The following is a 57,671-nucleotide window of genomic DNA, read 5'->3' as shown; positions in this document are numbered from 1 at the left end:
AAACATTAAGATCCACCTCCTCAACAACTAGCTTTCTATTTCGTAGGTACGTAATCATCTTTTCAGCAATTACTTCATCCTCTGGAAGTTGTAAAATCATTTCTCCCATTGCTTTACCACCGATATTACGAGTATCTGCTCCCATAATATTAATTGGTGTATTGAATGAAAGAATCATATTACCAATCACTGGTTCGAAAGAAGATTGTTCACCAAACACAATTCTTATAAATCGCTGTCCATTCATTAACGCTGTCATTGAAGTACCTTGGTATACAAGTCTCTTTGCTTCGTCCGTTTTAGGTTCTGTAAAGATATCTTTCACATAGCCAGTCTCTGCAAGTTTACCATTATTTAAGATAGCTACTTTATTACAGATTTCTTGAATAACCTTCATCTCATGCGTAATCACTACTATAGTAATTCCAAATCGTTTGTTAATATCTTTTAATAGATTAAGTATAGAATTCGTTGTCTCTGGATCAAGAGCGCTTGTTGCCTCATCACATAATAAGATCTTAGGGTTATTGGCGATTGCTCTTGCTATAGCAACTCTTTGTTTTTGCCCACCAGATAGCTGAACTGGATATGCATTTTCCTTATTCTCTAATCCGACAATCTTTAATAATTCTCTTGCTCTATCTTTCGCTTCTTTCTTCTTAACTCCTGCAATCTCTAACGGAAAACATACATTATCAATAACGGTTCTTTGCATAAGTAGATTAAAGTGTTGGAAGATCATTGCGATCTCCATTCTAGTCTTACGTAATTCCTTGTTCGATATATTCCCTAAGTCTTTGCCATCTATAATAACGGTACCATCTGTAGGTCTCTCAAGGAAATTGATACAACGAACTAAGGTACTCTTTCCAGCACCCGACATACCAATCATTCCAAAGATATCTCCTTTTTCAATATCTATCGAAATGTTCTGTAACGCTTTCACTTGCCCGGATTTGCTCTCAAATGTTTTTGAAACATTCTTAATCTGAATAATTGGTTCCATACGTTCTCCTTCCCCTGTAATTGTCCTCTTTTAGCAATATCTATTCTTACATATACTGTAATATTCTACAATATTACGTGCGCATCTTACATATCTTACTTTTCCTAGTATATATATAGGATTATAAGGTATATAATAAGTATAATATTCCAATTTGTCAATCCTAAATTTCAATTATAACGGATTTTTTTAGCAGATATGCTAATGAATATAACTTGATTGTTATTCTTTCACATAGTAACAGTGTAGATTATAGGGTTACCTATCTATGAGTATCCCTAGCCTACACTGTCATAATAATACTATTACTAGCTATTTCATACTATTTACTACTTAATCATACTCTCATCTAATATGATTGTAAATGGTCCATCATTTTCCAAGCTTACTTTCATATCTGCACCAAATTCACCTGTTTGCACAACTGGAATTATCTTCTTAAATTTATCTATGCAGTATTCATATAATGCATTTGCTAAATCAGGTTTCCCCGCATTCACAAAACTTGGACGATTTCCTTTTTTGCAATCTGCATACAAAGTAAATTGAGAGATTACGAGTAATTCACCCTTCACATCGTTGATGGATAGATTCGTTTTCCCATCCTCATCTTCAAAGATACGCATCTTACTAATCTTATCAATGAATTTATCACAGATATCCTTGGTATCTTCATTACCTACACCAAGAAAGACCAATAAACCTTTACCAATCTTACCAATTGTTTCCCCATCTACTGCAACTGCAGCATGGTTTACTCTTTGAATTACAACTTTCATACTATATTTTATTCCTTTCCAAAGTCTGAAGACTTCGTGCTGTTCAGACATAACAAGTGGAATGAAAGGCACTTAATAATTACAATTGTCGATCTACTTCCAATCCTTTCAAATCTTCTTCAATAAGTTGTTGCGCCCTAATAAGATTTTGAATTTCATTTTGGATTTTATCGTATGTTGTATCTGCTGTCTGTATTACTTGTGTATCATCTTTAATTCCACTATCTTCTCTTTCTACCTGTTTCTTTTCTTCTTCCTCTTTTTCTTCCTTGGCCTTCTTCGCATCTTCGATTTCTTCTTCTAACTTCTCGTCTATATCATCTTTTGCTTGGTTAACCAATTCATCTACAATCTCATTATTCGCTTCTTCCATGATTTTATCCGCTGCTTTTGCTGCATTAACCATTGGATCTGCTTTTAATAATGCCTGATGAATAGCGCTAATTGTGGCACTTTCACCAGCCTTTTGAGATTTTGCAGATTGTACTCTAGCGGTCCATTCCTCTTCTGCCTTATCTAAATTAATTAATTCTGAAATATATGCATCACTGTGAAGGTTATCCTTGTAAGCTTCCGCTAATTCAGCTTTGCTTTGCGTAACCTTATCTAACTCTTTTTGCGCATTCACTGCTTCGTCCTCTAACTTTGCCATGCGCTCTGTTCGCGATGCAAGATCGTTATCCGTCTTAAGCTGGCTGGAAAAAACATCTCCTAATTTCTTCATTGCTTCTTTTCTAGCATCAAGTTTCTTCTGCATCGTCACATCTTTACCTAACGATAAATCTGCAGCGTTCAGGGTTTTTCCTTGTAAGCCTTTGTTCTCTTCTTGTCTAAGCTTTTTAAGACTCTGCTTTTCACCGGTTGCAACTTCAAAATGCAACGAGTTATTATCCGTATTACCTAGCCCCTTAAAATTAACATTCATAGATCTTCCTCCCATCCTAGGTCGACAATGCCAATACACTCCGTTGACCACTATACAATATAATATCGACAGAAAGTACGAAAGTGTTAACTCTTAAGATAGAAGTAACTCAGAAACTACTTGATTTATTTAAAGAATGAATATAATCCATTCACTATAACTATAACGATTATAACTGGTAATACGTATTTACAATATCCTCGTATCCAGCTAGGCATCTTAATTCCCTTGCCTTCATTCACTTCCTTCAAGTAATTATCAAATCCCCAACCATATCTACTTACACAGAATAACGTAAAGATTAAGGAACCAATTGGTAACAACAGATTACTTACAATAAAGTCCTCCAAATCTAAGATGGTCGTTCCTGCACCCAGTGGCTCAAAACCGGCTAATACATTGAAACCAAGTACACATGGCATAGAAACGATAATCATGAATATAATATTTATCCATGCCGACTTCTTACGACTCCATCCCCAAAGATCCATACAAGAAGACATAAGGTTTTCAAACACAGCTATAACAGTAGAAAGCGATGCGAACGCCATGAATAAGAAGAAACAACTTCCCCAGATTCTACCACCTGGCATAGCATTGAATATATTCGGTAATGTTATGAAAACTAAACTCGGGCCACTATCAGGATTTACACCGAATGCAAAACAAGCTGGGAAGATAATCAAACCAGCTACAATTGCTACAAATGTATCAAGGAACGCAATATTAATAGATTCTCCTAGTAATGATCTTTCTTTTCCTAAGTAGCTCCCGAAGATTGCCATAGAACCAATACCTAAACTAAGTGTAAAGAATGCTTGATTCATAGCAGATACAATCACATTACTAATTCCAATCTCATGCATCTTGGTAAAATCGGGTACTAGATAGAAAGATAATCCTTCTTTTCCACCTTCCATGGTAATACTAACCACTGCTAAAATCACCATGATTACTAATAATGCAATCATCATAACTTTGGTAATCTTTTCAACACCCTTTTGTAACCCCAGTGAACAGATACCAAAACCAATTAAAACAACGACTACCATCCAAAAAGTAAGTACTCCTGGGCTTTCTAGCATAGTCGAAAATTGAGTTTGAATTCCTGTCGCATCGGCACCTTCGAATTTACCAGATGCCATTCCAACAAAATAATTCAACATCCAACCAGATACCGTTGTATAGAACATCATTAATAAATAGTTACCAAACATGGCAGCATACCCTTGAAGGTGCCACTTTTGCCCCGGCTTCTCAAGCGTCTTAAATGCCTTAACCGCACTCTTACGACTAGCACGTCCAACAGCAAACTCCATTGTCATAATTGGAAGTCCTAGTATAATCAAGAAGAACAAGTAGAATAATACAAACACTCCTCCTCCACTATTACCAACCACATATGGGAATCTCCACACATTACCAATTCCAATTGCACAGCCTGCAGACAAGAGTATAAACCCTAATCTCGACTTAAACTTTTCTCTTTCCATTCTTCCTCCAAGATAGTCAATCCTATCCTCTTTTGTTGTATATGTTTCAATTTGCATTGCTATAATTCAGCACTTATATGTATTAATGTGCTAAAGTATTTAGCAAAACAATCACCTAATAAATATACCTAAATTACAGTATCATGTCAAACCATTTTATCTGGTAAACAGCACAATACCGCAACGAAGCTGTTCGTTATATAGCATATAATTTCTAGCAACATCTTAACTTGACACACTATTCATTACATTCTATACTATCAGCAGCTTGAATAAATCTATAAACGGAGGCAACTTTATGTCAGAGTCAATGATAACCAAACAGGCGATAGCATCGGGATTCAAACAACTAATGAAGGAAAAAACCTTTGACAAAATAACTATTCTTGATATTACTAAGACATGTGGTCTTAATCGTCAAACCTTCTATTATCATTTTCAGGACAAATACGAATTGCTGAATTGGATTTTCTATAATGAAGTTATTCTAGTGTTAACAAAAGACTTATCACTAGATACTTGGCCAGACAATTTATTTCATATGTTAACAGTTATGAAAGAAAATGATACCTTCTATCGCAATGCAATTAACCATTCCTTTCAAGAGGAATTTCGTAACTATCTCCTTACGATATCAGAAGAACTTTTTTGTAGTATAATCGATCATATTAAGGTAAATTACTCGATGCCTGAAGAGGACCAAAAGTTTCTATCTCGTTTTCTCTCTTATGGAGTAGTTGATAGCATTGTATATTGGGTTAAAGAAGGCATGGTACGCTCTCCACTTGAGCTTAAAAAGCATATCGTTTCCATAGTAAACGAGTGTAAGATGTACGCAACGAAACATCCCACTACGTTACTATAAGTCTTGTATATATATTTTATAAAAATACTCTATAATCTGTTGCTGCGTGCCATCTATACATAACTGCAGTAGTGTTGTATATACTTCATGCTTCTTCGCAGTGTTCACACTAACAACTATATTCTCACCAAGCTCCATGAGGTTCCTAGCGCATCTCTCAGGAGCTTTTTTTCTACTTCTTAGTATTATAGGTATCGTAATATTCAATGTAATCCGCTCAAAAGGTTTCGACATGCTAACTATTTACTCCTTTCCAAAGTCTAGAGACCTCAACGGTTTCTCCCTTTACTATATTCTAACTATATTACGCGTACGTGCATGAGCAAATAGATATCTACTATGAAATGTCGCAATTCTAAACAAATGATCCTATTTGTCGTATTTCACGACACACAAATATATTTGTGTAATTACATCTTTTCTCCCTCGCAATATACTACTACCGAAGGAGAAAATGAAGAAGTTGCATTAACCACAAGTTACTGTGCTTCACACAAGTTCTCCAGACTAAGAAAGGAGAAAAGGTATCTATATGAAAAAAGAAAATACTAAAAAAAGATTTATACCTTATGTAATTTTACTAGGTGTTATCATTATTCCACTGCTTTATAGTTATTTTTATCTCGGCGCTTTTTGGGATCCATATGCCAAACTAGATAAAGTTCCCGTAGCAGTTGTTAATGGAGACACTGGAGCTTCCATCAACGACAAAAGCAGGAATCTTGGTCAAGAGATGTGTGATAATTTAAAAGAAGATGCATCCCTTAAGTTTACATTCACAGATGCAAAGACTGCAAAAGAAGGCTTGAAGACTGGAGATTATTATGCAATTATTGTAATTCCAGAGAATTTCTCTAAGGACATCAGTTCATCAAGTACGACGGAAAAGCAAACTGCAACAATTACTTATTCTGCAAACGAAAAAAGAAATTACTTAGCCTCTCAAATCCTTAACACTGCAGTTGAAAAGGTTGAAAAATCTTTACGTTCTTCCGTAGATGATGAAATCGTAAGTACTTTATCTGACCAATTAACAAGTGTACCTGATCAGTTACAGACCTTATCTGATGGTTTGTCAACTCTGAAAAATGGTGCTACTGATTTATCAGAGGGAACAACGAAACTATCTGATGCATCAGAAGAATTACACTCAGGTACTGACAAATTAGCTAGTGCAACAACTACATTAAAAGAAGGTACATCAACCTTGTCCACAGGCTCTAAGAGTCTTCAAGCAGGAATCCAAAAGATTCTAGCAGGTGGAACAACATTAAACCAAGGTCTAGGAAAATTATCAAAAAACATGGAAACCTTCAGGTCAGGAGTTAAATCTGCTTCAACTGGAAGTACAACACTTGCAACGAATATGGCAACGCTAGATACTGGAATTGATACCTTATTAGAAGGTGCAACAAAACTAGAAGCTGGAACAAGCAAATTAGGGGATTTAAAAGATGGCGCTGCCTCACTCGCTATTGGTGCTTCTTCCTTAGCTGATGGTATCAATTCTTATACAGCTGGTGTAGATACACTAATAAGCACTGTATCAACGTTAACCAATACACTAGGCCAATATGCGGCATCAACACACGACGCTACCATTCAAGCTATTGTATCGCAGTTAACAACGAAAGAAAATCTTGAAAGTATGAAGGCACTTGAGGAAGCATCTACTACCTTAAAACAAGGTGCAGCCTCTTTAAAGACTGGTACAGAAACCTTATCCGCTGGAACACAAAACCTTACTACTCTCAAAGCTGGTATTACACAAATCAAAGAAGGTTTAACTTCTGCCAAAGAAGGTTCCAGTGCATTAGCAACAGGCGCAAGTGATTTACAAAGCGGTTTGGCTAAATTAAATAAAGCCAGCAAACAAATCGTATCTGGAACAAACAGCTTATACGATGGTTCTAACTCCTTATCAAATGGTCTTGCATCTTTATCAGATGGTATTAATACACTTTCAAATGGTGCAACGAAACTTGATGACGGTGCTTCACAAGTGAAAGATGGTGCTAATACTTTGAATGATGGCACTGCTTCTTTAGTAACTGGTACTTCTACATTGAATGATGGTGCTAAGAAGTTAACTGACGGTCTTCAAACTGCTAATGATGGAGTAAATACTTCTCTTACAGAGGCAAATGATAAGATTACTAGTTTAGATGGCTTACATGAATATGCTGCTGATCCTGTAACAATAGAAGCGGAAGCATATGCTCCAGTACCTAACTATGGTACCGCCTTCGCTCCATATTTTATGTCACTTTCCTTATGGGTTGGTGGATTAATGATTTTCTTCGGTATTTACTTTGATCCAGATAATCATTTCAACTTATTATCAAGAAAATCCACACAAGTAATTAAAAGAAGCTTTGCATATTTAATCATTGGATTACTACAAGCTGTCGTATTATGCATTGTATTAAAAATTGGATTAGGATTGACCGTAGAGAATTTACCTTTATATTTTGTTTCTTGTTGTCTGGTATCTATGGTATTCATTGCTATCATACAACTATTATTACTCTTCTTCAGTAACATTGGTAAATTCCTCGCTATTGCTTTCCTTATCATACAATTAGCTTCCTGTGGTGGTACATTCCCAATCGAGACATTACCAAAGTTCTACAACGTAATGTATCCATTCATGCCAATGACTTACTCCGTAGGCCTATTCAAAGAAGCAATCAGTGGAACAGGGGATGCCTCTCTTATCTGGAAGAATATACTTGTATTACTTGCTATCTTAGTTGTTGTAATGGGTATAACTGTAGTTTTTGCAGTAATTCGTAAGAACAAAAATGAAATTACAACTACTGAAGAAAACATTGCAATATCGTAATTAAAAGGGAACTGTTGCAAGTAACTAATTAAGTTATAAGTTTTAGAATACAAAACACAAATACAAATACAACTTAAAGAGACAATCTTTCCATGGTTTTCCTGTGGATTCACGGATACGTCCGATCCGTGAATCCACAGAAACCACAAAGATTGTCTTTTTACTGCTGTGAGAATGCATTTAATCCTAGAATAACAAATAAACCAATTTACTTGTCTATATCTGGAATATCTCCGTCTCCATATTCCGAATTCCAATCATAATCCATGTTGATCTTATTCGTAAACTTATAATTGTCAGTTTCTTTATTTCTAGTCGTTTTGTTTGCACTTGTTTCTGCTTTGTTCGTTGTCTCATTTACTGTGCTAGTAGTTTTGGTATTGTTGTTTTGCTCCATATCAAATCTCCTTTTCCTCATAAAAGTAATAGCTAAAGTAATAGTTAATTGCGAAACTCTTTATAATGCCAGCAGACATACCAATGTGTTTTATATCTGAGGTAATACAATAATTACTCCGTTTATTCTGTACAAGTATGAAAGGATTATTCAATATTTTCTACTATAATTCTTCTCCGTTGGTACGAATAACATTCTGATACCAATAATAACTATCCTTGGGGATTCTTCGCATATCTTTTAAATCATGATCCTCTCGATTGACATAGATGAATCCATATCTTTTCTTAAACCCTTGATGAGAACTTAATAAATCCATAACCGACCATGGGCTATACCCCATTAATTCTACGCCGTCTTCAACAGCTAATGCACATGCTTCAATATGCTTTCTAAGATAATCTATTCGATATTCATCGTGGATTTTCCCATCATTAGTCAATACATCTACCGCTCCTAATCCATTCTCCGTAATAATAAGTGGCACACGATATTTACGATAATATTCGTTTAGTACAATACGAAGCCCCATAGGGTCAATCTGAGCGCCATATTCGGTAGCCGCAAGATTCTCATTCTTTTCATCACGGAAATATCCATATTGATCAAAATCAACTTCATTACCTCGGAATGCGCGTTCCCCTTTCGGGTGAGTATCCTCTTCCTTAAGGTAGCTAGCACAAAGGGTACGATAGTAATTCACTGCAATATAATCCATCTTAGCATTCTTAAGAATCTCTTTATCTTCTTCTAACATAACTGGAACGATATCTCTCTTTTTCAGATAACGCATATAATATCCAGGGTACTCTCCTGTCATATGCATCTCTAAACAGTATTCTGTCTTAAACCAATCATTCATCTTAGCTGCCCACACATCTTCTGGTTTATTGGTAAGGGGATACGTACAAGTTGATGAGATTGCTGGACCAATCTTTCCATCCGTCACGATTTCATGACAAGCACGTATTGCGAATGCATGTGCTAAACACATATGATAATCCATCTGCGCCCTTAGCTTATCCGCCCTATGAAGTGTCTCTTCATTAATATTCATACGTTCATCGACACGAATCATTAGATTTTGTTCATTGTGGACCTGCCAGTATTTAACCCGATCACCAAATGCTTCAAAACAAATCCTTGCATATCTTTCGAATGCATATACGCACTCTCGATTCTCCCATCCATTGTATCTCTCCACCAATGCATATGGTAAATCAAAATGATATAAAGTTACGAAAGGCTCAATACCATTGTTTAATAGCTCATCAATAATCTGGCTATAAAACGTAATGCCTTGTTCATTCACCTCGCCATCACCATCAGGAATGATTCTTGCCCAAGCAATGGAAAAACGGTACATCGTTAAGCCTAATTCTTTCATAAGCGCTATATCTTCTTTCCAATGGTGATAAAAATCACTGGCTATCTTACTATCTGCTTGACGTTCTGATTTTTTAAAGGAGTTATAATCTGCTACTGTCTTACCTTTGCCATCTTCATCCCAGCCTCCTTCGATTTGAAACGCCGAGGAAGACGCTCCCCATAAGAAATCTGGTGGAAATCTATCGTTTTTCATCTAATCTACATCCTTTACTTCCATTATTATTGTATCTCTATTACATCTGGTTTGGTTTGTTCTTGTGATTTGGCATAATTTCACTTCAGGTAGAATAATTGGTGTAGTCAAATCATATCCCGCCTTTGTTATCTCTTCCAAATCAAAAGATATAATTTTTGTTCCTCTTTCTATATGTTGCCCTACTTCTACGTGTTTAGTAAAATGCTTTCCTTCCAATTCGACTGTATTCATTCCTACATGAATTAGCATCTCCAAACCAGTATCTAATTGTAACCCAATTGCATGTAAGGTTGGATATATCATACTTACTGTACAATCCCAAGGAGCCAAAACCTCACCTTTGCTTGGTATTATTGCAACACCTTGTCCCATTCCACCCGATGCGAATGCTTGATCTTCTATCTCTAAAAGCGAAATTAATTCTCCTTCAAGGGGAGCGTATAACGTAGTTGATTTGTCTACGTTTGATTCTTCTAATTTGTTTGATTCTTCTATTACTCCTGAATCCTCATATATTTCATCATTCACATTCTCTGAATTACGCTCTTCACTTAATTCTTCTTCAAACCCTATTATATAAGTAAGAGCTGCTGCTCCAAAATAGGCTACTGCAATACCAACTAGGTAAAACATAAACTTTCTCATACCAAATGCGGCATATGTGAAGATTGTTAACACCCCATTATTGGCAAATGCATCACCATACACGCCACCAAACCCCATAATCGCACCACCAACAGCACCTGCTATAATCGCACACACCATGGGTTTCTTTAGCCTCAAATTAGAACCATAAATTGCTGGTTCTGTTACCCCAACTACGGTAGCCGCTATTGTGCCTGAAGCAGCGATTTGTTTTAACTCTTTACTTTTCGTTCGAAGCATTACTCCAAGAGCTGCACCACCTTGTGCAAAGTTTGCTGAACCAGCGAATGCAAGAATATTCTGATGGCCATTAAGCGCTACATCGTTAAGCCCTATCGGTAATAATGCACGGTGTGCTCCAAAGATTACAAACACACCCCAAAGTCCACCGATTAAAGCCCCACCAAGGATTGGACTAACTCCGATTACCGCATCATAACCAATTTGAATTCCGTTACCAATATAGATACCGATAGGTCCTAATAGCGATAATGTTAATGGTATCATAATTAATAATTCCAATCCAGGTACTAAGATTAATTGTATGACTTCTGGTATTATTCTCTTTAACCATTTCTCTAAGAACGCCATAACACATACAGCAAGTATAATTGGTATTACTGACTCTGTATAGGAGAATACCTTTACGGATTCACCTATTTGCCAAGCACCTTTTACTACCGGTAAACCAAATATTGTAGTCTTCGTTGCAACATCCTGAATCATAGTATCAATCCCTGGATAAACTAATGTACCGGCGATTACCATAGCAATTACTTGATTGCTACGAAGTGCTTTCGCGCAAGTCATCGCTAAGAATATAGGGAAGAAATAAAAGATTACCTGACTGACCGCAAACAATATTGTATACGTATCTGAAGTTGATATATCTACTCCCCGATTACTCATAATCAACTTCGCTGCAGTCAAGAATCCTTTTATTAAGCCTGCTGCCGCTATTGCTGGTACTAAAGGTGTGAAGATTTGAGTAATGATCTGTAATAATTGATTTCCTATCTGTTTTGCTGTTTTTTTACGTTTCACTGTTTCAGTATTCGTATTACTTAATTGCTCCATGTCTAAGACTTGAATTAATGCGTCATAGATATGTTCTACCTTTGCTCCGCAAACGATTTGGTACTCTCCGCCTGCTTGTACCACAGATATAACACCTTCCAGTTGCTCTATCCTTGGCTTATTCGCTTTATTCTCCTCTTTAAGTATAAAGCGTAATCTTGTAAAACAATGGGTGAGTGATTCAATATTCTCTTTACCACCCACATTTTTTATAATATCTTCGGCTATCTTTCTATAATCCAAATTAACCTACTCCTTCCCTGGATCTCCAATAATCCTGTATTTCATATAACAATAATAGTAATTATTATTATGATTGTCAATGTAAATTCGTTACATTTGCTCATTGATCCTATACGTTTAGCTTTAGTTTATTCCATTTGAGTATTTTAAATACAACTGGAGAAACTAACTATAATGTATTTCGAAGAAGTGCTGCTAAGTTTTTTCATATTTGGTATTAATATTTACTTTTTCATGTTTTTACTATATTATATATACTACACGTTTTGTGATAAAAACATTATTTGCAAACAAGAAAGGAAAGGACTAAACAGATCTATGGAAATAAATTTAGACATCTATAAGACTATGGCACTGGTCTCCATTGTATTCTATATAGGAAAATACATTCGTAATAAGTTTTCTATCTTGAAAAAATATTGCATACCTCCCTCCGTTGTTGGAGGCTTTATCTTTGCTTTACTTATACTTATACTTCAAATTACAGGAGTTGCTACTTTTAATCTTGATACAACTCTACAGAATCTATTCATGACAGCCTTTTTTACTAGTATTGGTTTCACAGCCAGCTTTAAAGTTTTAAAAAAAGGTGGAAACAAGGTAGCCTTCTTTCTATGTCTTGCAGTTCTATTAGTAATATTGCAGAATTTACTAGGTGTAACGCTTGCCTCTTTGTTTCAATTACCAGTGCTTCTAGGCCTTTGTACTGCTTCCATACCAATGATTGGCGGTCACGGTACAGCAGGCTCATTCGGCCCAATTCTTGAGGATATGGGGGTAAGTGGTGCTACCACAGTTTCTGTTGCTTCCGCGACATTTGGATTAGTTATGGGAAGTATTATCGGTGGAATAGTTGCAAGGCGTTTAATTCATCATCACAAATTAAAAACGGTTAAAGATGAAGATTCTGAAAAAGAGCCCGATGAAGTTGGCGATTATAATGAAGAAAATCATAATATTCTCTCCTACAAACGCTTAATGAACGGAGCCTGCCTCTTGTTCATAGCTATGGGGATTGGATCAATACTATCTGATATAATTGAGCAGCTTGAGCTAACATTCCCATCGTATATCGGTGCTATGATTGTTGCCGCTATTATACGTAATATCTACGATTTCAGAAAGATAGAAATTGTTGAGAAAGAAATCGAAACACTTGGCGGATTAAGTCTTTCTTTCTTTTTAACTATGGCACTTATGGGTCTACGATTATGGGAGTTATTCGATTTGGCATTCCCATTAATCGTGATGTTATTCTCTCAAACCCTACTGGTAGGGCTGTTTGCTTATATCTTAACCTTCCGAATTATGGGTAAGAATTACGAAGCAGCTGTATTCGCATCAGCTACCTGTGGCTTTGGTATGGGTGCAACTCCGAATGCAATTGCGAATATGGATGAGCTTACAAATCGTTATGGTTTTGTTCACACTCCTTATTTCGTGGTCCCTATCGTTGGCTGCTTATTTATAGACTTTTTTAATTCGGCAATTATAACTATTTTCATAAATTTCTTTAAATAGGACTATACGTGTCTATTAACAAAACGGAGTATTGGCAAATTATATTCATTTACGCAAAAAAGGCAACCTTCAACTGTTTTATACGGATATGTAGATATTGCATATCCGTGTTTCAAACATATTTGAAGATTGTCTTAATCTTTTATATTTTATATTTTATATTTTATATACTACTATAATTATACCTTTAGTTTTCTCTATCCTTTCTCAACCGAATATATACGGCATAGAATTGAACGAAAAGATAAGCAATAACAAAGGGTATTATAACCTCCATGGAAGCCCCCATTAAACCATAGGCTAACAATAAAGCAGCAAAAACATATGTCATTATATCAAATCCTTTTGCCTTTGCCATATTCGTTATCATAATATTTCGCTCATCATTCTGGTCAATTTCAATTTGTTTTACAAGTTCAGGGTTTTTAGCAGTGACTTTTTTATTGATAAGATCTCCAACTCCGTGCCCAAACATTCCACATCCTATGCCTACTAAGATATATGGTAATGTCTTCATGATACCTTGTGGATCCGTTAATGATTTCACAAAATAGAAACCAATTCCACACAGTAAAACCCCTAAAATACTAATAACAATACTTTTGCAATTTTTCATTCTCACTCCTCCTCATAAATAAAAATCTCTTCAATGCTCATACCAAAATAACGTGCAATTTTAAATGCTAATATAATCGAAGGATTATATCTTCCATTCTCTAATGAGCCAATCGTTTGCCTCGATACTTCTACTGCAGCTGCAAGTTCTTCTTGTTTAATTCCACGTTCTTTGCGTATTGTTTCCAAACGATTTCGCAAATTATTCCCCCTTCTCATGTAAAGTTTACTTTCCTTAATTTCATTATACATCAACTATAACAAATGTCAAGCAAGCTTTCCATAAAAATAAATCTACTAAACAAATTTTCTAATAAATCAATGCAACTTTAAAAGACAACCTTATAAATGGTTATACACGAAGCATGGAAGTATAAATCCGTGCTCTATAAATAACCACAAAGATTGTCTTTTTATTATATCATTAATTCAGTTATGATTTTCCTAACAGACTTATTCCTGCTTACATTTATTTTTAACACATACTTCGCACATATAAACTTCACTTAGAGTAGATAATTGCTATATTCATAAGAAAAACTATCTGAACACGTCAGCACTTGATTGAGCAACGCGAAATCTTAGTACTGCTACGTGTGAAGCTAAGCGGGAGCGGCTTTTTCGCCTGCTATAGCAGTTAGCTACTCTTCGTAATCTTCAAGTGCGAAGTTTGAGTTTATTATAATTTATTTCGTAGGTCTTGCGACTACAACCACATTGCGATCAGTGGTCCAATACGTAAACATACCTACATTGCTGGTTCTAGCTTCTAATAACAAACCACTACCATAACCATCCCCATAAGTTCCACAATAGATAGCTACATGATAGATATTCTTGTAACGTCCATTACTTGTTCCATCTGTCTTAGCAAAGAAAAGTAAATCTCCCGGTTGTAATTTCTCTACTGGCAGGGCCTTATACGCAATTGCTTTCTTATTATTAACTAGAGTTTTTGCCATATCAGCTGCTGTTGGTGCCCAGTATTTATTTCCTATATCTACACCTGCACTATGATAGGCTCTCCAGACTAGGCTACTACAATCGTAATATCCTTTCTCCATTCTCTTATCCTGACTATATGGTGTTCCTATTGCTTTCATCGCATATTCTAATGCACCTATCACCTTACTACTGCCTACTGATACAGGAACAAACATCTCTTTACCATCAACATTAATTTGGATACTAGTAGATCCAGCTTTCTTACCGATTACATATCCACTCTTATCTACTTTAGCAATGGAAGTACTAGTAGATTGGTAACTAATTTTACTATTCTTATTGGTACCTGTTACTTTAATCTTCGTTTTCTTACCTTTTACAATGGGAAGTAATTGCACATTTACTTGTGGATCCGTTACTGTTACTTTATAAGTTAACCTCACACCATCGATTTCACAAGTAATAGTCGCTGTTCCTTTATTCACTGCATAGATTGCATTCGAATATTCCCATACCTCTGCCACTGATGAGTTACTAGTTGTTAGCGTTACTTTACTCTCTGGTTGTAATCCTGTAAGCGCTAACTCCTGAGTACAATCCACCGCCAGATTTCCAGATGTCATTTGAATTTTGGGATCACTAACTGCCACACGACACGTATATGTTGTAATCAAACCATTGTATTCAACACAATTCACAGTAATATCTGTGTATCCCATTGATATCCCTGTAACTAAACCCGTCTCGTTCACTGTAGCCACCGTAGGATTAGAGCTCATCCATGTACCTACTTGCGCTTGTGAATAACCTGACATATGTAACTGTGCTGTTTTCCCAACTGCACATACTACTGATTCTTCTCCTAGCTCTTTTTCTGTAACAATTACTTTACACGAATCGCTTGCTATGTAATTAAAGTCTTGATCATAGAGCGAAACCACTATTGTAGCTTCTCCACTTGATAATCCGGTTACCAAAAGAACGTTAGAATACTCATCTTTTTCTACACTTACAGAATAGTAATTCCCTTCGATGGTGTACTCATAATTTCCCCCACTTGGAACTTGCAAACTGAACGTCTCCCCGTTTGACAAAGCCTTTTCATGAACCGGCAGAAAATAATTTGCTGTTTCTTCTGCCTTTGCATAAGTTGGTAGTCCTAATAATAATGAAACCACTACAAGTAACGCAATTACTGATTTGTTCTTCCTAATAACATTCATTCGTATTCTCACTTTCCTTATCTTGCCTCTTAGCAATCTAGATACTCACTTACCTCGCCTGATTCAGATTGGTTCGATTGACATAGCTTTTCTATCCTATCATTTGTTTACTAATTTTAACATCTACCTCCCTATAATACAAGTTTATTTGCATACTAATTTCAAAGAATAAGGAAAGAGCCCTATAAGTGAATACGAACTGTATTCTCTCATATGGCTCTTTTCTTTTAAGTAATTTACATTCTAATGTTATTTAGTTTCTCTTACTTCTTTACGAACTGGTAATACAAAAGTTGGAGAAACGGATAATTCATCTAATCCCATCTCAAGGAAACGTTTTGTTAATGATAAATCTGCACCTAATTCACCGCAAATACCAGCCCAGATTCCTTCTTTGTGAGCATTATCCACTACCATTTGAATTAGTCGTAATACTGCTTCATGATGAGCATCATAGATAGGATCTAACTTTGCATTTTGACGGTCAATTGCTAAGGTATATTGAGTTAAATCATTTGTTCCAATACTGAAGAAATCAACTTCCTTCGCTAATAAATCACTAATGATAGCCGCTGCTGGTGTTTCGATCATGATTCCAAGTTCTACTTCACCATATTCAATACCCACAGTATCTAATTCTGCCTTTACTTCTGCTACAATCTTTTTAATTTGAAGAACTTCATTCACCGAGATAATCATTGGGAACATGATTGAGATGTTACCGAATGCACTTGCACGTAGAATGGCTCTAAGTTGTGTTTTGAAGATTTCTGGCTCATTAAGGCAAATACGAATAGCGCGATATCCCATTGCTGGATTATCTTCTTTACCAAGGTTTAAGTAATCAACTTGCTTATCTGCACCGATATCTAGTGTACGGATAATAACTTTCTTACCTGCCATGGTTTCTGCAACTTGTTTATACACTTGGAATTGTTCTTCTTCTGTTGGTAAATGATCGGATTCTAGATATAAGAATTCACTTCTGAATAATCCAATTCCACTTGCATCGTTTTGAAGCACAGCAGCAAGGTCAGTTACGTTACCAATGTTTGCATAGATATTTATCTTTTGTCCACTTAATGTAACGTTTTCTTTTCCTTTTAAATCTTGAAGTAACTTTCTACTATTTTCTTCTTCTTCTTTTTTCGCTTTATATTCATTCAGCATTTCTTCTTCTGGATCAATATAGAATGTTCCCGTATAGCCATCGACAATTGCCATCTTTCCATTCCATGATTCCTCAATCTTAACGCCAATTAAAGCAGGAATATTCATAGTTCTAGCAAGGATTGCTGTATGAGAATTCGAAGAACCTAATTCTGTTACGAATGCTAGGAGTTTATCCTTATCCATCTGTACTGTCTCACTTGGTGCTAAGTCGTTCGCAACGATAATAACTGGTTCATTACCGATATCACTGCCTGTAGAAGCGCCGTTTAAGATTGAGATAACGCGTTCGGAGATATCTTTGATATCGAATGCTCTTGCTTTGAAGTACTCATCTTCCATGTTTGAGAACATCTCATAGAAATTGTCAGCAGTTCTTGCTACTGCGTATTCTGCATTCATTGACTGATTCTCTACGATATTGTTAACGGAATCGTTATAATCTTCATCTTCTAGCATCATGATATGAACGTTGAAGATTTCTGCATTCCCTTCGCCAACTTCTTTCAGCGCTTTTTCATAAAGTTTTGTTAACTCATTTATTGCTTGCTCTTTTGCATTGTTATAACGTGTGATTTCTCCTGCAGCATCTTCTATTTTGTGTCTCTTAACCTGTTGTTCCCCTTTAGAATAGAAATAAATCTTTCCGATTGCTATTCCTTTAAATATAGACTTTCCACTATATTGTTGCATAGTATAACTCCTTATCTTCTTAGAAATTAGCTTTGAAGAATTGTTCCATTTCTACACATGCTTTTTCTTCATCTTCACCTTCAACTGTTACAGTTACAGTAGTACCATTTTTAACTGCCATTCCCATTATTGCTAATAACTTAGTTGCTTCAGCTGCTTTACCATTTGCTTCTAAAGTGATTTTTGAACTATAGTTTTTTGCCTCTTTAACTAAAAGACCCGCTGGTCTAGCGTGAATTCCTGCTTCATCTGTAATAACGTAATTAAATTGTTTCATATGTTTATCCTCACTTTTTCTCTTATAATTAGCAATTGCCAAGCTCTTCGTATTGGCGACAAACATTCGTTATCGCCATTGAGAAGAGTTTTACAACTGCCTACTAGTATTCTAACTTTCATTTACACAACTTTTTCTCAAAGATCTGATTAGTACCTGTTAGTTAACTTTAATAACTTCGTCACCAAATGTTACGTTACCTGTAACTGTAGCGGTTACTTCTTCGTAACTTTCAGTGTTCGATACAATAACTGGTGTGATTGTACGATATCCTGCATCTATAATACCTTGTAGATCTACCTCTGCAAGAATATCACCTTTGTTTACTTTTTGACCACTTTCTACTTTGATTTCGAACGGTTTTCCATTCAGCCTAACCGTATCAATTCCAATATGAATTAGAATCTCTACTCCATCATTAGAACGTATTCCAATCGCATGTTTTGTATCAAATACCATAAGTATCTCCCCATCAAATGGAGCTTTTACAATACCTGTACTTGGTTCAATTGCGATACCTTTTCCTAATAATTCTTCTGAGAACACACCATCGTCTACTTCCTTAAGTGGCATTGCTTTACCTTCCATAGGTGAGTAAATTGTATGCATTTCAGAGTTTGTAGATTTATTAGTTTCTTCTCTTTTATTAGATGTTTCTGTAACTACAGGAGCTTCTTGTTCCATTACATGGTCACTTGCTGCAGTTTGTAAGAAATCTTCTAAGTTAGATTTAATAACAGTAACTTTTGGACCATAAATTACTTGAATTCCATTACCTTTTTTAATTACCCCTGCTGCTCCACTTGCTTTAAGAGTTTGTTCATCAACTAAGGAAGGATCTAGAACTGTTGTACGTAGTCTTGTTGCACAACAATCCAAATCACTAATGTTTGCTTTTCCCCCTAAACCTCTAGTAATTAATACTGAGGTTTCATCAGCAGTACCCACTTCACCAGTGTTACCAGTTTGATCTTTACGAGCATTAACATCTGCTCTTGTATATAATTTTGTTTCTTCTGTATCATCTTCACGTCCTGGAGTCTTAAAATTGAACTTCAAGATTAAAAAACGGAATAAGAAGTAGTAGACAGCAAAGTAGAATATACCAACAATTACAACATATATCCAGTTTGTCTTAGCGTTACCTTGTAATATACCGAATAAGAATAAATCGATTGCGCCACCAGAGAATGTCATACCTACACCAACGCCTAGCATATGCATTATCATGTATGCTAAACCTGCGAACACACAGTGAATTACATAAAGTATAGGAGCTACGAATAAAAATGTGAATTCAAGTGGTTCTGTAATACCTGTTAACATAGAAGTTAATGCTGCAGATAATAATAATCCACCAACAATTTTCTTTTTGTTTGATTTAGCACAAGAATACATAGCAAGTGCCGCACCAGGTAAACCAAAGATCATAAGTGGGAATTTACCTGACATAAATCTGGTTGCTTCTACACTGAACTTTTGAATATTTGGTGCCGAAAGTTCAGCAAAGAAGATGTTTTGAGCACCTTCAACAAGTACTCCTGCTACTTCTGCAGTACCACCAACTGCTGTTTGCCAGAATGGAATATAGAATACATGATGTAAACCAAATGGAATTAACGCTCTTTCCATTACACCATATACCCATGTACCAGCATACCCTGATCTTAATACAAGATCACCTACATGGTAGATACCATTTTGGATTACAGGCCATATAAAGAACATGGCAATACCAACGAATAGGTAAACTACTGTACTGATGATTGGTACAAATCTTGTTCCTCCAAAAAACGAAAGAACTTGTGGTAATTCAATCTTATAAAAACGATTATGAAGTGCGGCTACACCAAGACCTACTATAATACCTCCAAATACACCCATTTGTAAGGAGGTGATTCCTAATACTTGTGCAGATGCACCAGTTAATAAGTTCTCAACACCACCATTAATGTCAATCATCGCACCAATGGAAGCATGCATAATAAAGAAAGCGATCGCTGCTGCTAAAGCTGCAACGTCTTTTTCCTTTTTCGCCATACCAATTGCAACACCCATAGCAAATAACACTGGTAAATTATCAAATACAATACTACCCGCTGCATTCATTACTGTTAAGATGGCATTTAGGACTGTACCTTCCCCCATAAACTTAACCAATCCATATGTCTCTAACATTGTTTGATTTGTAAATGATCCACCAATTCCTAAGAATAATCCTGCGATTGGCAAAATCGCGATTGGTAACATAAATGATCTACCAACCCTTTGTAAAACACCAAATAATTTGTCTTTCATTGTTTCACTTTACCTTTCTACTTGTTACTTATATATCTTCTACATAATAACGTCATGTTACTATGTGATGTATATGAAAAATGGATAGTCCATTTTAACACCCATGTTTTGTTGTATAAAAAAGACCAAAGCAATAGCTATAACACACGCTATCTCATATGCTATACTATCACTTCGGTCTTGCCTGCTTTACCAGTCACAATCCGGTCTCTATTCTGCTCTTATGACATCTGCAATCTTTTTAGATGTATTGTAAGAAACATTAGTTCTTCTTCCGTAACCTTTTTATTATATTGTTCTAATACCAATTTACCAATATTCTCAGCACATTGGTATTCAATAGGATATCGATTCTTAACAAGACTTCTAAATTCTTCATCATCCTCTTCCGTCGCTTTATCCGTGAATATACGTTGACCGAAGAATTTGAGATGAGTTATAAATCGCTTGTAATTTAAGGAATCTTCATCAATATCTTTGCCATAATAATTATAAATAAGTTCCTTTACCTTTTGTATTAACTCTGTTATCTTGACCATATTTCCCATATTGGTATCTAGTTCAGCATTAACAATATGCAAAGCAATAAAACCTGCCTCATCATAGGATAATTCAACACCCAATTTGTCTTTAATTATCTCTAACGCTTGAACCCCTATCTGATATTCTTCCTCATAGAAAGTTTTAATTTCAGTTAATAGTACATTACGATATTCTAACTTATTATCTTTTCTAGTAATCGCAAAACTTATATGATCGGTTAAAGTTATATAGATATTATCATTCAACTTTTTATTCAACGTCTTGGTTGCATATTCTATGATTTCTGTGCAAACAGTAACGTATTCTATGGGTATTTCGGCTAATAATTCTTGAAGTTTATTGGATGCGTCCTTGTTTGCCATCTTATAGATTTTCTCAACCTTCTCATCTTCAATACTATCATTAACCTTTTTATTAAATCCAATTCCTAATCCTCGCAAAATGACTTCATTGCCTTCTGCATCGATAGAACATACTATATTATTATTTATCAGCTTTGCTATCTTATACACATTGCCTACCTCCTACTAGTATAACTTCTAGCGAAAATCAGAACTTCCAATAACTGGTTTATCAATTAAAAAAAGACCAACCTAAATAGAAGATTACACTTCTACAAGTTAGTCTTGCCTGCATTACCAGTCACAATCTAATATCATTCATACAATTTAAGTTCATTTTAGCACAAATTAAACAAAATTTCAAGATAAAAAATCATATTTTGTCAAGATAGAACATACTGTAATCAATATTGACTAACATAATCACAAAAAACTATATATTTATTTCAAGTAATAATATAAAAATTGCTAAGATTGTGATTAACGCTAATAATGGCAGAACAAACCGTAGCCATTTGTTATACGTTACATGCACCATCTCTAAACTTGCAAGTATAAGCCCTGTTGGTGTTATGAAAGACATAAGACCTTGCCCGAAGATACATGCTGTTATTATTACATCTCTTGGAACATTAACTGCGTCTGCTATTGGCGCCATTATTGGAATTGCTAAAGTTGCAAGACCTGATGAAGACGCAATAAAGAATCCCAAAATCATAAACACAAACATCATCAAGATTACGAAGATGTTACGATTCATTCCTGATACCATGGTGGATAAACCATATAAAATCGTATCCGAAACCAAACCATTCTCCAAGATAATGTTAATACTCCTAGCAATACCGATTACTAGACCAACTCCCATCAGATCTGCCGCCCCAGCTATGAAAGTATTAACAAAAATCTTCTCACCCATACCAGCAAAAATTCCTATAATAACACCCGAAACCAAGAACAAGGCGGTCATCTCCTCAAACCACCAGCCAAGGTTTGCGACCCCATAGATCATAACTACAAAACTTAAAATGAAAATTATTAATATCATGATACGTCTTGGTGTGAATTCAACTTCCTTAGACTCTTTCTTAAAATGTGCATTCATTTCATCGCTTAAGTCATATACAAGAGACTTTTCTGGATTCTTTGAGATACGGTTTGCATAACGCACGATATATAGAGTGGTAATTATAAATCCCACAGCCAAACCAATCAATCGAAAGGAAACCCCTTGTGTAAAGTTAATCCCTGCTGCATTCGAGCCTATAACAACAGAAAAAGGATTTGTGGTTGAAAACATGGAACCTATTGATGATCCCATATAAATAGCTGCGATACATACAATTGCATCATACCCTGCCGCAAGATACACAGGCATTAAGATAGGATAGAAAGCAATTGTCTCCTCTGCTAAGCCAAAGGTTGTTCCCCCTAAGGCTACTAGGAATGTAACAAAGACAATCAACATATATTCATGCCCCTTTGTTACCCTTGATAATGCTGCTATTCCAGCATTGATAGCACCACTTTCATTGATGATACCGATCACTCCACCAATGATAAATACGAATAAGATAATACCTATACTATCATAAACACCTTGTATCGGTGCCAACAACAGTTCCCTAATTCCTTGTGGATTTGCCTTTACCTTCTCATATGTCCCCGGAACCGCTATTGGTTTATTAATACTACCCTCTTGAAACTTAGCAATATCACTAGAAACTCCTAATTCATCTAATGTTTTTTGAGTTCCTTCTAATTCCCTAGTAGTTCCATCTGGGAATGTTTCAATAAAGACTTGATTATCCAAATCGTAAACCAACTTAGCATATGCTCCCGCATTAACCAGATAGGTTAGTCCTGCTGCTAAGATAAGGACGATAAACAAAACAGTAAATGCAGTTGGAAACATTAATTTTTTCTTCATAGCTTCTCCAAACCTTATATAAAATATTATAAGAATAAGATGCTATCTAATCCGTGATTTTATCCATTGTCCTGTCATTTATTTTATTAACTGATTATCCAAACACTCGGAACCCTTCTCCGTGAATCTCGTTGGCATCCATTACTATAATGAATACCTCTTCATCTAACCTTTTAACTGTCTTCTCAACTTGATACATTTGCTTCGAATTACAAGCAACCATAACAACTTGTTTCTCATTCTTCTTATAGCCACCTCTACCATCAAGTATTGTTGAACCTCGTCCACAACATTCGTCTATGAGATCACAGACTTCTTCTCCTCTTTCTGTAACTATTAAAGCGACTTTACCAGAATTCAATCCACACATAACCCTATCTACAACTATGGCAAATAAGAAATTAATAATCATACCATATATGATACCGTCCATATCTTTGAAGATAATTCCACCAACTAGGATAATTCCGATATCTGATAGGAATGCAATTGTGCCTAGTTTCATGTGAGGTCGAATTGCCTTTGCTGCCATAATTAAGAAATCCGAACCACCCGTTGATGAATTACGCATATAGATTACTGCATAACCAATTCCACCTAATGTTCCTGTAACAATAGCTGCTAACATTCTGTTACCATTATATAATGGTAACAGAGGGGCTATATAATCGATCACTAACGAAGAAATTACCATACAACGTAGGGACCGTAGTAAAAAATCTCTACCTATTAAACGATAGCATATGATTGCGACAGGAATATTTAAAATAATTGTTGTTATACCGATAGGTGCTTGGTATAGACGATAGAAAATCATCGCAATGCCAGAAAACCCCGTCATCGGAAACTTCGCATTAAGGGCAAAATTATATAGCGCAATTGCTATCAGAAAACTACCAAAACACTCCCATAAAATATCAACCCAAACTTTTTTGTCTTTAATCCATTGCATGTTTCATTATCCTTTCTGTAATTAAGTACTCTTTAGTGTAATCCATAGAAGTAGCTATGCTACCAATTCTATAATTTAACTGTATAGCTAGCTCTAAAATATCGTTCTATCGCTATATTATTGGTCGAAATCATAAGTTGATTCACATCAATTGGTTTCCTTCCGATAAGTTATAGTATGTACGAAAACAAGAAAAAGAATTTCTTAAGTATTCTATATAACAAAAAAAGATACTTGCAGACTACATCACTGTATAATCCGCAAATATCTTTGCTCTTCTATCTTATGAAAGGTTATCATGTTAAAGCGTCTGTGTCAAGACTTCAATTTTCATTCGCTAATATTATCATCTCAATACGTCTATTCTTGTTTCTTCCTTTTACTGTATCATTAGAGGCAACTGGATCATTCTCTCCACAACCTACTGCCATCAAACGTGTTCCATCTACCTGCGCATTCTCAACAAGATATTGAACAACATTAGCAGCTCTGAAAGCAGACAACTGCCAGTTAGATGAAAACACACTATCTTTAATAGGTATATTGTCGGTAAATCCTTTAACAAGAATATCATTGTCAATCTCATTCAACTTGACAGCAATAATGTCAAGTGCCCGTTTCATAGTGTCTTTTAAAACCGCATTCCCACTATCAAAGAACACACTACTTGGGAATGTGATAACTAAGCCACCTTCGTAATTATTCGTACTGATATCTTTCCCCAAATCATTCTCTGTGATAATTTTATTAATATCATCATTCAAATCTTGCATCTGTTCTTTCGTAGAAGTATTCTGTGATTGATCTGTTATATTACTGCCACCTTCATTATTGATATCTGGAGTATTACCTGTATCGTTTGATTCTTCACTATTTCCACCTGGTAGTACATCTCCACCCCCTAGGAGCACACTTAAACCACCTGGTAATACAGAAACAGAACCACTTAAAGAGCCGTTGGAACCATTCCCTAGGGATTCACTTAGGGAATCTGCTAATTTATCATATTTATCCTGATTAACATTACTGATAGCGTATAGTAAAACAAAAAGGATCATTAATAGTGTTATTAAATCTGAATACGTTAATAACCAACGTTCACTATTCCCCTCGTGCTTCTTTTGCATTTTCATAATCTATGTATCCCTCCAAACGCTCCGCTATTAATCTTGGATTGCTTCCTCTTTGAATCATAGTGATACCATCTAACATCATATATTTTGTTATGGTTTCATCCGCATCGAGTTCCTTAAGTTTTGAGGCAATAGGAAGCCATATTAGATTGGCAGAACCTACACCATACATAGTTGCAATGAACGCGATTGCAATCTTACCGCCCAATTCATCTGGATTACTTAAGTCACTAAGTACATGCACTAAGCCCATAACAGTACCTAATACACCCATAGTTGGTGCATAACCACCAGCCGCCTCAAAGATACCGATACCTTTGGCATGACGCTGTTGCATGTTCATAATTCGATTTTCTAATGTTTCCTTAACTTCATCAATATCAATTCCATCTACCACCATCTGTAAACCTGATACAAGGAACGGATCCATATTCTTATCTTCATTCATCTTACCTTCTAACGATAGAAGACCTTCTTTTCTAACCATAGTTGATATGGAATCAAAATAAGTAAGCAGTTCTGCTCTACTTTGCTTCTTCTTACGAAAAGCTAACATTAATAATTTTGGAACTTTTACCAAATCGCTAGAAGCGAATGATATACCGATTGCACCAAACGTACCACCGAATACAATTAATGCTGCTGTTGGTTCTAATAAGGCATGTAATACTCCACCATCTAAAACAAATGCTAAAATTAATGCAACAAAAGACAGTATAAGACTAATTAACGTAACAAAATCCATATATGTACTCCTTTCTAATCTCCTATGTAAGTAAAATAGAGCGCATAATCCCTATATATAGTGATTTCTATCGAATCTTACTTCTAAAACTATTCGATGTCAATATTTTATGCAAAAGCTAAACGTTTTCTTTATGGTAGTATTAACCTATATTGTTTTGATATTCAAACCTTTATTTCATACTAGTTTCATGATATAATTATTCACAAAACAAACGAGGAGTTATCGAATACGTATGAAAAAGTATAAGAAAGTTTTAATCGGATTACTTACAGTAATCCTACTGTGCTTGATAATTGGAATTGGTATTGGTGCCAACTATCTATATAATTTAGCCCTTAATCCTGACACACCAAAAGACTTTATCTTTAATGCTGACCATAATGCTTCAGCTGAAGATGTTGACCAGAAAGAAACAAGCGGTTCTGTATCAATCGATGATAGCACTTGGTTACTAGAACAAAGTAATTATGAAGATTTATATATTACATCAAAAGATGGATTAAAACTTCATAACTATTTCCTTCGTAATAATTCTTCAGAAAAATGGATTATTGCTGTTCATGGTTATACCTCGGAAGGTAAATTAATGGCCCCTTACGCAAGAAAGTTCTACGACATGGGATATAATGTTATCCTCCCTGACTTACGTGGACATGGGCAAAGCGAAGGCGATTATATTGGAATGGGTTGGGATGAGCGTTTTGACATAATTGATTTAATTCAATATATTATAAATGATAATACAAATACAGAAATTGTTTTATTTGGTGTCTCCATGGGCGCTTCTACTGTAATGAATGTATCTGGGGAAGAACTACCAAGCAATGTTAAGGCAATCATTGAAGATTGTGGTTATACCTCTGCATGGGAAGAATTTGCTTATCAGCTTAAGGAATTATTCGGTCTACCTGCCTTTCCAATGATGCATACCGCAAGTCTTATGAGTAAGATTAGAGCCGGCTTTTGGCTAGGGGAAACCTCTTCTATTAATCAAGTTAAGAAATCAAACACGCCGATGTTATTCATTCACGGGGATTCCGACACTTTCGTTCCCTCTCATATGGTAGATGAACTATATAGCGCTGCTAAAGTGGAAAAGGAAAAACTAATAATACCTGGTGCTGGTCACGCAAAATCAAAGGATGTCGACCCTGAATTATATTGGTCGACTATAATAACTTTTATTAATAGGTATGTAAATTAAGAGACAATCTTACTGATTTGATTGTGGTTTCCACATACTATCAAATCAATAAGATTGTCTTTCTACACCCTAAATAATCTTCACACTATAATCAGCTAATACATGTTTCACTTCATCATCTGGTATAGTATTCGTAATAACTCCAATATAATCCTCGAGATTAGAGAACGGAAAGCTACCATTTACACCAAACTTCTCCCCTAACATCAGCAAATAATGTTCCTCAGAAACTTCTATAATTGTTCTCTTTGTACTAGCATCCTCTGATATGGTTGTACTTACTGTTCCGTCCGAAAGATTGATTCCTGCACAACCAAGGAATGCCTTGTTGCAGCGATATTTCTTAATATTTTCACATGTATAAGAACCTATACTCCCTCCAACAATTGGACTATAATCTCCACCTATAAAGATGAATCCTGTTTTCCCTTTCTCTGGGATAAGTGTAGAAATCTCATACATATTCGAAATAATAGTTATGTCCATATTCTGCTGTATCACATGCTGTGCTATAAGATAAGATATCGTTGATACATCAAGAAAAACTGTCTCACATTCCCTTATCAATTCTACTGCTTTTTTCGCAACTACTTCTTTTTCTTCTCGTTTTTTATCAATTCGATAACCGAAACTTTCACATGGAATAATAGAACTCTTCTTGCAAATAGCTCCTCCATAGGTTCGTTGTAATAGGTTTTTCTTTTCTAACACCTGTAAATCTTTTCGTATCATGCTTTCACTCATCTGAAATTCATTACTTAAATCCTTAACAAGTACTTTTCCCTCTTTATTCAACTTATCGATTATATATTGATAGCGCTCTTGTGTGAACATTGGTTATCTCCTTCTTCTATGAATATAGCAATTCCCTACTCTAAATGAAGTTTTTATGTGCAAAGTTTGGGTTACGGTTAGGGTGTCCGAGCCCCTTTTATATCTTGAATCGTCATGTTTTCTGGAGGACTCTAAAACCCTGATTAGCTATGTATACTTATATCTGCATATTACTTTTTAATTTTACTTAGTATAACACATGTACATAATTATTACAATTGACAAATAGTAATATTCAGTATAGAATGATAATAATCAACATCAATTAATAACAAATGATAATTTCACAATGAGTATCTAAGCAATCATTCCCTGAACAAGATATTTCATTCTACTTAGGAGGCAACATGAAGAAAGCAATATTTTTTGATATCGATGGAACACTTATTAACTGTTTAACAGATCAGTATACTATGTCAAATAAGGTACAGGACGCAATCAAGATGGTACAGGCACAAGGTAATTATGCTTTTATAGCCTCTGGTAGGCCCTTCGCTTTTATTGATGAGAATATAAAATCATTTGGTTTTGACGGTTTCATTCTAGCTAATGGAGCTCACATCATGATTAATAATTCTACTATCTATCAAAGTCCATTTGATCAGTCCTTCTATAATACAATACTAGAAGAATTCAATACACGTCATATTCAATATATCTTAGAAAGTACAGAAAATTGCTATATTCCAGAGCAGTCGGTTGAGTTTTATGATTTTTACAAAGGAATCGGAATTCCAACCAGTTCAATCAAGCGAACTCTCCCACCAAAAGACATGGGTATATTAAAGATTGAAGCATTATGCCCTACTGGTAATATAGCTAAACAATGCATTGAAATAATTGAAAGCCACGAAGAATACGGTTGCTTTAAGAGTATTGATCCTCGTTTATTCGAGATATATAATAAGAAGAATACGAAGGCTACTGCTATCATAAGAGCTCTTGAATACCTTAATATACCCGTTGAACATAGTTATGCCTTTGGTGATGGGGATAACGACACAGAGATGTTATCTACCGTTAATTGCGGCATTGCAATGGGGAATGCTTCCGATTTTGTTAAATCCTTCGCTAAGGAAATTACAGACTCTGTTGCAGATGACGGTGTGGCAAGTGGAATAATGAAATATGTACTTAAATAGCAATCAAAAATAACCTTTCCAAAAAAATACGCACACAAGCTCTGTAAATGAGATTTCAAAGAGACTGTGGCAAAATATAGTTTGAATATCTATAACATATATTACAGACAGAATGCATTAAAATACAACATCAAAAACAATCTTCAACAAATTGTCTGGTAAGAGTAGACACTAGCTCTGGACAGATAATCCGTGAAGATTGTTTTTTTGCTGGTGTGAAAAGTATTCCATTCGAAAAATATGCGAAGATATGAATATTGCAGCAGCCTCTTCATATTGGATATGCCTAGAAACATTGCTTAAACGATTACTTTTTCAAGCCTAGTTCTCTCACTATATTGCTCTTGTATGAATACATGGTACTTTTCTTTAAACTCTTTAGCTTTTAATCTACTTATATACACTTCATCACCATTAAGCAAAATCACCGTTGATCGATCATGCTCTTCAACATAAGCAAAGTTAACGAGATACGACTTATGAATCCGAAAGAATTCGCAATCTTCAAGCCTTTGCTCAATTTCATTAATCTTATTATCTACTAAGTATGTTTTGTTTGTTGTAATTACTTTCAATTTTCTATCCAAGGTTTCAAAATACAATATTTTTGTATATGGAATCTTTAAGTACTTTTGCCCTTGCTTTAATATAATTAATTTAGAAGATTTTTCTTTTCTCTTTTTTAAAAATGTTTCCAAAGTATTCACTAATACTCCCGTTTTCAATGGTTTTGGTAGATAACGAAATGTATTAACCTCAAAGGCCTGATAGGCTTTATCCAACCTATATGTGACGAAAACGATTTCTGCAATTTGATTACGTTGTCTTATTACCTTTGCTAATTCAATACCATCACTATCACTGTCGAGTACTGCATCTAAAAAGAATAAATCAAATTCTTCCAAATTACTATTTATTAAATCAAGTGCACAGGAATAACTACTAACTGAACATCTCACTAATTGCTTGCTAAAATAATCTTGTAACATTTTGCGAAGTTCTTCACAAAATATTACATTAGTATCACAAATCCCTATCCCTATCATTTTTTTCCCCCATTTACTTTTTACTATAAACTAGATTCATATGAAATGTTACAATACCATTTTTCATAATTTGATACCTAATAAACGGCAGGAGGCACGTTTCTCGAACTTTTTATGATATAATTATATGCTGCAAAAGAGTAAGCCTTGATTAGACTTACTCTCTTGGGAACCAATACTATGGCTCCATTCCGGCAATTAAGACACCATCATAATATACTGCTATCTTTTCGTTATCCCCATAAGAATAATCATTACTTTGATCGTAGTTGCTCCAGTTATTCTTAGCAGTTCTTATTGCAGCTTCTAAAACAGTTCCTTCCTCTAATTGATCTGTGGAATCAAATGTTAACTCAATATAGCTATCAGCTAAATCTGTTTTATTACTCATCCTAACTATTTTTCCATGGCTTACTCCTACATAGCTAATATACCAAGGTGCTTTGTTGTATGTAATTGATACATTGTCACACCACACAGATTCTAAATCAGCCCCATCTGCTGTATAGAAATACCGAATGGATAATTTTGATAAGTCAAGGGCTTTCCCCTTTACGTTCTTAATCCTAAAATTATTCACTAATGTATTCGTAATAACAGATGAACTATTTGTGTTGCTTACTTCAATCTCAATATCAGAAGGATTTGGGGTTGTTTGCACTTCTTTTTGCACAAATACAGTTACAGTTTCTGATTCCAATTGTGTTCCTTTTTTCGTGATTGCTTTTGCAGTAAACTTAATCGGTGTTAGTTTTCCAATTTCCTCTGATTTTCCCTCAACAGTATATTCCACTTCATAGTTACCATCTTGTTTTCCAGCCAATTCTGTAAACTTTTTACCATCTGCATAGAACTCCACTTTATCAATCGTTCCATTAACACACTTGGAAGAAGCTATAATTTTTATCTTTTTCGTTACTTCTGTATATATCTCTTGATCATTTGGAGAAACAATTGCTATAGTTACCTCTTCTTCAATTGGATCTTTGGAAACTGGTAATTGTACCTTCACAGTAATTGGCTCTGAAACCGTAATCATACCATTGTCCGCATATGCTTTTGCTGTAATTGTATAAGGTGTTACTATACCACTTTCACTAACGACTCCATTTGGAGTATACCTCACTCCATAAGGCTTTACTGTACTTGTTCCTACTTCCTCATCATTAACAAAGAATACAACTTTATCAATATTTCCCTTTTCAATACTCACATCTGCTTCAAGATTAATTGGAGTACATCCTTGGCTCATATCAATAACAGAATTATTAACCGGATTCGTAACTTCAACAACCGGTTTGTATTCGGGACTTTCGTTCCCGTTATTTGGTTCTTTACCAAATACTAATACCCCATCATCGTAGATTGGTATATTTTCCGACTTAACAAGACTATTGGAAGTACTAGATGCTAAATCCTTAAACGATGGACTCTTTGTATAATCCCATTTACCAGGTGCAGTGATTCTGAATTGAATCTCAGATTTATGTTCACTTTGACCTCCCGGATAAATCTTCGCACCGGATAAATCAATATCAACATAATAGATTCCGTTCTCAGTATCCCAAGGTTTTAGCTGAGAAACTTTGGCACTATGCTGGCTATAACTACTTGTTACCTTCATATCACTTGCATGATTACCAGACGCGAGAACATCACTAATATCAACGAAGTATCGAAAACTTAATTGATCCGTTACTCTAGCTGGCCATGCTGTTCGGTTATAAACAACTGCTTTCATTTCTACGAAATTGACAACGTTTTGTTTATCCTGAGCATTAATACCAGCTTCAACAAATAACTCTTCTCCTACTACTTCAATAGCATTCAGATTAAGGTCAATGGTTCCACCATATTCATCATACATCTTCGCCATTAATCCAACTAATCCTGCATTGTAATCACATCCTACTTCATTTTGCTGAAAATCCGTAATTACATCATTGTAACCATCATTACGGTCAGGTCCTCCCACTAATGCTCCAACAAGAACATGTCTAGCTTTATAAGGTGCTCCTGCTACGTTATTCTCCCATGGTCCATGTGCAGTACGATGATGTGGTTGCGTAGGCGAAGTTTCATCATAGCCTACCATAAAACTTCGACCCGAACTGCCTAATATATAATCCGCTTGAGACTTAGCAAAATTCTTATATGCCTCTGCCTTAGTAGAATCAGCTTGTTCCCAATCGGCATACACACTTGCTAGGAATGACTGATTGGCTGAATAACGCAAGCTTCCCCATTGGTCTCTCCATGCTAATCCTTTTGGTGTATATGGAACACGCTCACCATTCTTACCAGTTGACCAATAGTCTAGATTATTCTCAATTGCTTTCTTATAGATGGCACTATCACTTGAAGTATCATATTGTGCAATTAATAATTCAGCTCCATAATGTACATCGTCCCAGCAATGTGCCCAGGTATAAGCGATAGCATCTGTTTGCCCTTCTTTACCCCAATTCTTAGCATATTCTTTTGCTTTTGTTAGATAAGCAGACTCATTAGTAGCTCGATAAATCCACATGCTTGCCCATGATAATTCATCGTAAAAATGACTTGAATTATAATAAGCTCCAGCAAATTTATTATATCCTGTATCACTTTTCATTCTTTCTGCTAACGAGAATAATTCCTTCGCATGTTTTAAACAAGTTGCCGCATACTCTGGATCGGTGTCCTTATATAAGATAGAACATGAAGCAAGAGAAGCTGCTGCCTCTCCACAAACCGCAGAGCCAGGCTGACTTAAATCCACCTTATATGCTGGACGCTTCATCTGCATTACCTCAGCCGCAGTCCAACTAGCGTGATCAAGTCCCCCATCTCCAACCTGACTATAATACACATCTTCTGCCGGGTGACACTTTATTAGATAATCATTAATCCAACGAATATTATCTAATAGATACGTATCTTGACCAGTCTTTTCATAGATATCGGTACTCTCTAGATATGACCATGCCAACATGGTTGATGTATATGCCATTGGTAAATTGAATTTAACATGATCACCACAGTCATACATTCCTCCAGTAAGATCCAAACCTACGTCAGCCCCATCCGCTAAGCCAGAATCTCCTCTCCAGTTATTCCGTTGATTTTCAGGTAGTTTTCCTGATTTTTGAAACTCATAAAACATAATTGACTTTTGTAATGCATCACCATAGTCATATGAATTCGTCGCAGCATAATTATTTGTCTCTGATGCAGCTCTTGTGACAGGAGTTGCATTTCCTACGGTTCCCGCGAGAAGTGAGACACCCAAAAACATACTTACTGTCTTTTTCCAATTCCCCATAAGCATTCTCCTTTTATAAAGATGATGACGCCAATTTAGAAGTTCCAAATTGGCGAAATCACCTCACACATAATATCTACCACTTCCTATTATTCACATTAATGAAATAGCATTGATCTTATGAATACTTCTACTTCTTAATATGGACTCATTCCTGTAATAACTTCTCCCTTATACAGTACAATTGCTCCAGATTTATAAGAATAATCATTGGTTTGATCAAAGTTAGACCAGTTGTCTTTACTAACTCGAACACCCATCTCAATTTTCCCACTCTCATCTAAAGTCTGCGTCGTATTGAATGAGATTTCCAAATAATACTTATCTCCAGATACTTGTACAATTTTTGCTTCTGTTGCTGAATTCAGACTTATGTACCATGGTGCTTTCGATACAGTCAATCCAACATTATCTATAATTGTTTTCTGCTCTGAAGGATTTTCTAATGTGTAGTAGTAACGGATCTTTACATCGGACAAATTAACCTCTTTATCAGTTGTGATGCTAAATTGTCCACCAATTGTATTACTTGTATCTCCACCTTGACTCTTAAAACCTACATTGATGTTTACGGCTGGAATTGGTTTCACTTTAAACTGAACTTTAATTTGAACTGGCTCCGCACTTGCAGCTACCCCATCAGTAGTTGTTGCAATCGCAGTTAATGCAATTACTTTAAGTCCAGCCCCATCTGCCCCCTCATTCGTTGGAACAAAACTAACATTTCCTGAGGAACCATTGGTTTCACCAATCTTTTTACCATCTGCAAAGAACTCTACCTTTGCAATAACCCCTTTATCAATAGAAGCCTCTGCCGCAACAACAATTGGAGATTGTGTATCTGTGTAGTCAAATATTGCTTGATTCTCTGGTGATACAATATGAACTACTGGTAATTCTGCTTTTGGCATATTAATTGTTATTGTTACTGTCTTTGAGGTCCTTACTGTATTATTATCTGCATAGGCAATCGCCTTTAATACGACTGTTTTCTTACCATCAACAACTCCTGTCTTGGTTGGAATATACACAACTTCATAGTCAGCGTTGTTATCTTCTGCAAATTTCACTCCATCTGCATAGAACTCCACTTTTTGAATAGAGCCATCTGCAATTGATGCATCCGCTTTTACTGTTATACCGTTTTCACAATTAGCCCAATCAAAAGTTGCTTCATTCAATGGGTTTGTAATGGATACAACTGGTGTTACCACATCATCTTCAGGGAAGAATTCATCCATTACACCAAGTGCGATAGCAGTTTCTGCTTGAGCCCAGAAACGATGGTATACCATAGAGAATGACAGATTATTATCGTAAGCATATTTTAGTTTTTGGAAATCTGGATCGTTTTCATATTCTGTACGAATTGAGAAGAAGGTAGCTCCTTTTTCAATCTTATCTCCATTTGCCATAGTTCCACTATAATTATCAGGTACAGCTATTTTTTGATCAAAGAAACGTTCTAACATTGTTGTAAGTTCTTGCTTATCACCAATACCTTTATCATCTTTATAATTATTCCACATACGATTTAATAATTCTTTTGCAACACTTACATAACCATTGTAGGAGTTATCTTCTGTATATTTTTGCAAACCAGCAGCATAGTAAGTTAGCGTGTTTGCAAGTGAAGAAGTAACACCAATGTCATGGGTATAATTTGCTACAGTAACATGTAGATTCTTATTACCAGTATAGGTTCCTGTCCATGTATCTGGTTGACCTGACCATTTTAATGTACTAGGAATTAAGTAGGTTCCATCTGCTTTTAATTGAACTTCTGAAACTACCCATTGTGCCCATTTATCAAGGATTGCTTTCGCTCTTGCATCCCCTGTTTGATAATAGAGTTCTGCTATACGCTGCATTGACCAGCACTGCATACCAAACCATTCGTTACTTCCTGGATCAGCATATACTGGTGCCTCCTCATATGCCATTCCATAGAAAGTACTTGTTCCAGCTGGATACTTGTCATAGGAACCATTGTATGAGTTTGTCGCCCCACCAGCAATTGCACCTTCTGAAGATTGTAGCCATTGATAAAACTCTAACTGTCTGTCTAAACTCTTAGCCCAGTCACTTTGTGCTGTTTGCGATTTAGGAATAAATTCTGAATCCTCAGAAAGCACCCAAGCTGCAAAAGGATTTTGGTAACCAAAGTGATTATGGCTAGCACCAATTCTCCAACTCCAGCTACCATCCGTAGCACCACCCCAAGAGTAGTACCAAGATAAGAGATAATGTTCGGAATCACGGCCAGTTGCTGCTGTTGTTCCTTGTGCACCTACTTTCATAAAATACTTATCAAACATGGCATATCTTAAGTAATCTCCCATCTTACTAGCTTTCGATACATAAGTTGAGAGTGATTGGTTATCTTCTTTTGCCCATTCATTGGCACGATACATAGCTTGTACCACACGGGCATCTGCATCAGAGGCAATGGTATATCTCCATTGTTTAGCATAAGATTTATCCCCTGTAAAGAAAGGTAAGAAACCTTTATCTCCTCCCCACTTGAATGTTTCCCAAGATGGATGAGGTATAGTTTCCCAAACTGACTCTTGTTTACCACGTTGGTAGGTATTGATATACGATGGTGTTGATACGCCATCTCCACGTTTACCGTAACCATAGAAGTTATCCACATCTAATAGCCAATGCATACCATACATCTGAGGTGTTCCATATGTATTACGAAGTTCGTTGTAAAGCGGATCTTGTCCTACTTTCGTATTAAATTGTAATTCACTTGGATAATAATCTGGTAATGGATATTCTGCAGCGTAAGTTGCAGGGCTATTCGGATTATAAGTTAATTGGCCTGGTTGATCTTCTGCTGTAGGTATATAATAATTTTCAATGGTATCCCATGCTGTTTCGATACCCGAGTAGTCTTTTGTAATTCTACCTTTCATTGCTTGTAACCAAAGCAAATAGCTTGCAGTTTCACTCGTTGATTCATGTCCATGATCGGGAGCCTCTACCATTAATGTTTCAACTGAGTGATAAGGGATACCTTGACTATTAAAATACCCATTATCCTTATCGTATATATCATTATATAGCTCAAGGAATCTTTGTTCATAGATACTTGGTGAATCTGCTTCTGTCGCATACGTCATCGTTTGAGTGTCAGAGTTTGTTTTTGCTACTGCATACATTCCACTAAATGGGTAAATACATTGTGTTACAATCAAAACTGAACTTAATAATTTCCATTTCTTACTTTTCTTCATATTATCTACTCTCCTTTTCCCTATTTTCCTATTACTCTGTTCTATAAAATACAATATTACCTATCGTCTTGTTTCTCCTTTCCTCCTTTCCTTCTGATACAAGAGCGATCCCCTCGTTGGCAATCGTATCAAACCCTTTCAGTAAAAAAGTATCCTATACTCTAAATGTATAATACTCTCTACTACTTAATAATAAGATATTTTTGGAATTTTTCAACAGTTATTGTATATTATGTATGTAATTTATTCTTATAATGTAAACCCAATTTGGTTTAATATATTTTAATTACTGATTATAGTATTAATATATTACACTTTTCTAATAATAATTAATTATTAAGCGGCTTAAACGATAAAGAAAATAATGTTATGTATTATTCAAAATATTTATTAAATCTTTTTATTAGCTATTTTTCTATAATTAACACTTCTTTCTACTATTATTTTACCTATTTTTTACATTTTTGTAAATATGGTGATTTATTACTAATTTTACTTTTATCTATTTACTCGATTACTTTCTTTTGATTGTAAATTAAAAAACTATTGGTTCTTAATTGAGATATGAAGTATAATAGGTATTTGATAAGCTTTATAATACGTAAGGATGTTAATGTGAATATAAACTTTCGTATTGCAACTTTGAAAGGAGCATAGAATTTATTATGACAAAGAAAGATGTATTAGAGCTAAAGAGAAGATTGAAAAAGGACGAATGTACATTCACAAAATTATGCGGTTGTTATGTAAATGGCGAAAAGAAAAGAATACTTAATTTAGAAGAAACCTTTCTAAATCTTAAAGAAGAAGAATTCTACAAGTACTTAGAAATTGCGAAAAAAACTCTCTCTGGAACAGTGGGTAATAATATCCTTCAACTTGAATTTCCTCTTGATGAGGAAAAACCAGGTGGTAAACAACAGTTTCTTATGGGATTAAAAGAGAGTAAACTTAGGAATGAAGGTTTATTAGAAGCCTTCTACCAACTAATCATTGACAATTACGATTATGCGGGAAATTATCTAATCTTACTATTCCACGATGCTTATGATGTCATGACGAAGACAAGTGATAATAACAAATTAGACGAATCTGAAGAGGTATACGAGTATTTATTATGTGCCATCTGTCCTGTTACATTAACCAAGGCAGGGCTTGGGTACTTAGAAATTGAAAATCGCATTGGACCACGTAATCGTGACTGGGTTGTGAATGCACCTGATACCGGATTTGTATTCCCTGCTTTCTCTGACCGTAGTACGGATATCCATTCCGTTATGTACTATACAAAGGATGCTAAAGAACCACATAAGGAACTCATGGAGTTTGTTCTGGGTTGCCCTCCAAAGGAAACAGCAACCGAACAAAAACACGCATTTCAAAACATTATTAATAATGCGGTTCGTGATGAGGAAAAAAGCAATAGAGTATTCATGGAGATACAAGAATCTCTGAACCAAATGGTGGACGAGCAGGCAGAGTATAAAGACACAAAGGCAGATCCTGTTATTCTTACCAGTGATTCTATAGAGGAAGTAATTGAATCTTGTGATTTACCTGAAGAGATTTCTAAGACGATTAAGAATTCGTATGTAGAAAAATTCGGTGAGACTCCACCAGTTGTGGATCACCTATTAGATAGCAAAGTATTGGCAGCAAGTGCGCAAATTAGAAAAGAAAAAGCCCTCGTAGAAAAGGTTCAACAACTACAAGAGAAGTTAGAAGAAGTGACAGCATTAAAATCAGATTCCTTCTTGGATACTAGTTCAAACGATCAACAACCCGGAGCAGATGTTGATAATAATCTTTCTATTCAATCCACCGAGTTTCTCGATTCAGAAGATGGAAACTTCGATGTTATTCTTCGTGTTAAACCACAAAAGGTTCAGGAAATAACCTATGAAATAATTAACGGGAAAAAATGTATCATTATACCAATGTCTGAAAACGAACATGCAGATTTAAACGGTATTACCACCTTTTAAAAAGAATGTCATAGAACACATGTATCCATCTGTTCTATGACATTCTTCTTTACTACTTATTCTATAACTCCGCCTTCAATTACTAGATTATCTGGATTTGCTGCATCACCATATACTGGTGCTAGTGTTTCCTCATAAGCCTTATGGAAGAATTGTTCATCTGCTAAAGAACGTATCTCATCATTAATCCAATTAAGCAATTCTGTATTTCCTTTTTGTACAGCTGCAGCAATTGTATCTTGATTTCCAAGTGAATCTACACCAACAGAGAATCCTTTATTCTCAATTGCCCAAGCAAGTACTTCTGTATTGTCTGTTGATAATGCATCTCCTCTACCATCTAACAAGGCATTATATGCTTCACTATATTGGTCAAATTTAAGAAGTTTAACGTCTGGATAATTCTCAGCAAAATATGTCTCAGCTGTTGTTCCCTTACTAATAATCAATGTCTTACCATTTAACTGTTCTGGGTCTGTAATTAATGCACTGTCTGGTGAAACAATTCCAAGTGCTACCTTCATATAAGGCAATGCAAAATCAACTTGTTTTGCACGTTCTTCGTTTACAGTAAAATTAGCAAGAATAATATCAACTTTGGCAGAACGTAAGTATTCTACACGGCTTGCAGCTTCTACTGGTACATATTTCACTTCAACGCCAAGGTCTTTGGCTATTCGATTTCCAAAGTATACATCATACCCTTGATACTCACCATTCTCATCTACATAACCAAAAGGTTTCTTATCAGAGAAAACTCCAATTACCACTTCTCCACTATCTTTTATCTCTTGTAACGTTCTTGCAGTTGACTTTTTATCATCATCAGAAGATTTCTTGCCACATGCGGTTAGTGCCATTGCTAAAACCAATACTACGGTTGATACTAAAATTAATTTTCTTTGAATGATACCTTTTTTACTCATAATAAATTCCCCTTTTATTCTTATTTTTTATTTAAAGCGTTTGCGTAACTCTTAACCTACTCTGTCTCAATGTTATGTACATTCTCAAAAGTAAACACATCCAAAAATTTTCTGGCACGCTCTGTGCTTGGATTTGTAAAAAACATCTCTGGCTCTGACTCTTCTACAATTGATCCCCCATCTAAGAAAATAATTCTGTCTGCAATCGCCCTAGCAAACGACATCTCATGGGTTACAATTAACATGGTAGTTCCCTGCTTTGCAAGTTCTAACATAACATCTAATACTTCTCTTACCATTTCTGGATCAAGGGCTGCCGTAACTTCATCAAACAGCATAATCTCTGGATGCATACAAAGTGCTCTTACAATAGCAACTCTCTGCTTTTGTCCACCGGATAGTTGTCTTGGATATGCATTTACCTTATCTAGTAGCCCAACACGCTCTAGCAACTGCTCTGCTTCCCTACGAACTTCTTCTTTTTTTCGTCCCTGTGCTTTAACTGGGCCAAGTGTAATATTATCTAGAATATTCATGTGTGGGAATAAATCATAACTTTGGAATACCATACCGATTTTTTGTCTAATGGCATACATTGCTTGCTTACTCTCACGTATATTCTCTCCATTTAATAAAATCTCACCATTTTGTATGGTTTCTAATCCATTAATACAGCGAAGCAGCGTACTTTTTCCACAGCCTGAAGGTCCTAATATTACAACAACTTCACCCTTCTTCACTTCAAGTGACAGGTTGTTTAGAATGGTAGTCTGATCGAATCCTTTTTCTAGATTCTTAATTTGTAGTATATTGTCTTTGCTATTTGTATTCATGCATATCTCACCTCTAATCTTTCCATCTTTGTTCTAGTCTTCCAGCAAACTTTGAAAGTGGAAAACATATAATAAAATACATAAAGAATATCGTTGTATAGATTATGATTGCAGCTAAAGGTGCTGTTAGCCTAGATGCTTCTATTATCTGCTGCCCCACTTTTACAACTTCAACTACTCCAATTAAAACTACTAAGGATGTTGTTTTAATCATACGAGTTACAAGATTCATTGACTGAGGTATTAATCTACGAAAGGTCTGAGGTAAAATAACGTTCATATATAGCTGTTTCTCCGTTAATCCCAAGGCTCTACCGCTCTCATACTGATGTATTGGTATCGATTCAAGTGCTCCTCTAACCAAATCTCCCATCTCCGCAGTCCCCCATATGGTAAATACTAAAATAGCAGAAAATTCTCCTGATAAATTAATATGTAAGGATTTCGATAGTCCAAAATAAACTAAGAATAGCAGAACAAGTTGTGGCATGATACGAACAAATTCCAAATATATTTTTGTAATTACCCTTATTACTGGGTTCTTTTTAGTCATTATGAATCCTAAAAGAATTCCTAGTATTATGGATAGTAGAACTGAAAGTAATGAAATCCTAACTGTAATCCATAATCCTTCTAGTAAACGTATGAAATTCCTTCCTTGAAACAATACATTAATTGCCGATTGCAACACGTTTCAACCTCCTCTCTACGATTGTAAATAGGATAGAAATAGGAAGTAGTATAATCAGATATGCAACAACTAATAAGAATAGTGCTTCATCGGTCCGATAATACAATCCAATTAAATCTTTTGCTACAAACATTAAGTCTGCTAATGCAACTACACTAAATACGGATGTTTCCTTAATTAAGAATATTATGTTCGCTAAAAATGCTGGCATTGAAATCATAATAGCTTGTGGTAATAATATTGATCTTACTACTTGCCACCTTGTGAGCCCAAGACAAAGTCCCGATTCCTCTTGTATCTTAGGGATTGCTTCTAGTCCACTACGAAATGCCTCTGACATATAGCTGCCTCCAAGGAAAATTAATCCTACAATAGCACATGCTTCTGAACTCATTACAATTCCTATCTTCGGTAATCCAAAATATAAGAAGAATAATTGTATTAATAACGGTGTATTTCTAGATAATTCAACATATCCACCTACAATCTTATGTATAATTGGAATCTTATAATAACGAATAATACTACACAAAAGACCTACAATAATCGCTCCTAAAATTCCTATTATCGCTAAACGTAATGTTAATTTAGCTGCTTCGACATAAAGTGGAATATATTCTTGTATAACCTCTATATCCATTAAGCACGTTCTCCCTTCAACCTCAATTCAAGCTAACCTATCCATATATTATTTATGTTTATTTATAGAAAACTATTCAATTCCTTTCTGTAAAAAACTTACATTCTATACTATTCATATAGATTTGATATGAATTGTATGTTATATAATATATTCTTTTTAATCTAAATTGTCAACCATATTTTCAAAGTTTTTGTTACTTTATGTGTTCCATAATAAAAAAGGTAGAGTTCAATGTCTCTACCTTTTCGATAAATTTTCTACCCCTACTTGTAATAGATAATTACTATCTATTATCAGTAAAATATTAATTACGTAATACAAACTCTCAATCGTCTATATTTTTATTTCTCCAGCTTTTCGTAATGCAATTTTCGCAACTACAGGTCCAATAATTGAATATATAAAAGTTGAACAGAGAATAACTGCCCGTATAGAAGACGCGTATTCAGGTACTAAGGACTCGGCGACTACTACTAATCCTAAAGCAACACCAGCCTGTGGCATTAACGTAGGTCCAAGATACCTGCACACCTCCTTATTCTGTTTACTTACCTTTCCTCCTAACCATGCCCCAAGCATTTTACCTAACACCCTCATAATTACGTAAATCACACCTATTAAACCTATACCTTTAAGAGCATTCGCATCAAATCCAGCACCCGATATTACAAAGAATATCATAAAAATTGGTGGCGTAAACGCTTCGGATATTTTATTTAGCTCATCCGCTTCATCACTTATATTTGTTAATACTGCTCCAATTGCCATACAAGTAAGTAAAGGAGATCCATTTAATTTAGTCGCCACCCAATATGCTCCTAGTACAAATGCAATAACTAAACTTAATCGATTTGTTCGCTTTTTAAAAAATTTAATTATGTACACTAACCCCAAACTAAATAATCCTCCTATTATAACTGAAATTACTATTTCATAAAAAGGATTAAATAATGATGCTACTAAACTCACCTTTGACGAAGATATCATCTTTACAATAGTTGTCGCGCACCCGAATGCAATAAGTGCTACTGCATCATCTATTGCTACAACGCTTAGAAGCATTGAAGTAAGGGGGCCTTTAGCATTATATTGATTAATAACCATAATAGTTTGAGCAGGGGCTGTTGCCGCCGCAATTGCTCCTAACATAATCGATAATTTTATGTCAAATCCAAAAAACATGCATGTACCTGTTACCAATACAATTGCTATTCCCGCTTCAAATATTGCTATAATAATAGGTGCTATTCCAACCTTTTTAAAATATGATAAACTAAATTCACAACCTATTGAAAAAGCAATAAATGCTAATGCTATATCTGAAATAACACCAAAACCATTGACCATACTGATGGGAATCCAGTTCAATATTGAAGGCCCTAATATAAGTCCTGCTATCAAATAACCTGTAACATTAGGTAATTTAATCTGTTTTACAATTCTTCCACATAAAATTCCTGATATCAGTATTATAGCAGTCTCATATATAATCTTATTTTCCATTTTCCCTATCCCCTCTTGTAATATTCTTTGCTTTATGTCTGAGAAACAACTTCATTATACTCTCGAGTTGTTTCTCTGTCAAACTTAAATACCTTGGAAATTATAAACTTGATAATCATAAAATACTTATTAAACTGCTTATAATATTAATTTTATTGAATTTGTAATCATGTTTTATGAAGATGCCTTACTCAAATGTTACGATTTGGTGTTAGTATATAACAGTGGACACGAAAAGTTTAACACGATACAATAGCTTCAAAGAAAGGTGTGTTAAACAATGTCCAAAAACGGTAATCGTTATTCTGAAGAATTCAAACAACAAATTATAGAATTGTATAAATCAGGTAGTATAGTGGCCTACCTAAGATCCCATGGTATTGTTCATTCATTTAGCAGAAAGGAAAATCCTTATGATAATGCATGCATAGAATCATTTCATTCTCTCTTAAAGAAAGAAGAAGTAAATCATAAAAAGTATTATGATTTTAATACTGCTGGGAGAGCACTATTTGAATATATTGAATCCTGGTATAATCGTAAGAGAATTCATAGCGCAATCAACTATTTAACACCACAGGCTGCACATGATGCTGCCTAGTGGTCAGGTAAAGTTAAACTTTTTGTGTCTACAATATTGACACAAGTCCAATTATAGAATATAGTTATAGTATTTATCTTATACTATCTTTAAATGTAACTGTTCAGAGCCAATCAATATGATTAACAGTTACCTTTATATTATGAAAGGGAGTGATTACTTTATGGAAAACAACAAACAAAAACTCCTTCAGAGTTCCTTAGGATCCGTCTTCACAGTTTTCAGTGATGATACCTTAGATGAAATAACACAAAGTGATAAGAGGTTATTAGCAGTTTGTGGAAGGGTAAAGTCACCTGGAATTATTGAAGTATTCGAAGGTGCAACCCTAGAAGATATCATTGCTTTAGCTGGCGGTCTGATTGGTACAGGAACATTCAAAGCTGCTCAACTTGGTATGCCTTTTGGTTGCCTATTAACGAAAGATAATTTGCATGAACCATTTGATTTTTCATTATTCGAAACTGGAATACGGCAAAGTATTATTATCTTATCAAGTGATGACTGTATTATCCAATATGCAAAATTCTACCTTGATTATCTCAATGGACAAATTAAATCTGGAGCCATTCCACGATATCTTCCAATTCAAAAAGAAATGAAATCCATGGGTGATATCTTTGATCGGATCTCCAAAGGACGTTCGAATATGAGAGATATCTTCTTCCTCCGTGAATTAGCAAATACTGTTATTGAAACTATTAATAAAAAGCATAATGTAACAGAAGAAATCATTAACCACTTTTATGAGGAATTAATTGACCATATTGAAGATAAATGTTGCTATACCTCTCAATGTCATCATTTGACTAAACTTAGAATAACAGACAAATGTATTGGTTGTAATGCATGTAATCGTGTCTGTCCAGTTGATTGTATTGAAGGTGGACTAAAGGAGCAACATTCCATTGATTATGTACGTTGTACACATTGTGGAGCTTGTGTTACCGCATGTCCTGTTAATGCAATTACTTATGGTGATAACAGTCTTCTCTTCTTACGTGATTTAGTTACACCTAGTAAAGTTGTTATAACACAGATGGCTCCATCGGTACGTGTTACGATTGGGGAAGCCTTTGGCTTTGAAGCAGGGGTAAATGTAGAGAAAAAAATCGCGGCTGGATTGCGTGCACTTGGCGTAGATTATGTATTTGATACAACTTGGGCTGCTGACTTAACCATTATGGAGGAAGCCGCCGAGCTTACCGACCGACTGAAAAGATACCTCGCTGGAGATGAAACCGTTAAATTACCAATCCTTACCTCTTGTTGTCCAGCTTGGGTTAAATTCATTGAACAAAATTATGCTGATATGTTAGATGTACCTTCTAGTTCCAAATCTCCAATGCAAATGTTTGCTTCTGTTGCGAAAGACCTTTGGTCTAGGGAACATAATTTAGATCGAACAGATATTACTTCAGTAGCTATCATGCCTTGTATCGCTAAAAAATATGAAGCTGCTCGTCCTGAATTCTCTAGAGATTTAAACTATGATGTTGATTATGTCTTAACAACAAATGAATTAATAAAGATCTTTAAGGATACAGGAATTGATTTGAAAGAGATTGAAGATGAAGAAATCGATCAGGTTATGGGAGAATATACTGGCGCCGGTATCATATTCGGTCGTACAGGTGGTGTTATCGAAGCAGCTACACGTACCGCTCTAGAAGGGTTAACTGGTAAAAAGTTTGATACTATTGAATTCGAATGTCTTCGTGGATGGGATGGATTCCGCTGTAGCGAGATCAAAGTGGATGATGATTTGACACTTAGAATTGGTGTTGCTCATGGACTAAAAGAAGCCAAAAAGATGTTAGACAAAATACGTTCTGGTGAAGAATTCTTCCATGCTATTGAAATTATGGCCTGTACTGGAGGCTGCATAGGTGGCGGTGGTCAACCGAAAGCCAAAAAACGTGCTGAGACTCTAGAAAAACGTATGGAAGGACTTAATAATATTGACCGCTCCCTTACTTTACGTAGGTCCAATGAAAATCCAACTATTCAAGTGATTTACGACAAATATTTGGATTATCCTTTGAGTCACAAAGCACATGAATTATTGCATACGCAGTATTTTGTAAGACCTAAGAAGTAATTATTAGAACAGTCAATGTTGTTTTATTATTAAATCAGATATATTTCTAATAAAAAATAATTATTTGTAGATACTAACTTTGTATGTAGGTTATTCCTATAATTTTTTGAAAAGGAGATATATTATGATATTAACAGAAAAAGAAACATCTGTAATCAACGATCTTATGACTCAAGAAAAAACTTGCATAGAAAAATACGGAAAATACTCTACTTATGCAAAAGATACGGAACTAAAAAATCTCTTTAGCACATTACAAGAAAGAGAACAACAACACTACAATTCCTTGAATCAAGTCTTGACTGGGACCGTACCTAGTTGTGATGTAAATGATTCGGCAGGTAAGAACTATAATCCAACTGCAACCTATACGATTGGCAAATCAAATCTAGAAGATAAAGACAACGATTGCTTCTTATGTACAGATGCTATTACAACTGAAAAATTGGTTTCATCTGAATATAATAGTGACGTATTTGCCTTCAGAGACACCAATATAAGAAAATTATTGGCAGATATACAGGTTGAAGAACAAAACCATGCCGAAATGATTTACAAATACAAAACCACAAATTCAATGACTTAACTAAAAATAAGTTGGCATACTAGATTTCCACCTACTATGCCAACTTTAATTTTATTTTTTATTATTTATTTTTTTATTCAAAGGAGATTTCTAACTCTACTGGACAATGATCTGATCCTAAAACTTCCGTATGAATCTTCGCACCAACTAAACGTTCATCTAAACTACTTGATGTAAGGAAATAATCGATACGCCAACCCGCGTTCTTCTCTCTTGCTTTGAATCGATAAGACCACCAAGAATAGATTTCTTCCAGATCAGGATAAAAGTATCTAAAAGTATCCGTAAATCCATTTTCCAATAACTCGCTGAATTTTGTTCTCTCTTCAATCGTAAATCCTGCATTCTTTTTATTGGTTTTAGGATTTTTCAAATCTATCTCTTTATGAGCCACATTCAAATCTCCGCATACAATAACTGGCTTCTTTTCATCAAGCTTCTTAAGATAATCTTTGAATGCTTCCTCCCATTCCATACGATATGGTAATCTAGCTAATTCATTTTGTGAATTTGGTGTATAGACTGTTACCATATAGAATTGTTCAAACTCCAATGTAATTACACGACCTTCTTGATCATGTTCCTCAATTCCTAAACCATATGTTACTTCTATTGGCTCATGCTTTGTAAAAATTGCCGTTCCTGAATATCCTTTTTTCTTAGCATAATTCCAATATTGATTATAGCCTTCAAGATCTAATTCGATCTGTCCTTCTTGTAACTTACTCTCTTGAATACAGAAAATGTCTGTATCGACTTCTTTAAAAAAATCTAAAAATCCTTTTTGGACACATGCTCGTATTCCATTAACATTCCATGAGATTAATTTCATTTATCACCATACTCCTTTCCAATATCTGAATCTTTGTTCAACAAAGGTTCGGTTGGAAGTTTCTCAACCAATTTACTTTATCTTAACCAACTAATTGTAGTTAGCTACATATAATACAATAGCATGATTCAACAAAAAAGTAAATTAGCGGAGCACTTGGATGAAAAAAATTATAACTTTATCAAATGTAAAAAATGGCAACCAATTCATTCACAAATTGGTTGCCATTATAGCTTCTATATATCCTTCTTCTCACACCATTCACTCAAAAAGCACTTCTCACAATTACACTTTCTTGCAGTGCATATACTCCTACCATGATAAATCAACTGAAAGTTAATACGATTCCAATGTTCCTTCGGAAGAACCTGCATCAGTTCTTTCTCCACCTCTACTGGATTCTTTCCTACTGCCCATCCTAGTCTCTTAGCAATCCTTAACACATGTGTATCCACCGTTACCCCCGGTATTCCATACGCATCTGCCAAAAACAACGTAGCTGTTTTTCTTCCTACACCAGCTAACTTCACTAATTCATCTATAGTTGTAGGAACCTTACCATTATACTCCGTAAGGATTTGATTGCAGCATTGCTTCATATTCTTCGCTTTACTTTTGTATAATCCGATGGATCTAATACAGTCTTCTATCTCTTCTAGAGGAGCATCTGCCATTAGTTCTAATGAAGAAAATCTATCCCAAAGTCTTGGTAAAACTTCATATACTTGCTTATCTGTACTTTGTGCACTTAACATAATTGCAAGTAGAAGTTGCCAATCTGCATTATGTAAGAAACCTTCCTTTGTTGTTCCATATTCCTGATCTAATATAGCTAATATCTGTTGTACTTCACGATCTTTCATAATATTCCTCACATTTACAACTAACTATTCGTTTCTTTAATCTGATAACGACCTTTTCCAGATTTCTTAGCTTCGTATTTATAGCTATTATTTATTCAACAACTTATCCACCGTAATGCTTTTGAATACTTTCTTCTTTGCTTGCACAATTTGATAATAAGCCATTCCATCTACTATTTTAATCTGCTTAGGTGCAATATTCAAGGTATAGATTCCAGATTGATCTTGATAGTAATAATGATTTGGATCTTCTCCATTACCAAAAGCGAATAACTTATAATTCTTAGCACTTACATAGTCACTTACTCCAAGAACATACCCTTCATAGGACTCATATGATTTCTCATCTAGTATCATCTTAACACTACTACCATTCGTAGCTGCTTTGAAAAGATAAGAGATGTATTGATCATCTGATAAGGAATAGTACACATTATCTGCTGTCACTTGATGTAGTTCAACACGAAAGCTGGTATAATCTGTTGCAGGTTCTCCTCCCGCATTCACACGGTAGTCACTGATTTTCTTATGATCGAAGGAATCAAGCTTTGTTACCTTGCCTTTGAAAGAAACCTTCATTACATCTGTGGTGCTACTCTTTATTGTTCCCTTATTCTTATTACATAGATAATATAAACCATCTTTTCCTACTGTCAAACTATCTACAGAAGTGCCTGTAATCAGTTTCTCCGTCTTCTTTCCACCTAACGTCATAGAATAGATTATCGTACGTTTGTTATTCGTATAATAGATACGATTGTTTGCGATGACTGGCTTAAAGTTATAATAGTTTGTACTTGTAGTACTAAGGACTTTGTTCGTTCCCTTTTTACCAGTAACATGAACCCTTGCCATAATCATCTTACTGTAACTCTTATAATAGGAATAGTATACGTAATCACCAACTACTCCAATAATATCTCCTTTGTTCACGGTTACTAGGCACTTTGTATTCTTACCATCACGTCCTACCCGGTAAATACTATTCTTACCTGTTTTATTATCTTTAACAACATAATACACATATTTATTCTGAACATAAAAGTTCTTTACTTCTTTCGTCGTTAATGTAGTTGTCTTTGAAGAACCAATTTTTTGTGATACTAGCTTATAACTAGATCCCACTGTCCCCTTTATATAATATAGATAACCTTGATCTTTTACTACAAGCGAAGATGACTGTGCTACATTCTCAGCAGCTACTACTTTCTTTGGAATAAGATTAACACTTGTAATGGTGCAGACTATTAACATTGCCCATGCTATTATTTTTTTCATTTTTTCCATAAGTTTACCTCCTATCTAATTCTATGATAAACCTTGATTATGTCAGTATTTTGGCATTTGCATGTATGATTTTACCAGTAATAACTCCTTCAACCAAACCGATATTGGTTAACGACCTTCCTTAGACCCCGCCGCAAACTTAACCATCGTAGCAATTTCATCTGGTGTTTCTTGCATCCCGGATTCAATCCATTTCAGATACGTATTGCATAAAGCTCCCGCATAGTAATATAACTCATATCGAGAAAACTCCGATGCCTGCAATACGTAAGTGTCCATATAGTTATTCAAAGCATTCATTATCACTGCATGCATATTGGAATGAATAAGCGTTAAGAGGAATGAACTGTACTGTTTAAAGAATGTAAAGCAATGACAGATATGCTTATAATCATGAAATTCCCCAATATCTGTACGCGTTTTTGTCTCTTCCATATAATCGTTCACGATCTCATACATATAGTCAGACAGAACTTCTAGCTTAGATTTATAGTATTTATAGAATGTCATTCTAGATACATTGGCGTTGTTAACAACCTCTGTTATTGTTATCTTCTCGAATGGCTTATCCTCCATTAACTTAAGTAAAGATCTTGCAATACACAGCCGTACACACTGATTTCTAGTGGTAAGATTGGCTCCGCCTTCCGATACTCTCATATTATCACCCTTTTTCTTAGATCAATGTTTCCACCGACCTTGATATGTTTACATTATTGCACCTTTTGTAAATTGTATCACATTATAGACTGTAGTACAATGTAATGTAGTATTAAAAACCACATTGTAAACATTTGTAAGCAATCTACTGTTTATTAGATTAGTTTGGAGGTCATTATGAAATATGGTATAGTTGTTGACTCAGGTTGCGACTTGATTCGTTTAAGAGAAGATGTAACTGACAAGATAGATTTTACAAGATCACCATTAAAGCTTGATATTGGAGAAAAAGAATTCATTGATTCCTTCGACCTCGATATTGAAGAATTTATGAAGGAGATGTACTCTTATAAAGGAAAGACAGGAAGTGCTACTCCAAGTCCTGATGAATGGTTAAGAGCATATGAGAAATCAGAGAATGTCTTTGCTATAACAATCACAGGAACGCTATCAGCTAGCTATTCGAGTGCTGTAATCGGAATGGAACTTTTTAAAGAACGTTATCCAGAAAGAAACATCTATGTTATAGATTCCAAATCAACTGGTCCAGAGATGTCACTTATTGTTCGTAAATTAACTGAATACATGAAAGAAGATATGGATTTTGAAGATATCTGTAAGAATATAGACGATTACTGTAAGCATACGAATCTACTCTTTATTCTTGAATCACTTGATAATCTAGTTAAGAATGGTCGAATTAGCCGATTAAAGGCTAGCATGGCGGGTATACTTGGTATTAAGATTCTGGGAATCGCTAGTGAAGAAGGAACGATTGATTTGTTACATAAATGTCGTGGTAAAATGGCTGTCTATGACAAAGCAATTGCAGAGATGTTAGAGAGAAATTATCATGGTGGCAGAGTTGTTATTGCTCACTGTTTTGCTAAGGAAGTAGCAAACTATGTAGAATCAAAAATCAGAGATAAATATCCTGATTGCGATGTTGAAATCATGAAAACAAGTGGCCTATGCAGTTATTATGCAGAAAAAGGTGGCTTATTAATAGGCTTTGAATCATAAAGACTATCCTTATCGTAATCCACCATCATAAGAGATAACTTTCGTTCTCTTCCCCTAAGAACAGCAATTCCATAACCAGCACTAAGGCAGTGGCAAAGTGGTTTACATAAACCTTTTGCTACTGCCTTTTCTTCTATTCTATTACCCCTCAGTCACAGTTCCTTTCACATGGAATATCTTATCATATTGTGATTTGCTATCCTTAAAGATAACATGGCTTACATTGATTACCGTGATATTCTTAAGTTTAAGAATTGTCTGTTCAATCTCTCTTGCACGTTCCATATCAAGTGCTGCGAAAGCTTCGTCCATGAATAAGACACTTGCTTTTGCTAACATCGCCCTTGCAATAACGATACGGCTACGTTCTCCCCCTGAGATATTCTTTCCATTATCATAAATCATAGTGTTAAGGCCGTCTGGTAGATTTTCTATGAAAGAGGTTAAACCAGCTACCTCGATTGCCTCTTTAATTTCCTCATCCGAATACTCTTTGTATAAGGTTATGTTGTTCTTCAATGTGTCTTCAAAGATAAACACCTGTTGTTCTACATTGGCAATCAATGAGAAATAATCTTCCTTCTTCACATCTGCTAATGGCTTTCCATCGATTAATAATTTTCCTTCTGAAGCGTCAAAGTATTTACGAAGTAATTTCAATAATGTAGATTTACCACCACCTGATGGACCAATTATTAGATATTTTCCATTCTTCTTAATTTCCATGTTCACATCATGAAGAGTCTTTGCTTTATCTTCCGCATCTTCATATGCAAAACCAACGTCTTTTAATTCAATCTTATCTGTAAATTCGTGCAATGCTATATTTTCTTCGTGTTTATTCTTATTCAGTAAACTCTCATTAATCTTCTTACCAAGACCTTTAGAAGCAAATATTTTAGGCATTGCTTCACTCATCATCATAAGCGGCCAAGCAATACGTTGAATTGCCTGCGAAACTGTTAAGGCTCCTGCTGCTGTAATATTGCCTTGAATCGCTTGATAAGCCAGATAGCAAAGTCCTAGATATATCATTAAAGAGAACGAGCCATTCTGCAATGCATTCATAAATGTGTAAATCTTCTCTATGACGTATCCCTTATGCTGAATCTCCTCACTCTTCCCATAATAATCATTAGTAACCTTATCTTGTAGATTATTACTCTTAACAATATGGAAAGCAGATAAAACTTCTTTAATATAGGACGTATATCCATCAAATTGATCACTTCGTTCTTTCACTTTCTTAGAGACAGGTCTTGACAATAGCATAGATACCACAGCCGTTAGTAAGGTGATAGTTACTGCAAAACCAATCATTCCTTTACCAACTGTAGATAAAATCCAGACAGCAACACAGAAATTAGTAATACCATTGAATACTGTGAATATACCGTCAACAAAATTCGTATCAAGGGTATTGCAATCATTCGTCAATCTTGATATATACGTTGCTGTATTCTCTTGTTGGAATTCTGAGATATTCTTCTTAAATATTCCACGAATATAATATCTCTTCATGCATAGATTGGCATCTTTTCGAAACCATGATTTTGTTATGGTACCTAATAGCCCTATAGGGATTAGCAAACATGCTTGTAACAAAAATCCTGGGATCTCAGCCTTCAAAGTAGCCATATCTCCTACAAGTGCATAATCTAGGAATCCCATCATCTTAACAAACACCACACCATCTAAGATCGTACCAGCTGCAAGACAAATCAAAGCTATTATAAGTTGTGGAAATGGTCGTAGCACTCTCTTTAGCATGTAACCACCTCCCCAAAATAATCTGCTGCAACACTCTGTAATACTTCACCGTTCTTGATTTCTAATACATAATCATATTGTTCCGATATTCCTTCATAGTATCTATGACTAATAGCTACTACCGTCTGTGGTAGAGATAAGAATACTTTCTCAATCTCACGTCCAAGTTCTTCATTCAAACTCGAAGTTCCTTCATCAACGAATAAGATCTCTGAATCTTTGGCAATGGCTCTTGCAATAGAGATTCTTTGTCTTTGTCCTCCAGATAGATTCTTACCGTTTTCTTTAAGTACCTGATCTAGACCATGTTCTTGACTTGATATCAATTCCGATAGATCACAGGCCTCTACCGCTTTTTGAATCAGATTATCAGGAATCTCCTTATATAAGGTGATATTATTTCGAATCGTATCTTCGAACAAGAATACGTTTTGATATATGAATGATACTTTGTCATGAAAAGTGCGTTCTTTTATTTTCTTATAATCTACGCCATCCGCTAAGATCTGCCCATCATAGTTGTCATACGTCATAGATAGTAAGTTTATTAACGTAGATTTACCTGCACCACTAACACCTTTGATTAGATACTTCTTACCTTTTTCTATCACAAAATTGGCATGGTGTAGAATCTCTTTGTCCCCATAGTTAAAAGACACGTCTCTTACTTCAATTTGTTGATTGATAGTGAACTCTTCTGTCTTTTCATTATCACTGTCATCTACTGAGTCATTATCCTCTTCATCGTCCTTGGTTATCTTCTCATAAATCTTCGAAGAAGCCTTGACCTTATTCCATAAAGGGAACGCCTCTATAAGATTAAACGACATCATCGCTCCTAATTGAAAAACTATAGCTGCATTTGTTAACGTCATTCCCTTATCAAAGTTAAGACACAGATATAACATCAGAAAACAAGAAATAACGTAACCAATTACATTAATTAAGTTTTTCTGGCATTCCGCAAAGATATTGAAGATATATTTTCTAAGCTCTAACTTGCGCAGTCCATCTAAACTCTTATGTAGGAATTTATCGTCCATGCGGTTTAACTTAAGTATCTCAAGACCTTGAAAAGTATTATTGATGTTGGTCGTAAATATTTCGTTTTGCAATGATACTTCTTCTTGTAAGGTCACTGTATTCTTAGAGAAGAAATGAGATATTACATACAAGATTGCTGAAGCAATCACCATATATCCGGCTAACACTGGTTCTAGAAATAATAACGCAATAAAACTTAGAATAAACATCCCCGTGTTGATTAAGAAATTTAATAAGCTTACGAAAAAACTCTCCTCAAATGTGTTAATATCATTAACTAAATTAGATAAATACACATCTTTAGATTTTCTACTAAACTGCTTAAATGACATTCGCATAATTTTATCAAATGCCTGCTTTCTTACTTCAAGAATTATATCTCTCATAAATCCAATACGTAGCATTCTTGAAATAATAAAATTAACTACGTTATATACCCCTGCTAAGATTGCAATCCAGATAATTTTATTCAAATCAGCATCTGCACCTTGCTCAATAACTCCCAATATAACAGAGAAGGTTATGATCTGTACGAAATGATCTATGATAAACAAAAATGAAGCAAACAGATACTGTACAAACTTTCCTCTCTTATTCCATAATAGCTCTTTCATCGAATTCCCCTCACTTTCAGTTAAATAAGCTATAATCTCCCTTGCAGTGTATATACTACCATAAGCTATTCTACAATGCAATATAGTATTTAATAAAAGTGACAATTGTCATATTACTATGTGTATATTGCATGTGCCTTGGCATAAGGAATCTCGATTTGAACTACATTTTTTGGCTCTAGTGCTCCTATCTACATCTCGTTTGCGTAATCTCTACCATAGGATTCTTTCTCCCAGGAGATAAAAACCTCTAATTCCCAATAATATCTTGGAATTACTGCCTTTTTCTCATATCCAATACTACGATAATATTGCTGATCCCCACCTAGCATACCTGTACAAGTAGGAGATAGTTTCATAACACGATTAGCTGCTTCATGTAGGAGTGCTGTTGCAATCCCTTTTCTTCTCTCCCACCATACCACTGCAAGTGGCTCCAACTCACAATATGGCATCCCATCAACATACCAGATAATTGCCATAGCAACTGGTCTTTTCAATTCATCAAGAACACAGATATCTAGGTCTTTTCTGTAATGTTTCATAAGGCGTAAATCATGAAAAGCTTGCTCCCCATGATCACATGCATAGTCATCTGCTCCATATCCAAAAGATAATCTATGCGTATTAGAAAGATAAAAATCTGGTGTTGTATTTCCATCTGCAAAGGTATATCCCTCAGGTAATTTGACCTCAAAAGACTCTTCCTTAAAAGGTAGAATGTATAATGATTCGCCCCATTCTTCTTTTGTGAATCCTGATTTTTCAACCAATTCTAATAGGGTTTGATTCCATTCTGGCACATGAAGTTTTACATATCTCGTCCGTCTATCCTCTTTTATTCCAGATGCATTCGTCTTGGAGAATTTAATCATCTCTATTAAAAGCTCTCTATCTTCTCCACGTTCCTGTGAATCAAACAGGAAGAAAACCTCTCCATCATAATTACCTTCATTCATTACAACCGCAACAATTTTATCTCCTTCTTTGTATACTCCAACTGTATGCTCAAAGGCATGATAATGACCAGTGAACGCTGGATGCAAACCAAACGTAAACTCCTGCCTACTAAGTCCCCACACAGGATATTCCAGGTTATAAGATGCTAATACCAATTGTTCAATCTCTTCAAAATCTTCTTCCTTATAAAAACTAAATTCATAACCCACTTGTATTCCTCCTAACATTGAATCATAGTTACAATGATTATCTATCTGCACTTGTATATTCTAGCATAGCAACCCTTTAACCGTAAATGACAGGAACAGTTATAACTGTTCCTGTCATAGTTTCATAAACATTAAGTCAAAGGGGGTAAATTAATACCATACACTACAACTTATATCATAATATCTTGCATTATAACTTCATTGCATTATATCGATTTCTTCCCTTTGTATTCTTCTTATATTCAATTGCTTCACTAGGGCATCTACATATACAAGCCATACAATGGGTACAATTCTTCCCCCATTGAGGTTTTCCCTCAACTAACTGTATATTATTTAGAGGGCAAAGCTGAGCACATTTACCACAACTAATACATTGATCCGTACTATGAAACCCCTTCGCACTGACAAACATGGAATAAAACATCGTGTTAATTATTCCACTCTTCGTTCTTCCCATGAATGGAACTTTCTCATCCTTAAGTTCCCTGCTATTCCTGATTGATTCTGCTACAAGGTTAATTTTCTCCTTTGCTTTGTTAACAATTACTCTAGCTTCTTCATCCTGTGTCGGATTGTACATGACAATATAGTTATCCGGCATCACAATAGCGGCAAATCCCTTAAGATTAAAGCCCTTTTCTTTGCAAAGTTTCTTCACATACTGTTTTGCATCTCCAGTTTCTGCCCCGCAAGTCAGTATAAAGTAAGCATCTTTTGTTCCAGTAAATTGTGTATTTCTTATATATTCTTCTATTACCTTTGGTATCCTCCAAGCATATGTAGGACAGACAAACACAAGTGGGTTTTCCGATTGTAAGGAATCACTCGTTCCCTTTCTTAATTGCTCGTTCATTGACACAATTTCATCCTTCGTAATTGATTGAATCAGCTCTGCCGTATAACTACTATTTCCCGTACCTGTGAAATATAAAATCATATCTTCTCTCCGTTTCTTTATTCTCTCACAATTATATCATAAGCCTCTATTTTTCTGCAATCACAGTAAGCCACTCGCTCTCATTACTATTTGATTCACCAGTTAGACTATTAATTACATTTACCTTAGTAAAACCCGCTTCTAATACTATGGTTTCAATATCTTTCTTTGTATAATTATGAAACCAATTTGGATACACCTTTATCTCCTCCTCATCCATTACGATATATTGATCTAGCCAGATATTATCTTCATATGCAAAGCCTTCTTCTAATACAAGATGTCTATTCCCTCTCCAAAAGCCATTCTCACTAATATACCATTTATTGCTCAATCCACTCTTCTTTCTATGTACTGGTGTTGTTACATCGAAGATAAACACTCCCTCTGGTTTTAAGGCCTCCCTTACAATTCTAAATATTTGCTCTCGTTCATAACCTGAGAAAGTATTGATCTCTCCATAGATTTGCATTACAACATCAAACTGCTTATTATAGTTAAGCTGGAACATATCTTCACATCTGTATTCAATTTGCAAATTCTCCTGTTTTGCATGATTCCTTGCATATTGAATCG

The 57,671-nt window shown here is 35.1% G+C and carries 48 protein-coding genes (3 of these 48 running past the window's edge); 10 read left to right on the top strand and 38 right to left on the bottom strand.

Going from position 1 to position 57,671, the window contains the following annotated elements:
• Positions 1-6, bottom strand: partial view of a methionine ABC transporter permease gene (locus tag BUB90_RS19200; protein ID WP_073290451.1) — the 5' portion only. The gene continues 660 nt to the left of window position 1, outside the view; the window shows 6 of its 666 coding nt (coding positions 1-6); the start codon lies at positions 4-6; its stop codon lies beyond the left edge, outside the window.
• Positions 1-1,006 carry the 5' portion of a methionine ABC transporter ATP-binding protein gene (locus tag BUB90_RS19195; RefSeq protein ID WP_073290448.1) on the bottom strand. It extends 2 nt beyond the left edge of the window, so only the first 1,006 of its 1,008 coding nucleotides appear in the window; the start codon lies at positions 1,004-1,006; its stop codon straddles the left edge of the window (only 1 of its three bases is visible, at position 1). Before BUB90_RS19195 ends, BUB90_RS19200 begins: the two co-directional genes overlap by 8 nt.
• A 329-nt stretch (positions 1,007-1,335) precedes the next feature.
• Entirely contained in the window at positions 1,336-1,785 is a 450-nt protein-coding gene (gene dtd / locus BUB90_RS19190) for a D-aminoacyl-tRNA deacylase (RefSeq protein ID WP_073290446.1), read from the bottom strand.
• 79 nt (positions 1,786-1,864) lie between these two features.
• Positions 1,865-2,710, bottom strand: coding sequence for a coiled-coil domain-containing protein (locus BUB90_RS19185; protein WP_073290444.1), 846 nt, complete (start codon positions 2,708-2,710; stop codon positions 1,865-1,867).
• A 125-nt stretch (positions 2,711-2,835) separates the two neighbouring features.
• The gene (locus BUB90_RS19180) at positions 2,836-4,203 is read right to left on the bottom strand and encodes a sodium-dependent transporter (protein WP_073290442.1); all 1,368 of its coding nucleotides are present in this window, start codon (positions 4,201-4,203) and stop codon (positions 2,836-2,838) included.
• Positions 4,204-4,501: 298 nt separating this feature from the next.
• Here BUB90_RS19180 and dhaS point away from each other — a divergent pair, with 298 nt between their 5' ends.
• A complete protein-coding gene (dhaS, locus tag BUB90_RS19175) occupies positions 4,502-5,068 on the top strand; it encodes a dihydroxyacetone kinase transcriptional activator DhaS (protein ID WP_073290440.1) in 567 nt (188 codons plus the stop codon).
• On the opposite strand, the gene BUB90_RS19170 is transcribed toward dhaS, so the two are convergent.
• Complete coding sequence (locus tag BUB90_RS19170) at positions 5,063-5,302, bottom strand: hypothetical protein (protein ID WP_073290438.1); 240 nt, start codon at positions 5,300-5,302, stop codon at positions 5,063-5,065. The two genes, dhaS and BUB90_RS19170, sit on opposite strands and share 6 nt — an antisense overlap.
• 298 nt (positions 5,303-5,600) lie before the next feature.
• Between BUB90_RS19170 and BUB90_RS19165 the strand changes: the two genes are divergently transcribed.
• Positions 5,601-7,913 (top strand): YhgE/Pip domain-containing protein, encoded by a 2,313-nt coding sequence (locus BUB90_RS19165; RefSeq protein ID WP_073290435.1) that lies wholly within the window; start codon positions 5,601-5,603, stop codon positions 7,911-7,913.
• 208 nt (positions 7,914-8,121) lie between these two features.
• Here the strand turns inward: BUB90_RS19165 and BUB90_RS19160 are convergent, their stop codons facing one another.
• From BUB90_RS19160 to BUB90_RS19150, 3 genes are all read right to left on the bottom strand, one after another.
• Positions 8,122-8,310: a hypothetical protein gene (locus BUB90_RS19160; RefSeq protein WP_073290433.1), complete on the bottom strand. Its 189-nt coding sequence runs from the start codon at positions 8,308-8,310 to the stop codon at positions 8,122-8,124.
• A gap of 163 nt (positions 8,311-8,473) precedes the next feature.
• Positions 8,474-9,892 carry a glycoside hydrolase family 1 protein gene (locus BUB90_RS19155; protein WP_073290431.1) on the bottom strand — a complete coding sequence of 473 codons (1,419 nt, stop codon included), beginning with the start codon at positions 9,890-9,892 and terminating at the stop codon, positions 8,474-8,476.
• Positions 9,893-11,860, bottom strand: a complete 1,968-nt coding sequence (locus tag BUB90_RS19150) for a beta-glucoside-specific PTS transporter subunit IIABC (RefSeq protein WP_073290429.1) — start codon at positions 11,858-11,860, stop codon at positions 9,893-9,895.
• Positions 11,861-12,178: 318 nt separating this feature from the next.
• On the opposite strand from BUB90_RS19150, the gene gltS reads away from it, so the two are divergent.
• Positions 12,179-13,381 (top strand): sodium/glutamate symporter, encoded by a 1,203-nt coding sequence (gene gltS, locus BUB90_RS19145; protein ID WP_073290494.1) that lies wholly within the window; start codon positions 12,179-12,181, stop codon positions 13,379-13,381.
• Between the two features lie 187 nt (positions 13,382-13,568).
• On the opposite strand, the gene BUB90_RS19140 is transcribed toward gltS, so the two are convergent.
• The 11 genes from BUB90_RS19140 to BUB90_RS19090 form a co-directional block, all read right to left on the bottom strand.
• Positions 13,569-13,997 (bottom strand): DUF6442 family protein, encoded by a 429-nt coding sequence (locus tag BUB90_RS19140; protein ID WP_073290427.1) that lies wholly within the window; start codon positions 13,995-13,997, stop codon positions 13,569-13,571.
• Positions 13,998-13,999: 2 nt separating this feature from the next.
• On the bottom strand, positions 14,000-14,197 hold the full coding sequence (locus BUB90_RS19135) for a helix-turn-helix transcriptional regulator (protein WP_073290425.1): 198 nt from the start codon (positions 14,195-14,197) through the stop codon (positions 14,000-14,002).
• A gap of 485 nt (positions 14,198-14,682) precedes the next feature.
• Complete coding sequence (locus BUB90_RS19130; RefSeq protein WP_073290423.1) at positions 14,683-16,164, bottom strand: Ig-like domain-containing protein; 1,482 nt, start codon at positions 16,162-16,164, stop codon at positions 14,683-14,685.
• Positions 16,165-16,413: 249 nt separating this feature from the next.
• Complete coding sequence (gene ptsP, locus BUB90_RS19125; protein ID WP_073290421.1) at positions 16,414-18,027, bottom strand: phosphoenolpyruvate--protein phosphotransferase; 1,614 nt, start codon at positions 18,025-18,027, stop codon at positions 16,414-16,416.
• 19 nt (positions 18,028-18,046) lie between these two features.
• Entirely contained in the window at positions 18,047-18,304 is a 258-nt protein-coding gene (locus BUB90_RS19120) for an HPr family phosphocarrier protein (RefSeq protein WP_073290491.1), read from the bottom strand.
• A gap of 159 nt (positions 18,305-18,463) precedes the next feature.
• Positions 18,464-20,602 carry a PTS transporter subunit IIABC gene (locus BUB90_RS19115; protein ID WP_073290418.1) on the bottom strand — a complete coding sequence of 713 codons (2,139 nt, stop codon included), beginning with the start codon at positions 20,600-20,602 and terminating at the stop codon, positions 18,464-18,466.
• A 221-nt stretch (positions 20,603-20,823) separates the two neighbouring features.
• The gene (gene licT / locus BUB90_RS19110) at positions 20,824-21,657 is read right to left on the bottom strand and encodes a BglG family transcription antiterminator LicT (RefSeq protein ID WP_073290416.1); all 834 of its coding nucleotides are present in this window, start codon (positions 21,655-21,657) and stop codon (positions 20,824-20,826) included.
• A 262-nt stretch (positions 21,658-21,919) separates the two neighbouring features.
• Positions 21,920-23,416, bottom strand: coding sequence for a YfcC family protein (locus BUB90_RS19105; RefSeq protein ID WP_073290414.1), 1,497 nt, complete (start codon positions 23,414-23,416; stop codon positions 21,920-21,922).
• 94 nt (positions 23,417-23,510) lie between these two features.
• Complete coding sequence (locus tag BUB90_RS19100) at positions 23,511-24,368, bottom strand: YitT family protein (RefSeq protein ID WP_073290412.1); 858 nt, start codon at positions 24,366-24,368, stop codon at positions 23,511-23,513.
• 323 nt (positions 24,369-24,691) lie between these two features.
• Positions 24,692-25,501 (bottom strand): flagellar motor protein MotB, encoded by an 810-nt coding sequence (locus tag BUB90_RS19095; protein ID WP_084139380.1) that lies wholly within the window; start codon positions 25,499-25,501, stop codon positions 24,692-24,694.
• Positions 25,470-26,246, bottom strand: coding sequence for a flagellar motor protein (locus tag BUB90_RS19090; protein ID WP_073290410.1), 777 nt, complete (start codon positions 26,244-26,246; stop codon positions 25,470-25,472). Before BUB90_RS19090 ends, BUB90_RS19095 begins: the two co-directional genes overlap by 32 nt.
• Before the next feature lie 235 nt (positions 26,247-26,481).
• Here BUB90_RS19090 and BUB90_RS19085 point away from each other — a divergent pair, with 235 nt between their 5' ends.
• Complete coding sequence (locus tag BUB90_RS19085; protein WP_073290407.1) at positions 26,482-27,453, top strand: alpha/beta hydrolase; 972 nt, start codon at positions 26,482-26,484, stop codon at positions 27,451-27,453.
• A 69-nt stretch (positions 27,454-27,522) separates the two neighbouring features.
• Here the strand turns inward: BUB90_RS19085 and BUB90_RS19080 are convergent, their stop codons facing one another.
• A complete protein-coding gene (locus BUB90_RS19080) occupies positions 27,523-28,287 on the bottom strand; it encodes a DeoR/GlpR family DNA-binding transcription regulator (protein ID WP_073290404.1) in 765 nt (254 codons plus the stop codon).
• A gap of 347 nt (positions 28,288-28,634) precedes the next feature.
• Here BUB90_RS19080 and BUB90_RS19075 point away from each other — a divergent pair, with 347 nt between their 5' ends.
• Positions 28,635-29,429, top strand: a complete 795-nt coding sequence (locus BUB90_RS19075; protein ID WP_073290401.1) for a Cof-type HAD-IIB family hydrolase — start codon at positions 28,635-28,637, stop codon at positions 29,427-29,429.
• 299 nt (positions 29,430-29,728) lie between these two features.
• Here the strand turns inward: BUB90_RS19075 and BUB90_RS19070 are convergent, their stop codons facing one another.
• From BUB90_RS19070 to BUB90_RS19060, 3 genes are all read right to left on the bottom strand, one after another.
• Positions 29,729-30,475 carry a LytR/AlgR family response regulator transcription factor gene (locus tag BUB90_RS19070; protein WP_073290398.1) on the bottom strand — a complete coding sequence of 249 codons (747 nt, stop codon included), beginning with the start codon at positions 30,473-30,475 and terminating at the stop codon, positions 29,729-29,731.
• Positions 30,476-30,653: 178 nt separating this feature from the next.
• Entirely contained in the window at positions 30,654-33,779 is a 3,126-nt protein-coding gene (locus BUB90_RS19065) for a glycoside hydrolase family 9 protein (RefSeq protein WP_139241814.1), read from the bottom strand.
• A 137-nt stretch (positions 33,780-33,916) separates the two neighbouring features.
• Complete coding sequence (locus BUB90_RS19060) at positions 33,917-37,024, bottom strand: glycoside hydrolase family 48 protein (protein ID WP_073290394.1); 3,108 nt, start codon at positions 37,022-37,024, stop codon at positions 33,917-33,919.
• Positions 37,025-37,689: 665 nt separating this feature from the next.
• On the opposite strand from BUB90_RS19060, the gene BUB90_RS19055 reads away from it, so the two are divergent.
• A complete protein-coding gene (locus tag BUB90_RS19055) occupies positions 37,690-39,009 on the top strand; it encodes a DUF4317 domain-containing protein (RefSeq protein ID WP_073290391.1) in 1,320 nt (439 codons plus the stop codon).
• 56 nt (positions 39,010-39,065) lie between these two features.
• On the opposite strand, the gene BUB90_RS19050 is transcribed toward BUB90_RS19055, so the two are convergent.
• From BUB90_RS19050 to BUB90_RS19030, 5 genes are all read right to left on the bottom strand, one after another.
• The gene (locus tag BUB90_RS19050) at positions 39,066-39,935 is read right to left on the bottom strand and encodes a cysteine ABC transporter substrate-binding protein (protein WP_084139379.1); all 870 of its coding nucleotides are present in this window, start codon (positions 39,933-39,935) and stop codon (positions 39,066-39,068) included.
• 56 nt (positions 39,936-39,991) lie between these two features.
• Positions 39,992-40,768 carry an amino acid ABC transporter ATP-binding protein gene (locus tag BUB90_RS19045; protein WP_073290389.1) on the bottom strand — a complete coding sequence of 259 codons (777 nt, stop codon included), beginning with the start codon at positions 40,766-40,768 and terminating at the stop codon, positions 39,992-39,994.
• Between the two features lie 13 nt (positions 40,769-40,781).
• Complete coding sequence (locus BUB90_RS19040; RefSeq protein ID WP_073290387.1) at positions 40,782-41,459, bottom strand: amino acid ABC transporter permease; 678 nt, start codon at positions 41,457-41,459, stop codon at positions 40,782-40,784.
• Entirely contained in the window at positions 41,440-42,099 is a 660-nt protein-coding gene (locus tag BUB90_RS19035) for an amino acid ABC transporter permease (protein ID WP_073290385.1), read from the bottom strand. Before BUB90_RS19035 ends, BUB90_RS19040 begins: the two co-directional genes overlap by 20 nt.
• 336 nt (positions 42,100-42,435) lie before the next feature.
• Positions 42,436-43,605, bottom strand: a complete 1,170-nt coding sequence (locus BUB90_RS19030; RefSeq protein WP_073290383.1) for a cation:proton antiporter — start codon at positions 43,603-43,605, stop codon at positions 42,436-42,438.
• A gap of 280 nt (positions 43,606-43,885) precedes the next feature.
• Here BUB90_RS19030 and BUB90_RS19025 point away from each other — a divergent pair, with 280 nt between their 5' ends.
• The 3 genes from BUB90_RS19025 to BUB90_RS19015 all read left to right on the top strand — a co-directional run bounded on the left by BUB90_RS19025 (position 43,886) and on the right by BUB90_RS19015 (position 46,893).
• Entirely contained in the window at positions 43,886-44,206 is a 321-nt protein-coding gene (locus BUB90_RS19025; RefSeq protein ID WP_408605962.1) for an integrase core domain-containing protein, read from the top strand.
• A 163-nt stretch (positions 44,207-44,369) separates the two neighbouring features.
• Positions 44,370-46,307 carry a [FeFe] hydrogenase, group A gene (locus BUB90_RS19020; RefSeq protein WP_073290381.1) on the top strand — a complete coding sequence of 646 codons (1,938 nt, stop codon included), beginning with the start codon at positions 44,370-44,372 and terminating at the stop codon, positions 46,305-46,307.
• A 124-nt stretch (positions 46,308-46,431) separates the two neighbouring features.
• Positions 46,432-46,893: a ferritin-like domain-containing protein gene (locus BUB90_RS19015; protein WP_073290378.1), complete on the top strand. Its 462-nt coding sequence runs from the start codon at positions 46,432-46,434 to the stop codon at positions 46,891-46,893.
• Positions 46,894-46,966: 73 nt separating this feature from the next.
• Here BUB90_RS19015 and BUB90_RS19010 read toward each other — a convergent pair whose 3' ends face one another.
• From BUB90_RS19010 to BUB90_RS18995, 4 genes are all read right to left on the bottom strand, one after another.
• The gene (locus tag BUB90_RS19010; RefSeq protein WP_073290376.1) at positions 46,967-47,725 is read right to left on the bottom strand and encodes an exodeoxyribonuclease III; all 759 of its coding nucleotides are present in this window, start codon (positions 47,723-47,725) and stop codon (positions 46,967-46,969) included.
• Positions 47,726-47,961: 236 nt separating this feature from the next.
• Positions 47,962-48,588: an endonuclease III gene (gene nth, locus BUB90_RS19005; protein WP_073290374.1), complete on the bottom strand. Its 627-nt coding sequence runs from the start codon at positions 48,586-48,588 to the stop codon at positions 47,962-47,964.
• An 87-nt stretch (positions 48,589-48,675) separates the two neighbouring features.
• Positions 48,676-49,875 carry a DUF5050 domain-containing protein gene (locus BUB90_RS19000; RefSeq protein WP_073290371.1) on the bottom strand — a complete coding sequence of 400 codons (1,200 nt, stop codon included), beginning with the start codon at positions 49,873-49,875 and terminating at the stop codon, positions 48,676-48,678.
• 108 nt (positions 49,876-49,983) lie between these two features.
• On the bottom strand, positions 49,984-50,535 hold the full coding sequence (locus BUB90_RS18995) for a TetR/AcrR family transcriptional regulator (protein ID WP_073290369.1): 552 nt from the start codon (positions 50,533-50,535) through the stop codon (positions 49,984-49,986).
• Between the two features lie 177 nt (positions 50,536-50,712).
• Here BUB90_RS18995 and BUB90_RS18990 point away from each other — a divergent pair, with 177 nt between their 5' ends.
• Entirely contained in the window at positions 50,713-51,558 is an 846-nt protein-coding gene (locus BUB90_RS18990; protein ID WP_073290366.1) for a DegV family protein, read from the top strand.
• Positions 51,559-51,699: 141 nt separating this feature from the next.
• Here the strand turns inward: BUB90_RS18990 and BUB90_RS18985 are convergent, their stop codons facing one another.
• The 5 genes from BUB90_RS18985 to BUB90_RS18965 form a co-directional block, all read right to left on the bottom strand.
• The gene (locus tag BUB90_RS18985) at positions 51,700-53,328 is read right to left on the bottom strand and encodes an ABC transporter ATP-binding protein (RefSeq protein WP_073290364.1); all 1,629 of its coding nucleotides are present in this window, start codon (positions 53,326-53,328) and stop codon (positions 51,700-51,702) included.
• A complete protein-coding gene (locus tag BUB90_RS18980; RefSeq protein WP_073290362.1) occupies positions 53,322-54,986 on the bottom strand; it encodes an ABC transporter ATP-binding protein in 1,665 nt (554 codons plus the stop codon). Before BUB90_RS18980 ends, BUB90_RS18985 begins: the two co-directional genes overlap by 7 nt.
• A gap of 191 nt (positions 54,987-55,177) precedes the next feature.
• The gene (locus tag BUB90_RS18975; RefSeq protein ID WP_073290359.1) at positions 55,178-56,155 is read right to left on the bottom strand and encodes a GNAT family N-acetyltransferase; all 978 of its coding nucleotides are present in this window, start codon (positions 56,153-56,155) and stop codon (positions 55,178-55,180) included.
• Positions 56,156-56,345: 190 nt separating this feature from the next.
• Complete coding sequence (locus BUB90_RS18970; protein ID WP_073290357.1) at positions 56,346-57,095, bottom strand: EFR1 family ferrodoxin; 750 nt, start codon at positions 57,093-57,095, stop codon at positions 56,346-56,348.
• 46 nt (positions 57,096-57,141) lie between these two features.
• On the bottom strand, positions 57,142-57,671 hold the 3' portion of the coding sequence (locus tag BUB90_RS18965; protein ID WP_073290355.1) for a class I SAM-dependent methyltransferase. Its footprint extends 307 nt past the window's final position; the window shows 530 of its 837 coding nt (coding positions 308-837); its start codon lies beyond the right edge, outside the window; it ends in the stop codon at positions 57,142-57,144.

This window comes from Anaerosporobacter mobilis DSM 15930, from assembly GCF_900142955.1.
In the GTDB taxonomy this organism is placed as follows: Bacteria; Bacillota; Clostridia; order Lachnospirales; family Lachnospiraceae; genus Anaerosporobacter; species Anaerosporobacter mobilis.
This window is presented reverse-complemented; position numbering and strand designations above follow the sequence as displayed.

Bases quoted from the DNA above. Each gene is read 5' to 3' on its own strand.
- dtd (WP_073290446.1), bottom strand. From the start codon at position 1,785: ATGAAAGTTGTAATTCAAAGAGTAAACCATGCTGCAGTTGCAGTAGAT.
- BUB90_RS19185 (WP_073290444.1), bottom strand. From the start codon at position 2,710: ATGAATGTTAATTTTAAGGGGCTAGGTAATACGGATAATAACTCGTTG.
- BUB90_RS19180 (WP_073290442.1), bottom strand. From the start codon at position 4,203: ATGGAAAGAGAAAAGTTTAAGTCGAGATTAGGGTTTATACTCTTGTCT.
- dhaS (WP_073290440.1), top strand. From the start codon at position 4,502: ATGTCAGAGTCAATGATAACCAAACAGGCGATAGCATCGGGATTCAAA.
- BUB90_RS19170 (WP_073290438.1), bottom strand. From the start codon at position 5,302: ATGTCGAAACCTTTTGAGCGGATTACATTGAATATTACGATACCTATA.
- BUB90_RS19165 (WP_073290435.1), top strand. From the start codon at position 5,601: ATGAAAAAAGAAAATACTAAAAAAAGATTTATACCTTATGTAATTTTA.
- BUB90_RS19160 (WP_073290433.1), bottom strand. From the start codon at position 8,310: ATGGAGCAAAACAACAATACCAAAACTACTAGCACAGTAAATGAGACA.
- BUB90_RS19155 (WP_073290431.1), bottom strand. From the start codon at position 9,892: ATGAAAAACGATAGATTTCCACCAGATTTCTTATGGGGAGCGTCTTCC.
- gltS (WP_073290494.1), top strand. From the start codon at position 12,179: ATGGAAATAAATTTAGACATCTATAAGACTATGGCACTGGTCTCCATT.
- BUB90_RS19140 (WP_073290427.1), bottom strand. From the start codon at position 13,997: ATGAAAAATTGCAAAAGTATTGTTATTAGTATTTTAGGGGTTTTACTG.
- BUB90_RS19130 (WP_073290423.1), bottom strand. From the start codon at position 16,164: ATGAATGTTATTAGGAAGAACAAATCAGTAATTGCGTTACTTGTAGTG.
- ptsP (WP_073290421.1), bottom strand. From the start codon at position 18,027: ATGCAACAATATAGTGGAAAGTCTATATTTAAAGGAATAGCAATCGGA.
- BUB90_RS19120 (WP_073290491.1), bottom strand. From the start codon at position 18,304: ATGAAACAATTTAATTACGTTATTACAGATGAAGCAGGAATTCACGCT.
- BUB90_RS19115 (WP_073290418.1), bottom strand. From the start codon at position 20,602: ATGAAAGACAAATTATTTGGTGTTTTACAAAGGGTTGGTAGATCATTT.
- BUB90_RS19105 (WP_073290414.1), bottom strand. From the start codon at position 23,416: ATGAAGAAAAAATTAATGTTTCCAACTGCATTTACTGTTTTGTTTATC.
- BUB90_RS19100 (WP_073290412.1), bottom strand. From the start codon at position 24,368: ATGCAATGGATTAAAGACAAAAAAGTTTGGGTTGATATTTTATGGGAG.
- BUB90_RS19095 (WP_084139380.1), bottom strand. From the start codon at position 25,501: ATGAAAATGCAAAAGAAGCACGAGGGGAATAGTGAACGTTGGTTATTA.
- BUB90_RS19090 (WP_073290410.1), bottom strand. From the start codon at position 26,246: ATGGATTTTGTTACGTTAATTAGTCTTATACTGTCTTTTGTTGCATTA.
- BUB90_RS19085 (WP_073290407.1), top strand. From the start codon at position 26,482: ATGAAAAAGTATAAGAAAGTTTTAATCGGATTACTTACAGTAATCCTA.
- BUB90_RS19080 (WP_073290404.1), bottom strand. From the start codon at position 28,287: ATGTTCACACAAGAGCGCTATCAATATATAATCGATAAGTTGAATAAA.
- BUB90_RS19075 (WP_073290401.1), top strand. From the start codon at position 28,635: ATGAAGAAAGCAATATTTTTTGATATCGATGGAACACTTATTAACTGT.
- BUB90_RS19070 (WP_073290398.1), bottom strand. From the start codon at position 30,475: ATGATAGGGATAGGGATTTGTGATACTAATGTAATATTTTGTGAAGAA.
- BUB90_RS19065 (WP_139241814.1), bottom strand. From the start codon at position 33,779: ATGGGGAATTGGAAAAAGACAGTAAGTATGTTTTTGGGTGTCTCACTT.
- BUB90_RS19060 (WP_073290394.1), bottom strand. From the start codon at position 37,024: ATGAAGAAAAGTAAGAAATGGAAATTATTAAGTTCAGTTTTGATTGTA.
- BUB90_RS19055 (WP_073290391.1), top strand. From the start codon at position 37,690: ATGACAAAGAAAGATGTATTAGAGCTAAAGAGAAGATTGAAAAAGGAC.
- BUB90_RS19050 (WP_084139379.1), bottom strand. From the start codon at position 39,935: ATGAGTAAAAAAGGTATCATTCAAAGAAAATTAATTTTAGTATCAACC.
- BUB90_RS19045 (WP_073290389.1), bottom strand. From the start codon at position 40,768: ATGAATACAAATAGCAAAGACAATATACTACAAATTAAGAATCTAGAA.
- BUB90_RS19035 (WP_073290385.1), bottom strand. From the start codon at position 42,099: ATGGATATAGAGGTTATACAAGAATATATTCCACTTTATGTCGAAGCA.
- BUB90_RS19030 (WP_073290383.1), bottom strand. From the start codon at position 43,605: ATGGAAAATAAGATTATATATGAGACTGCTATAATACTGATATCAGGA.
- BUB90_RS19025 (WP_408605962.1), top strand. From the start codon at position 43,886: ATGTCCAAAAACGGTAATCGTTATTCTGAAGAATTCAAACAACAAATT.
- BUB90_RS19020 (WP_073290381.1), top strand. From the start codon at position 44,370: ATGGAAAACAACAAACAAAAACTCCTTCAGAGTTCCTTAGGATCCGTC.
- BUB90_RS19015 (WP_073290378.1), top strand. From the start codon at position 46,432: ATGATATTAACAGAAAAAGAAACATCTGTAATCAACGATCTTATGACT.
- BUB90_RS19010 (WP_073290376.1), bottom strand. From the start codon at position 47,725: ATGAAATTAATCTCATGGAATGTTAATGGAATACGAGCATGTGTCCAA.
- nth (WP_073290374.1), bottom strand. From the start codon at position 48,588: ATGAAAGATCGTGAAGTACAACAGATATTAGCTATATTAGATCAGGAA.
- BUB90_RS19000 (WP_073290371.1), bottom strand. From the start codon at position 49,875: ATGGAAAAAATGAAAAAAATAATAGCATGGGCAATGTTAATAGTCTGC.
- BUB90_RS18995 (WP_073290369.1), bottom strand. From the start codon at position 50,535: ATGAGAGTATCGGAAGGCGGAGCCAATCTTACCACTAGAAATCAGTGT.
- BUB90_RS18990 (WP_073290366.1), top strand. From the start codon at position 50,713: ATGAAATATGGTATAGTTGTTGACTCAGGTTGCGACTTGATTCGTTTA.
- BUB90_RS18985 (WP_073290364.1), bottom strand. From the start codon at position 53,328: ATGCTAAAGAGAGTGCTACGACCATTTCCACAACTTATAATAGCTTTG.
- BUB90_RS18980 (WP_073290362.1), bottom strand. From the start codon at position 54,986: ATGAAAGAGCTATTATGGAATAAGAGAGGAAAGTTTGTACAGTATCTG.
- BUB90_RS18970 (WP_073290357.1), bottom strand. From the start codon at position 57,095: ATGATTTTATATTTCACAGGTACGGGAAATAGTAGTTATACGGCAGAG.